The sequence below is a fragment of the Cupriavidus taiwanensis genome (genome assembly GCF_900249755.1).
Taxonomy (GTDB): domain Bacteria; phylum Pseudomonadota; class Gammaproteobacteria; order Burkholderiales; family Burkholderiaceae; genus Cupriavidus; species Cupriavidus taiwanensis_D.
On record NZ_LT976853.1, the window covers coordinates 428,207 to 482,839 of the forward strand.

At 69.2% G+C, this 54,633-nt stretch carries 56 protein-coding genes (1 of these 56 running past the window's edge); 37 read left to right on the forward strand and 19 right to left on the reverse strand.

Features of this window, described 5'->3' with window-relative positions:
* From CBM2594_RS01940 to CBM2594_RS02010, 15 genes are all read left to right on the forward strand, one after another.
* On the forward strand, positions 1 to 589 hold a 589-nt coding region (locus CBM2594_RS01940), incomplete at its 5' end, for a carboxyl transferase domain-containing protein (protein WP_290367784.1).
* A gap of 17 nt (positions 590 to 606) precedes the next feature.
* Positions 607 to 1,503, forward strand: a complete 897-nt coding sequence (locus tag CBM2594_RS01945; protein ID WP_116355368.1) for a dienelactone hydrolase family protein — start codon at positions 607 to 609, stop codon at positions 1,501 to 1,503.
* A gap of 53 nt (positions 1,504 to 1,556) precedes the next feature.
* Positions 1,557 to 2,345, forward strand: coding sequence for an enoyl-CoA hydratase/isomerase family protein (locus CBM2594_RS01950; protein WP_115679135.1), 789 nt, complete (start codon positions 1,557 to 1,559; stop codon positions 2,343 to 2,345).
* 619 nt (positions 2,346 to 2,964) lie between these two features.
* Positions 2,965 to 4,377 (forward strand): adenosylmethionine--8-amino-7-oxononanoate transaminase, encoded by a 1,413-nt coding sequence (bioA, locus tag CBM2594_RS01955; RefSeq protein WP_116355369.1) that lies wholly within the window; start codon positions 2,965 to 2,967, stop codon positions 4,375 to 4,377.
* Positions 4,367 to 5,581, forward strand: coding sequence for an 8-amino-7-oxononanoate synthase (bioF, locus tag CBM2594_RS01960; protein ID WP_116355370.1), 1,215 nt, complete (start codon positions 4,367 to 4,369; stop codon positions 5,579 to 5,581). The genes bioA and bioF overlap by 11 nt, the downstream gene beginning before the upstream one ends.
* Complete coding sequence (bioD, locus tag CBM2594_RS01965) at positions 5,578 to 6,327, forward strand: dethiobiotin synthase (protein WP_116355371.1); 750 nt, start codon at positions 5,578 to 5,580, stop codon at positions 6,325 to 6,327. The genes bioF and bioD overlap by 4 nt, the downstream gene beginning before the upstream one ends.
* Before the next feature lie 22 nt (positions 6,328 to 6,349).
* A complete protein-coding gene (bioB, locus tag CBM2594_RS01970) occupies positions 6,350 to 7,372 on the forward strand; it encodes a biotin synthase BioB (RefSeq protein ID WP_116355372.1) in 1,023 nt (340 codons plus the stop codon).
* A gap of 71 nt (positions 7,373 to 7,443) precedes the next feature.
* Positions 7,444 to 9,462, forward strand: coding sequence for an acetyl/propionyl/methylcrotonyl-CoA carboxylase subunit alpha (locus tag CBM2594_RS01975; protein ID WP_116355373.1), 2,019 nt, complete (start codon positions 7,444 to 7,446; stop codon positions 9,460 to 9,462).
* Between the two features lie 261 nt (positions 9,463 to 9,723).
* Positions 9,724 to 10,596, forward strand: a complete 873-nt coding sequence (locus tag CBM2594_RS01980; RefSeq protein ID WP_198048085.1) for a fimbrial protein — start codon at positions 9,724 to 9,726, stop codon at positions 10,594 to 10,596.
* A gap of 183 nt (positions 10,597 to 10,779) precedes the next feature.
* The gene (locus CBM2594_RS01985) at positions 10,780 to 11,721 is read left to right on the forward strand and encodes a 2-hydroxyacid dehydrogenase (protein WP_116355375.1); all 942 of its coding nucleotides are present in this window, start codon (positions 10,780 to 10,782) and stop codon (positions 11,719 to 11,721) included.
* 49 nt (positions 11,722 to 11,770) lie between these two features.
* A complete protein-coding gene (locus CBM2594_RS01990) occupies positions 11,771 to 12,706 on the forward strand; it encodes a hydroxymethylglutaryl-CoA lyase (RefSeq protein WP_116355376.1) in 936 nt (311 codons plus the stop codon).
* Between the two features lie 27 nt (positions 12,707 to 12,733).
* Positions 12,734 to 13,234, forward strand: a complete 501-nt coding sequence (locus CBM2594_RS01995) for a YbaK/EbsC family protein (RefSeq protein ID WP_116355377.1) — start codon at positions 12,734 to 12,736, stop codon at positions 13,232 to 13,234.
* Positions 13,231 to 13,659, forward strand: coding sequence for a thioesterase family protein (locus CBM2594_RS02000; RefSeq protein ID WP_116355378.1), 429 nt, complete (start codon positions 13,231 to 13,233; stop codon positions 13,657 to 13,659). The genes CBM2594_RS01995 and CBM2594_RS02000 overlap by 4 nt, the downstream gene beginning before the upstream one ends.
* A 21-nt stretch (positions 13,660 to 13,680) precedes the next feature.
* Positions 13,681 to 13,923, forward strand: coding sequence for a DUF1289 domain-containing protein (locus tag CBM2594_RS02005; protein WP_116357650.1), 243 nt, complete (start codon positions 13,681 to 13,683; stop codon positions 13,921 to 13,923).
* Positions 13,893 to 14,849 carry an MBL fold metallo-hydrolase gene (locus CBM2594_RS02010; RefSeq protein WP_116355379.1) on the forward strand — a complete coding sequence of 319 codons (957 nt, stop codon included), beginning with the start codon at positions 13,893 to 13,895 and terminating at the stop codon, positions 14,847 to 14,849. Before CBM2594_RS02005 ends, CBM2594_RS02010 begins: the two co-directional genes overlap by 31 nt.
* A gap of 117 nt (positions 14,850 to 14,966) precedes the next feature.
* On the opposite strand, the gene CBM2594_RS02015 is transcribed toward CBM2594_RS02010, so the two are convergent.
* The 6 genes from CBM2594_RS02015 to CBM2594_RS02040 all read right to left on the reverse strand — a co-directional run bounded on the left by CBM2594_RS02015 (position 14,967) and on the right by CBM2594_RS02040 (position 21,945).
* Positions 14,967 to 17,162 carry a TonB-dependent receptor gene (locus CBM2594_RS02015; protein WP_116357651.1) on the reverse strand — a complete coding sequence of 732 codons (2,196 nt, stop codon included), beginning with the start codon at positions 17,160 to 17,162 and terminating at the stop codon, positions 14,967 to 14,969.
* Positions 17,163 to 17,322: 160 nt separating this feature from the next.
* Positions 17,323 to 17,730, reverse strand: a complete 408-nt coding sequence (locus CBM2594_RS02020; RefSeq protein WP_232346543.1) for a hypothetical protein — start codon at positions 17,728 to 17,730, stop codon at positions 17,323 to 17,325.
* A complete protein-coding gene (locus tag CBM2594_RS02025) occupies positions 17,720 to 19,012 on the reverse strand; it encodes a GTP-binding protein (protein WP_116355380.1) in 1,293 nt (430 codons plus the stop codon). The genes CBM2594_RS02020 and CBM2594_RS02025 overlap by 11 nt, the downstream gene beginning before the upstream one ends.
* A 259-nt stretch (positions 19,013 to 19,271) precedes the next feature.
* Positions 19,272 to 19,691, reverse strand: a complete 420-nt coding sequence (gene dksA / locus CBM2594_RS02030; RefSeq protein WP_010813282.1) for an RNA polymerase-binding protein DksA — start codon at positions 19,689 to 19,691, stop codon at positions 19,272 to 19,274.
* 610 nt (positions 19,692 to 20,301) lie between these two features.
* Positions 20,302 to 21,393, reverse strand: a complete 1,092-nt coding sequence (locus tag CBM2594_RS02035) for a CobW family GTP-binding protein (RefSeq protein WP_116355381.1) — start codon at positions 21,391 to 21,393, stop codon at positions 20,302 to 20,304.
* 30 nt (positions 21,394 to 21,423) lie between these two features.
* Positions 21,424 to 21,945 carry a Fur family transcriptional regulator gene (locus CBM2594_RS02040; protein ID WP_116355382.1) on the reverse strand — a complete coding sequence of 174 codons (522 nt, stop codon included), beginning with the start codon at positions 21,943 to 21,945 and terminating at the stop codon, positions 21,424 to 21,426.
* 107 nt (positions 21,946 to 22,052) lie between these two features.
* Here CBM2594_RS02040 and CBM2594_RS02045 point away from each other — a divergent pair, with 107 nt between their 5' ends.
* The 5 genes from CBM2594_RS02045 to CBM2594_RS02065 all read left to right on the forward strand — a co-directional run bounded on the left by CBM2594_RS02045 (position 22,053) and on the right by CBM2594_RS02065 (position 26,904).
* Positions 22,053 to 22,952 (forward strand): alpha/beta fold hydrolase, encoded by a 900-nt coding sequence (locus tag CBM2594_RS02045; RefSeq protein ID WP_116355383.1) that lies wholly within the window; start codon positions 22,053 to 22,055, stop codon positions 22,950 to 22,952.
* A 289-nt stretch (positions 22,953 to 23,241) separates the two neighbouring features.
* On the forward strand, positions 23,242 to 24,228 hold the full coding sequence (locus CBM2594_RS02050) for a tripartite tricarboxylate transporter substrate-binding protein (protein ID WP_116355384.1): 987 nt from the start codon (positions 23,242 to 23,244) through the stop codon (positions 24,226 to 24,228).
* A gap of 252 nt (positions 24,229 to 24,480) precedes the next feature.
* Positions 24,481 to 25,017, forward strand: a complete 537-nt coding sequence (gene hslV, locus CBM2594_RS02055) for an ATP-dependent protease subunit HslV (RefSeq protein WP_116355385.1) — start codon at positions 24,481 to 24,483, stop codon at positions 25,015 to 25,017.
* Between the two features lie 51 nt (positions 25,018 to 25,068).
* Positions 25,069 to 26,400, forward strand: coding sequence for an ATP-dependent protease ATPase subunit HslU (gene hslU, locus CBM2594_RS02060; RefSeq protein WP_116355386.1), 1,332 nt, complete (start codon positions 25,069 to 25,071; stop codon positions 26,398 to 26,400).
* Positions 26,401 to 26,610: 210 nt separating this feature from the next.
* On the forward strand, positions 26,611 to 26,904 hold the full coding sequence (locus CBM2594_RS02065) for a hypothetical protein (protein WP_116355387.1): 294 nt from the start codon (positions 26,611 to 26,613) through the stop codon (positions 26,902 to 26,904).
* A gap of 61 nt (positions 26,905 to 26,965) precedes the next feature.
* On the opposite strand, the gene CBM2594_RS02070 is transcribed toward CBM2594_RS02065, so the two are convergent.
* Both CBM2594_RS02070 and CBM2594_RS02075 read right to left on the reverse strand, forming a co-directional pair.
* A complete protein-coding gene (locus CBM2594_RS02070) occupies positions 26,966 to 27,577 on the reverse strand; it encodes a response regulator transcription factor (protein WP_115679153.1) in 612 nt (203 codons plus the stop codon).
* Positions 27,574 to 28,962, reverse strand: coding sequence for an ATP-binding protein (locus tag CBM2594_RS02075; RefSeq protein ID WP_116355388.1), 1,389 nt, complete (start codon positions 28,960 to 28,962; stop codon positions 27,574 to 27,576). The genes CBM2594_RS02070 and CBM2594_RS02075 overlap by 4 nt, the downstream gene beginning before the upstream one ends.
* Before the next feature lie 185 nt (positions 28,963 to 29,147).
* Between CBM2594_RS02075 and CBM2594_RS02080 the strand changes: the two genes are divergently transcribed.
* Positions 29,148 to 29,639 (forward strand): copper chaperone PCu(A)C, encoded by a 492-nt coding sequence (locus CBM2594_RS02080; protein ID WP_116355389.1) that lies wholly within the window; start codon positions 29,148 to 29,150, stop codon positions 29,637 to 29,639.
* A gap of 35 nt (positions 29,640 to 29,674) precedes the next feature.
* Here the strand turns inward: CBM2594_RS02080 and CBM2594_RS02085 are convergent, their stop codons facing one another.
* The gene (locus CBM2594_RS02085; protein ID WP_116355390.1) at positions 29,675 to 30,610 is read right to left on the reverse strand and encodes a LysR family transcriptional regulator; all 936 of its coding nucleotides are present in this window, start codon (positions 30,608 to 30,610) and stop codon (positions 29,675 to 29,677) included.
* Between the two features lie 93 nt (positions 30,611 to 30,703).
* Here CBM2594_RS02085 and CBM2594_RS02090 point away from each other — a divergent pair, with 93 nt between their 5' ends.
* Positions 30,704 to 31,258: a DMT family transporter gene (locus tag CBM2594_RS02090; RefSeq protein WP_116357653.1), complete on the forward strand. Its 555-nt coding sequence runs from the start codon at positions 30,704 to 30,706 to the stop codon at positions 31,256 to 31,258.
* On the opposite strand, the gene CBM2594_RS02095 is transcribed toward CBM2594_RS02090, so the two are convergent.
* Positions 31,207 to 31,458 carry a cysteine-rich CWC family protein gene (locus CBM2594_RS02095; RefSeq protein ID WP_116355391.1) on the reverse strand — a complete coding sequence of 84 codons (252 nt, stop codon included), beginning with the start codon at positions 31,456 to 31,458 and terminating at the stop codon, positions 31,207 to 31,209. The genes CBM2594_RS02090 and CBM2594_RS02095 overlap by 52 nt on opposite strands.
* A gap of 386 nt (positions 31,459 to 31,844) precedes the next feature.
* Between CBM2594_RS02095 and argB the strand changes: the two genes are divergently transcribed.
* From argB to metW, 5 genes are all read left to right on the forward strand, one after another.
* Complete coding sequence (gene argB / locus CBM2594_RS02100) at positions 31,845 to 32,762, forward strand: acetylglutamate kinase (protein WP_010813296.1); 918 nt, start codon at positions 31,845 to 31,847, stop codon at positions 32,760 to 32,762.
* Between the two features lie 69 nt (positions 32,763 to 32,831).
* Positions 32,832 to 33,776: a pyrimidine 5'-nucleotidase gene (locus CBM2594_RS02105; protein ID WP_116355392.1), complete on the forward strand. Its 945-nt coding sequence runs from the start codon at positions 32,832 to 32,834 to the stop codon at positions 33,774 to 33,776.
* Positions 33,773 to 34,435, forward strand: a complete 663-nt coding sequence (gene slmA, locus CBM2594_RS02110; RefSeq protein WP_116355393.1) for a nucleoid occlusion factor SlmA — start codon at positions 33,773 to 33,775, stop codon at positions 34,433 to 34,435. The genes CBM2594_RS02105 and slmA overlap by 4 nt, the downstream gene beginning before the upstream one ends.
* A gap of 277 nt (positions 34,436 to 34,712) precedes the next feature.
* Positions 34,713 to 35,894, forward strand: coding sequence for a homoserine O-succinyltransferase MetX (gene metX, locus CBM2594_RS02115; protein WP_116355394.1), 1,182 nt, complete (start codon positions 34,713 to 34,715; stop codon positions 35,892 to 35,894).
* On the forward strand, positions 35,891 to 36,502 hold the full coding sequence (gene metW / locus CBM2594_RS02120) for a methionine biosynthesis protein MetW (RefSeq protein ID WP_116355395.1): 612 nt from the start codon (positions 35,891 to 35,893) through the stop codon (positions 36,500 to 36,502). The genes metX and metW overlap by 4 nt, the downstream gene beginning before the upstream one ends.
* A 19-nt stretch (positions 36,503 to 36,521) precedes the next feature.
* On the opposite strand, the gene CBM2594_RS02125 is transcribed toward metW, so the two are convergent.
* Positions 36,522 to 36,950 (reverse strand): VOC family protein, encoded by a 429-nt coding sequence (locus tag CBM2594_RS02125; RefSeq protein WP_116355396.1) that lies wholly within the window; start codon positions 36,948 to 36,950, stop codon positions 36,522 to 36,524.
* Positions 36,951 to 37,031: 81 nt separating this feature from the next.
* Between CBM2594_RS02125 and CBM2594_RS02130 the strand changes: the two genes are divergently transcribed.
* On the forward strand, positions 37,032 to 37,598 hold the full coding sequence (locus CBM2594_RS02130; RefSeq protein ID WP_116355397.1) for a TetR/AcrR family transcriptional regulator: 567 nt from the start codon (positions 37,032 to 37,034) through the stop codon (positions 37,596 to 37,598).
* A 10-nt stretch (positions 37,599 to 37,608) separates the two neighbouring features.
* On the opposite strand, the gene CBM2594_RS02135 is transcribed toward CBM2594_RS02130, so the two are convergent.
* On the reverse strand, positions 37,609 to 38,523 hold the full coding sequence (locus CBM2594_RS02135; protein WP_116355398.1) for a LysR family transcriptional regulator: 915 nt from the start codon (positions 38,521 to 38,523) through the stop codon (positions 37,609 to 37,611).
* A gap of 111 nt (positions 38,524 to 38,634) precedes the next feature.
* Here CBM2594_RS02135 and CBM2594_RS02140 point away from each other — a divergent pair, with 111 nt between their 5' ends.
* Both CBM2594_RS02140 and CBM2594_RS02145 read left to right on the forward strand, forming a co-directional pair.
* Complete coding sequence (locus tag CBM2594_RS02140; RefSeq protein WP_116355399.1) at positions 38,635 to 39,522, forward strand: DMT family transporter; 888 nt, start codon at positions 38,635 to 38,637, stop codon at positions 39,520 to 39,522.
* A 110-nt stretch (positions 39,523 to 39,632) separates the two neighbouring features.
* On the forward strand, positions 39,633 to 40,478 hold the full coding sequence (locus CBM2594_RS02145; protein ID WP_116355400.1) for an acyl-CoA thioesterase: 846 nt from the start codon (positions 39,633 to 39,635) through the stop codon (positions 40,476 to 40,478).
* Positions 40,479 to 40,492: 14 nt separating this feature from the next.
* On the opposite strand, the gene CBM2594_RS02150 is transcribed toward CBM2594_RS02145, so the two are convergent.
* Positions 40,493 to 41,752, reverse strand: coding sequence for a muropeptide transporter (locus CBM2594_RS02150; RefSeq protein ID WP_116355401.1), 1,260 nt, complete (start codon positions 41,750 to 41,752; stop codon positions 40,493 to 40,495).
* Positions 41,753 to 41,851: 99 nt separating this feature from the next.
* On the opposite strand from CBM2594_RS02150, the gene CBM2594_RS02155 reads away from it, so the two are divergent.
* Together CBM2594_RS02155 and CBM2594_RS02160 are read left to right on the forward strand one after the other, a co-directional pair.
* Positions 41,852 to 42,820 carry a M48 family metallopeptidase gene (locus CBM2594_RS02155; RefSeq protein WP_116355402.1) on the forward strand — a complete coding sequence of 323 codons (969 nt, stop codon included), beginning with the start codon at positions 41,852 to 41,854 and terminating at the stop codon, positions 42,818 to 42,820.
* A 52-nt stretch (positions 42,821 to 42,872) separates the two neighbouring features.
* Positions 42,873 to 44,951, forward strand: coding sequence for a S8 family peptidase (locus CBM2594_RS02160; protein ID WP_116355403.1), 2,079 nt, complete (start codon positions 42,873 to 42,875; stop codon positions 44,949 to 44,951).
* A 69-nt stretch (positions 44,952 to 45,020) separates the two neighbouring features.
* On the opposite strand, the gene argC is transcribed toward CBM2594_RS02160, so the two are convergent.
* A complete protein-coding gene (gene argC / locus CBM2594_RS02165) occupies positions 45,021 to 45,968 on the reverse strand; it encodes an N-acetyl-gamma-glutamyl-phosphate reductase (RefSeq protein WP_116355404.1) in 948 nt (315 codons plus the stop codon).
* 171 nt (positions 45,969 to 46,139) lie between these two features.
* On the opposite strand from argC, the gene CBM2594_RS02170 reads away from it, so the two are divergent.
* Positions 46,140 to 46,436, forward strand: coding sequence for a type II toxin-antitoxin system MqsR family toxin (locus CBM2594_RS02170; RefSeq protein ID WP_116355405.1), 297 nt, complete (start codon positions 46,140 to 46,142; stop codon positions 46,434 to 46,436).
* A gap of 31 nt (positions 46,437 to 46,467) precedes the next feature.
* On the forward strand, positions 46,468 to 46,866 hold the full coding sequence (locus CBM2594_RS02175; RefSeq protein WP_116355406.1) for a type II TA system antitoxin MqsA family protein: 399 nt from the start codon (positions 46,468 to 46,470) through the stop codon (positions 46,864 to 46,866).
* Positions 46,867 to 46,883: 17 nt separating this feature from the next.
* On the opposite strand, the gene CBM2594_RS02180 is transcribed toward CBM2594_RS02175, so the two are convergent.
* The gene (locus CBM2594_RS02180; RefSeq protein ID WP_116355407.1) at positions 46,884 to 47,660 is read right to left on the reverse strand and encodes an exodeoxyribonuclease III; all 777 of its coding nucleotides are present in this window, start codon (positions 47,658 to 47,660) and stop codon (positions 46,884 to 46,886) included.
* Between the two features lie 27 nt (positions 47,661 to 47,687).
* On the opposite strand from CBM2594_RS02180, the gene pyrE reads away from it, so the two are divergent.
* Entirely contained in the window at positions 47,688 to 48,392 is a 705-nt protein-coding gene (gene pyrE / locus CBM2594_RS02185) for an orotate phosphoribosyltransferase (protein ID WP_174078190.1), read from the forward strand.
* 90 nt (positions 48,393 to 48,482) lie between these two features.
* Positions 48,483 to 49,808 (forward strand): DUF3734 domain-containing protein, encoded by a 1,326-nt coding sequence (locus CBM2594_RS02190; protein ID WP_116355408.1) that lies wholly within the window; start codon positions 48,483 to 48,485, stop codon positions 49,806 to 49,808.
* 22 nt (positions 49,809 to 49,830) lie between these two features.
* On the opposite strand, the gene CBM2594_RS02195 is transcribed toward CBM2594_RS02190, so the two are convergent.
* From CBM2594_RS02195 to CBM2594_RS02210, 4 genes are all read right to left on the reverse strand, one after another.
* Positions 49,831 to 50,640: a polyphosphate kinase 2 family protein gene (locus CBM2594_RS02195; RefSeq protein ID WP_116355409.1), complete on the reverse strand. Its 810-nt coding sequence runs from the start codon at positions 50,638 to 50,640 to the stop codon at positions 49,831 to 49,833.
* A 98-nt stretch (positions 50,641 to 50,738) separates the two neighbouring features.
* Positions 50,739 to 51,605: a diaminopimelate epimerase gene (gene dapF, locus CBM2594_RS02200; RefSeq protein ID WP_116355410.1), complete on the reverse strand. Its 867-nt coding sequence runs from the start codon at positions 51,603 to 51,605 to the stop codon at positions 50,739 to 50,741.
* Between the two features lie 55 nt (positions 51,606 to 51,660).
* Positions 51,661 to 52,554, reverse strand: a complete 894-nt coding sequence (locus CBM2594_RS02205) for a lipid A biosynthesis lauroyl acyltransferase (RefSeq protein ID WP_116355411.1) — start codon at positions 52,552 to 52,554, stop codon at positions 51,661 to 51,663.
* Positions 52,551 to 53,456, reverse strand: a complete 906-nt coding sequence (locus CBM2594_RS02210) for a lysophospholipid acyltransferase family protein (protein WP_116355412.1) — start codon at positions 53,454 to 53,456, stop codon at positions 52,551 to 52,553. The genes CBM2594_RS02205 and CBM2594_RS02210 overlap by 4 nt, the downstream gene beginning before the upstream one ends.
* A 335-nt stretch (positions 53,457 to 53,791) precedes the next feature.
* On the opposite strand from CBM2594_RS02210, the gene metK reads away from it, so the two are divergent.
* Positions 53,792 to 54,633 carry the 5' portion of a methionine adenosyltransferase gene (metK, locus tag CBM2594_RS02215; RefSeq protein WP_116357655.1) on the forward strand. Its footprint extends 322 nt past the window's final position, so 842 of the gene's 1,164 nt are visible here — the first part of the coding sequence; the start codon lies at positions 53,792 to 53,794; the stop codon falls past the right edge of the window.

Below are 54,633 nucleotides of genomic sequence, written 5' to 3' on the forward strand. Positions count from 1 at the left end.
GATCGTCGCCAACAACGGCATCCTGTTCTCCGAGTCGGCGCTCAAGGGCGCGCACTTTATCGAGCTGTGCTGCCAGCGCAAGATTCCGCTGGTGTTCCTGCAGAACATCACCGGCTTCATGGTGGGCCGCAAGTACGAGAACGAAGGCATTGCACGCAACGGCGCCAAGATGGTGACCGCGGTGGCGACCGCGCAGGTGCCGAAGTTCACGGTGATCATCGGCGGCTCGTTCGGCGCGGGCAACTACGGCATGTGCGGGCGCGCGTATTCGCCGCGCTTTTTGTGGATGTGGCCGAACGCGCGCATCTCGGTGATGGGCGGCGAGCAGGCCGCGAGCGTGCTGGCGACGGTGCGCCGCGACGGCATCGAAGCGAAGGGCGGGCAGTGGAGCGCGGAAGAGGAGGATGCCTTCAAGCAGCCGATCCGCGACCAGTACGAGCACCAGGGCCACCCGTACTACGCCAGCGCGCGGCTGTGGGACGACGGCGTGATCGACCCCGCGCAGACGCGCACGGTGCTGGGGCTGGGGCTGTCGGCCAGCCTGAACGCGCCGATCGACGAGATGAAGTTCGGCGTGTTCCGCATGTAAGCCTGCGCCGATCCGAGATGCGCCGCGCCGCCCGCCTTGTTCGCCGCCTTGCCCTGGCCACGGTGCTTGCCGTGCTGGCGCCGCTGTGCGCGCAGGCGCAGATGGCGAACGGCAACGGCCAGTCGGGCGCGCGCGTGCGCTTCCAGGAGCAGGTGGTGATGCTGCCCAAGGCCGCGATCCCGTCGCGCATCGACCTGGAGGCCACGGTGTTCAAGCCGGCCGGCGCGGGGCCGTTCCCGCTGGTGGTGATCAACCACGGCAAGGCCCCGGGCCGGCCCGCGATGCAGGGCCGCGCGCGCTTCCCGGCGCAGAGCGTGGAGTTCCTGCGCCGCGGCTACGTCGTGGTGCTGCCGATGCGGCAGGGCTTTGCGCGCTCGGGCGGGGCCTATGTGGGCGGCAGCTGCGACATCGAGACCAACGGCATGATGCAGGCCGACGACGTCGTCGCCACGCTCGACTACATGGCCACGCAGCCCTATGTCGACATGGAGCGCATTGTCGTGATCGGCCAGTCGCACGGGGGGCTGACCACCATGGCGTTCAGCACCATCGCTTATCCGGGCGTGCGCGGCGTGGTCAATTTTGCCGGCGGGCTGCGAAACCTGAACTGCCCCGACTGGGAAGAGCGCCTGGTCGATGCCTTCGCCAGCTACGGCGCGCTGGCGCGCTATCCCTCGCTGTGGATCTATGGCGAGAATGACAGTTACTGGCCGGTGCCCTTGCCCGGCCGCATGTTCAACGCCTTCAAGGCGCGCGCCAGCGGCCCGGCTGCGCAGGCCCGGCTGGTCGACGTAGGCGAGTTCGGCGCCGACTCGCACCGCCTGTTCAGCGCGCGCGAAGGCATCCCGGTGTGGCTGCCGGAGGTGGAGGACTTCTTCCGCTCGCTGGGGCTGCCCTTCGATCCGGGCACCTGAGCCGCATCATCCCTCATCCGCTATATCCGCTATATCCGCCAACGGAGCGAACCATGGAATTCACTGCCCTGACCGTCAATATCGCCAATCACGTCGCCACCGTCACGCTGAACCGGCCCGACGTGCGCAACGCCTTCAACGAGACCGTGATCGCCGAGCTGACCGGCGCCTTCCGCGCGCTCGGCGACATGGACGAGGTGCGCGCCATCGTGCTGGCCGGCAACGGCCCGGCCTTCTGCGCCGGCGCCGACCTGAACTGGATGAAGAAGATGGCGGGCTACTCCGACGACCAGAACCGCGCCGATGCGCTGACGCTGGCGCAGATGCTGCACACCATCTGGTCGTGCCCGCGCCCGGTGATCGCGCGCATCCAGGGCGACACCTACGCCGGCGGCATGGGCCTGGTGGCCGCGTGCGATATCGCGGTGGCGGCCGAGCACGCGCATTTCTGCCTGTCCGAGGCCCGCCTGGGCCTGCTGCCCGCCACCATCAGCCCGTACGTGATCCGCGCCATGGGCGAGCAGGCCGCGCGCCGCTACTTCATCACCGCCGAGCGCTTCGACGCGGCCGAGGCGCTGCGCCTGGGCCTGCTGCATGCGGTGGTGCCGGCCGAGGCGCTGGATGCCAAGGTCGCCGAACTGACGGCCGCGCTGGTGGCCAACAGCCCCAACGCCGTGCGCGAGAGCAAGCGGCTGGTGCAGGACATCGCCGGGCGCGTGATCGACAACGACCTGCTGGCGGATACCGCCGACCGCATCGCGAAGATCCGGGCTTCCGAGGAAGGGCGCGAAGGGGTGAAGTCGTTCCTGGAGAAGCGCACGCCGTCGTGGCGGCCGGCTTGAGTTCCGCGCATCAGCTCGCCGCTGGTTTGCTCCCCTCTCCCGCGCGCGGGAGAGGGGCCGGGGGTGAGGGCCGGCGCTCGCAAGAACGACGGCGGTCACTTCGTGGTGGCTTATGCCCTCTCCCCCAACCCCTACCCAGGAACCTTCGCTAAGCCTTTGATTTGGTTAGTGCCACCAAAAAATCAAAGACCACCGTCATTCCCGCGAAAGCGGGAACCCAGCGACTTTGAGAGGCGCTTGCGCTTCAAAGACACTGGGTCCCCGCCTACGCGGGGACGACGTGTCGGTTACTGGGAGCAAGCCGGCATGGCCAGCGTGCGGGCTACGCTCTCCCGCAAGCGGGGGAGGGGAGTTTCCGCCGTGGCAGGCGAAGGCGCGACGCATCAAATAAAGTCCGCATGAGGTTGCGTGGAGATGGCAGCACGCTAACCACAAGCGCATGGCTTCTTGCTCACAACGTTCGCCAAATCCCGTCAACGCCACGCCAACCGCAAAAATCCGGCGGCATTGCCAAGCCCGGCAGGACCTTCCTAACATGACCCTCCCCAACCCGTCCGCACCGTCGCACTGCCCGCGCTAGCCGGCAGCCAGCGCGGACGGCCAACCAAGGAGGGCTCTCTTGGACCACCTGTCCCTTTCCCCAGGCAACGGCACGCCGTCGCTGGGCCAGCGCAGCCGCGCGGCGGTCTGGCACCCGTGCACGCGCCTGCGTCCCGACGACGACGCCGTGCCGCTGGCGATCGTGCGCGGCGAAGGCCCGTGGCTGCACGATGCCGACGGCCAGCGCTATTTCGACGCCACCAGTTCTTGGTGGGTCAACCTGTTCGGCCATGCCAACCCGCGCATCAACGCCGCGCTGGCGCGCCAGCTGGAGACGCTCGAGCACGTGATGCTGGCGGGCTGCACGCACGCGCCCGCGGTGGAGCTGGCCGAGCGCCTGTCGGCGCTGACCGGCGGTGCGCTGGGCAATGTGTTCTACGCCTCGGACGGCGCCTCGGCGGTCGAGATCGCGCTGAAGATGAGCTTCCACTACTGGCGCAACACCGGCCTGCCGGCCAAGCGCGAGTTCGCCTGCCTGCGCCACGGCTACCACGGCGAAACCGTGGGCGCGCTCGCGGTGACCGACGTGGAGATCTTCCGCGACGCCTACGACGCGCTGATCCGCCGCGCGCATGTGGTGATGTCGCCCGATGCCCGGCAGGCGCGCCGCGGCGAGTCCGCTGCCGATGTCGCGGCGCGCGCGCTGGCGGAGCTCGAGGCGCTGCTGCGCGAGCGTGCCGGCACCATTGCCGCGCTGATCGTCGAGCCGCTGGTGCAGGGCGCCGCCGGCATGGCGATGCACGACCCGTCCTACCTCGACGGCGCGCGCGCGCTGTGCGACCGCTACCGCGTCCACCTGATCGCCGACGAGATCGCGGTGGGCTGCGGCCGCACCGGCACCTTCTTCGCGTGGGAGCAGTCGCGCGCCGAGGAAGCCCCGTTGCCGCCGCACCTGTGGCCGGACTTCCTGTGCCTGTCCAAGGGCATCAGCGGCGGCTACCTGCCGCTGTCGCTGGTGCTGTCGCGCCCGGAAATCCAGCGCGCCTTCGTCGCCGACGAACTGGCGCGCAGCTTCCTGCATTCGCATTCGTACACCGGCAACCCGCTCGCCTGCCGCGCGGCGCTGGCCACGCTGGACCTGTTCGCGCAGGACGAGGTGCTGGCGCGCAACCGCGAGCGCGCGCAATGGCTGGCCGACGGCATGGCCGCGCTGGCGGCCGACGCGCGCGTGCGGCATGTGCGCCAGCGTGGCCTGATCTGGGCCGCCGATGTGCGCGACGAGGTGGCCGGCGCCGGCTTTGCCGCGCGCTTCCACCACGCCGCGCGCGCGCGCGAACTGCTGGTGCGCCCGATCGGCAATACCCTCTACGTGATGCCGCCCTACGTCTTCGACGCCGCGCAGGCGCGCTTGCTGGGCCAGCAGATGCTGGCCACGCTCGACGATGTGACCGTGACAACGGATGCGGGCAAGGAGGTGCGCCATGCTGCTTGAACAACTGAAGCAGGCTGCGGCGCAGCGCCACGCGCTGGCGCTGACGCGCCGCCGCCGCATCGCGCACACCGCCTGCGCGCCGCACCAGGCGGTGGGCGAGGACGGCACCGCGGCGGCATCGCTGCTGACCTTCTGCAGCAACGACTACCTCGGGCTGGCCAACCACCCGCAGGTGATCGCCGCGCTGGTGGAAGGGGCGCAGCGCTATGGCGCCGGCAGCGGCGCCTCGCACCTGGTCAGCGGCCATTCGATCGCGCACGCGCGGCTGGAGGCCGAGCTGGCGCGCTGGTTCGCGCCGCACATCGCACAGGCGCGCGCGCTGTACTTCTGCACCGGCTACATGGCCAACATGGCGGTGCTGACCGCGCTGGGCACGGCCGGGGCGACGCTGTTCTGCGAGTCGCTCAACCATGCCTCGCTGATCGACGGCGCCCGGCTGGCGCGCGCCGACGTGCAGCGCTACCCGCACTGCGACACCGGCGCGCTGGCAGCGCTGCTCGCGGCCAGCCCCAGCGCGCGCAAGCTGATCGTCACCGACAGCGTATTCAGCATGGACGGCAACGTCGCGCCGCTGCGCCAGCTGCTGGCGCTGGCCGAGCGTCATGACGCCTGGATCATCGTCGACGATGCGCACGGCTTCGGCGTGCTCGGCGAGCACGGGCATGGCGTGCTGGAAGCGCTGGGACTGTCGTCCGAACGCCTGATCTATATCGGCACGCTCGGCAAGGCCGCGGGCGTGGCGGGCGCCTTCGTCGCCGCGCACGAGACCATCGTCGAGCACCTGGTCAACACCGCGCGGCCGTATATCTACACCACTGCCGCGCCGCCCGCGGTCGCGCATGCGCTGCTGGCGAGCCTGGCCATCATCGAAGGCGAAGAGGGACGGCAACGCCGCGCACAACTGGCGCGCTGCATCGCGCTGCTGCGCGAGGGGCTGGCCCGGCTGGCCGCGATCGCGGGCTGGACCCTGGGCGACAGCCAGACCGCGGTGCAGCCGCTGATCGTCGGCGACAACGGTGCCGCGCTGGCGCTGTCGGCCACGCTGGAGGCCGACGGCATCCGCGTCGGCGCGATCCGCCCGCCGACCGTGCCCGAGGGCACCGCGCGGCTGCGCATCACGCTGTCGGCGGCGCACACCGAAGACGATGTGCGGCGCCTGCTCGATGCACTGGGCGCCGCCGTGGCGCAGCGGGAGGCCGCATGAGCACCCCCGTTACTCACATGGCGCCTTTCGCCTGCTTCGTCACCGGCACCGACACCGGCATCGGCAAGACCCACGCCAGTGCCACGCTGCTGCATGCGCTGCATCGCGCCGGCTACCGCACCGCGGGCATGAAGCCCGTGGCCAGCGGCAGCGAATGGCGCGACGGCCACTGGCACAACGACGACGTGGCGCAGCTGCGCGCCGCCAGCTCGTTGAACGTGCCGCTGGGCCAGACCTGCCCGTTCCTGCTGCGCACGCCGTGCTCGCCGCACCTGGCGGCCGCGCACGAAGGCGTGCGCATCACGCGCGCGCCGATCCGCGCTGCCTTCGACGCGCTGCGCCGCCAGGCCGACGCGGTGGTGGTCGAGGGCGTGGGCGGCTTCAACGTGCCGCTCGACAGCGGCGCGGTGCGCTGGAACACCGCCGACCTTGCCGTGATGCTGGCGGTACCGGTGGTGCTGGTGGTCGGCATCCGGCTCGGCTGCCTGAACCACGCCATGCTGACCGCCGAAGCCATCCGCGCGCGCGGCCTGCCGCTGGCCGGCTGGATCGCCAACCGGGTCGATCCCGGCATGCTGCTGGCCGACGAGAACATCGCCACGCTGCACGCGTCGCTGGACGCGCCGTGCCTGGGCGAACTGCCGTGGCAACTGGCGCCCGCGGCCGCGGCGGACCGGCTCGACCTTGCGCCGCTGTTGACGGCCGCCTCCCGCTACCAGACCGAGGCCACTGGCCTGGCTGCCTGAAAACAACAAGATTCCATTGACCATGACCCAAGCCCACACCGTTACCACCATCTCCGCCGAATCGCTGCGCCAGACTGCACGCCAGCATGCCTTGCCCGACGATGCCAAATGGCGCGTCGATGACGTCGCCGCGCTGTTCGCGCTGCCGTTCAACGACCTGCTGTTCCGCGCCCAGCAAGTGCATCGCGAGCATTTCGATGCCAACACCGTGCAGCTGTCGACGCTGCTGTCGATCAAGACCGGCGGCTGCGAAGAGGATTGCGGCTACTGCCCGCAGAGCGCGCACCACGATGCCGGCGTCAAAGCCGAGAAGCTGATGGCGCTGGAGGAAGTGCTCGACGCCGCGCGCGCGGCCAAGGCCAATGGGGCCACCCGCTTCTGCATGGGCGCCGCCTGGCGCAGCCCCAAGGACCGCCACCTGGAGCCGGTGATGGACATGGTGCGCGAGGTCAAGGCGATGGGCCTGGAGACCTGCGTCACGCTGGGCATGCTCAAGGCCGAGCAGGCGCAGCAGTTGAAGGATGCGGGGCTGGACTACTACAACCACAACCTGGACACCTCGCCCGAGTTCTACGGCAAGATCATCACCACCCGCACCTACCAGGACCGGCTCGACACCATCGGCCATGTGCGCGATGCCGGCATCAATGTCTGCTGCGGCGGCATCGTCGGCATGGGCGAATCGCGCGAGGCGCGCGCCGGGCTGATCGCGCAGCTGGCCAACATGGACCCGTATCCGGAGTCGGTGCCGATCAATAACCTGGTGCAGGTCGAGGGCACGCCGCTGGCCGGCACCGAGGCGCTGGACCTGTTCGAGTTCGTCCGCACCATCGCGGTGGCGCGCATCACCATGCCCGGCGCGATGGTGCGCCTGTCGGCGGGCCGCGAGGCCATGGACGAAGCGCTGCAGGCGCTGTGCTTCATGGCCGGCGCCAATTCGATCTTCTACGGCGACAAGCTGCTGACCACCGGCAACCCGCAGGCCGACCGCGATCGCGCGCTGCTGGCGCGCCTCGACATCCGCGCCGAAGGCCACGCGGGATGACGCGGTAGAAAAGTGCCCGCTGGACGGCGCGCCGCCGTAAGATCCCATCCATGGGATAACGAGGAGGGCGCATGTTCAACAAGATCCTGATCGCCAACCGCGGTGAAATCGCCTGCCGCGTGGCCGCCACCTGCCGCCGGCTGGGCATCCGCACCGTCGCGGTGTATTCCGATGCCGACGCCGAGGCGCGCCACGTCGCCTTCTGCGACGAGGCCGTGCATATCGGCGGCGCCGCCGCGCGCGACAGCTACCTGCGCGCCGACCACATCATCGAGATGGCCAAGGAGACCGGCGCCCAGGCGATCCACCCGGGCTACGGCTTCCTGTCCGAGAACGAAGCCTTCGCCGAGGCCTGCGCCGCGGCTGGGCTGGTGTTTATCGGTCCGCCGGCGTCGTCGATCCACGCGATGGGCAGCAAGAGCGCGGCCAAGCAGCTGATGGAACAGGCGTCGGTGCCGCTGGTGCCGGGCTACCACGGCGACGACCAGGACCCGGCGCTGCTGCGCCGCGAGGCCGACCGCATCGGCTACCCGGTGCTGCTCAAGGCCAGCGCGGGCGGCGGCGGCAAGGGCATGCGCGTGGTGGAGGCGGGCGACGGCTTCGAGGCCGCGCTGGCGTCGGTCAAGCGCGAGGCCAGCGCCAGCTTCGGCGACGACAAGGTGCTGGTGGAAAAGTACCTGACGCGCCCGCGCCATATCGAGATCCAGGTGTTTGCCGACACCCACGGCAACTGCGTCTACCTGTTCGAGCGCGACTGCTCGGTGCAGCGCCGCCACCAGAAGGTGCTGGAGGAAGCGCCGGCGCCGGGCATGACCGAGGAGCGCCGCCGTGCGATGGGCGAAGCGGCCGTCGCCGCGGCCAAGGCCGTGGGCTACGTGGGCGCCGGCACGGTCGAGTTCATCGCCAATCAAGATGGCTCGTTCTATTTCATGGAGATGAACACGCGCCTGCAGGTCGAGCATCCGGTTACCGAGATGATCACCGGGCAGGACCTGGTCGAATGGCAGCTACGCGTCGCCGCCGGCGAGCCGCTGCCGCTGGCGCAGGAGCAGTTGCGCATCGACGGCCACGCGCTGGAGGCGCGCATCTACGCCGAGAACCCCGACAAGCAGTTCCTGCCGTCGACCGGCACGCTGCGCTTCCTGCGCACGCCGCCGGCGGTGCAGTTCATGCGCGGTGAGGATGCGCATGGCCCGGCCGGCGTGCGCATCGACGCCGGCGTGCGCGAGGGCGACACCATCAGCCCGTTCTACGACCCGATGATCGCCAAGCTGATCGTCTGGGGCAAGGACCGCGACGAGGCGCTGGCGCGCATGCGCCAGGCGCTGGCGGCGTATCACGTGGTGGGGCTGTCGACCAACGTGGCATTCCTGCAGCGGCTGGTGAAGTCCGAGGCGTTCCGCACCGCCGATCTCGACACCGGCCTGATCGAGCGCAACGAGGCGGTCCTGTTCCCGCCGCCGGCGCCGGTCGGTATGGAACCGATCGCGCTGGCGGTGGCCGCGCTGCTGGAACGCGAGGCGCGCGAGTTGCGTATCGATGCCGCCGACCCGCACTCGCCGTGGACGCACGCGGGCGCGTGGCGGCTGAACGGCGGCGTGTCGCGCACGCTGCGCTTCGGCTATGGAGAGCAGGTGCTGGAGGTGAAGCTGAACAGCAACGAGCGCGGCGGCACGCTGATCTATGCGGACCAGGCCGCGCCCTTTGCCTACACCTGCCAGGCGGACGATATCCGCGTCAACCTGGGCACGCGGCGCGCGCACGGGCAGGTGCATGCCGACGGCGAGAGCTTCCACGTGTTCTACGCCGGCCGGCATGTCAGCCTGGCATGGCTCGATCCGCTGGCGCATGCCGGCGAGGCCGAAGGCGAGGGCGGCAAGCTGACCGCGCCGATGCCGGGCAAGGTCATTGCCGTGATGGTCGAGGCCGGCAGCACGGTCACGCGCGGCACGCCGCTGCTGGTGATGGAGGCGATGAAGATGGAGCACACCATCAGCGCGCCGGCCGACGGCGTGGTCAGCGAAATCCTCTACGGCGTGGGCGAGCAGGTGGCGGAAGGGGCGCAGTTGCTGGCGTTTGCAGGGAAATAGGCCTGCGGCTACGGGATCGGCGTCACGGCGCCGGGCCCGGAAACAGCAGAGCGGGTGCGGGGCCTCGGGTATGACTTTTCCCCCGGAAATTTGAGATAGCTCCTACGCAGGGGCTTGATGCGTCGTGGCTAGAATTGCTGAACCTCAGCCTGTCACCTCGCCTTAGCCATGCTGCGCACGCTTTGCCGGATCCTTCTCTTGGCCTTGCTGACTTCCGGCACCGCCGGTGCGGTGTGCACCGGCACCGGCGTCAGCTCGACCATGGCGCTGCCCGCCAGCCTCACGGTTGCGCGGGACCTGCCCAACGGCAGCATCCTCTTCGACACCGGCTGGGTCGGCAGCAGCTCGGCGTACATCGTATGCGATCCGCTCGAAACCTGGAGCTATGGCTATGCCGTGCCGATGACGCCTGCGGCTGGCGTCGGCGTCTATGAAACCGGCGTCCCCGGCATCGGCATCCGCACCGGATGGTCGAACACGCTCAGCGCGCAGCCGGCCGACATCACCCAGTCCATGGTGCAGAACTGGCCGCGTGCGCAGCAGACGCTGCCCAATATGCGGGGCGCCTATCTGCCGCCGGCCCTGTATCGCGTCCAGCTGATCAAGACCGGGCCGATCACGCCCGGCGTCATCGCATTCCAGAATCCCACCGCGACGTCCGTCTATGGCGGCATCGTCGCCACCGCGACCAACTTCACCAGCACGCAGGTCAATATCCGGACCGCAGGCTGCCGCGTCACCAACAGCAACATCATCGTCACGCTGCCGAAGGCAAGCGCGCAGGGCTTCGGCGGCGTCGGGTCGACACAAGGGGCGACGTCGTTCAGCATTCCGCTGGTTTGCGATGCCGGCATCAGCATTGCCTACGAACTGGACGGGCCGGCGGACCCATCGAATGCCCCCGGCGTGCTGGCCAACCAGGCGGGCAGCGACATGGCCACCGGCGTTGGCGTACAGGTGCTGCAAGCCAATGCCCCGGTGTCGCTGGGCGTGGTGTCGTCTCCGTATCTGCGCACCACTAGCGACAACGAGACCGTCAGCATTCCGATGACCGCACGGTATTTCAAGACCAGCCAGGTGGTCACAAGCGGGCGCGTGAACGCCATTGCGACGCTGAACATGAACTACCAGTAGTTGCCCCGCGCCGCGCGGCGCCGCCGCGCCGGGCGCGCTAGCCGCAACAATCCACCAAATGCCCCGACACGGCGGCCCGCCGGTACGGGGCATTTTCCATTGGCGGCGTTCCCGCCATTCGCCCCCGCGGCGCATTCCTCTGCCAAAATAGCCCTTTGCACTACCAGAATCGCTGGAGACACCATGAAGTTGCAGTTGTACGTTCCCGATGGCCGTTACGACCCATGGATCGAAGGTTTCGCCGAGGCGCTGCCCGAAGCCACATGCGTGACCTGGGACGACAGCCGCGGCGAATCGGCCGATTACGCCGTGGTCTGGCGCCCGCCCGTCGAGATGCTGCGCGGCCGCACCGACCTGAAGGCGGTGTTCAACCTCGGTGCCGGCGTCGACGGCATCCTGCGCCTGCGCGACGAGGACCCGCAGGCGCTGCCGGCCGGCGTGCCGATCGTGCGGCTGGACGATGCCGGCATGGCCACGCAGATGGCCGAATACGTCACCTCCGCCGTGCTGCGCTATTTCCGCCGGCTGGACGATTACGCCGCACAGGCGCAGGCCGGCAAGTGGAAATTCCTTAAACCGTACCGCCGCGAAGACTTCACCATCGGCGTGATGGGCGTCGGCACGCTGGGAACGCATATCGCGCGCACGCTGGCCGGCTTCGGCTTCCCGGTGCGCGGCTGGAGCCGCACCGCGCGCGCCATCGAGGGCGTGGTCGGATTCCACGGCGATGCCGGGCGCGCACCGTTCCTGCAGGGCTTGCGCGTGCTGGTCAATGTGCTGCCGCTGACCCCGCAGACCGAGAACATCCTGAACGGCGAACTGTTCGGCAAGCTGGCGCAGGGCGCCTACGTGATCAATGTCGCGCGCGGCCAGCACCTGGTCGAAGCCGACCTGCTCGCCGCGGTGCAGGCCGGCCAGGTCGCGGGGGCTACGCTGGACGTATTCCGCACCGAGCCGCTGCCTGCGGAACACCCGTTCTGGCAGGAGCCGCGCATCACCATTACCCCCCATATTTCGGCGCTGACGCTGCGCGAGGACAGCATCGCGCAGATCGCCGGCAAGATCCGCGCGCTGCGCGCCGGCCAGCCGATCGCGGGCGTGGTCGACCTGCAGCGCGGCTACTGAGCCGCCAGACCAGCCCCATACGCCACCGAACAAACGACAGGAGACAGCCATGACCATGCCTAACTACGTGAAGATCGTTGAAGTGGGCCCGCGCGACGGCCTGCAGAACGAGAAGGCGATGGTGCCGACGGACGTGAAGGTCGCGCTGATCAACCAGCTTACCGACGCCGGCTTCGTCAATATCGAGGCCGCCTCGTTCGTGTCGCCCAAATGGGTGCCGCAGATGGCCGACGGCGCCGACGTGATGGCGCGCATCCAGCGCCGCGCGGGCACGCTGTATTCGGCGCTGACGCCGAACCTGAAGGGCTTCGAGGGCGCGATCGCGGCCGGCGCCGACGAGGTGGTGATCTTCGGCGCGGCCAGCGAGGCGTTTTCGCAGAAGAACATCAACTGCTCGATCGCCGAGTCGATCGCGCGCTTCGCCCCGGTGGCGGCCGCGGCCAAGGAACAGGGCGTGCGCCTGCGCGGCAGCATCTCGTGCGCGCTCGGCTGCCCGTACCAGGGCGAGGTGCCGGTCAGTTCGGTGGTCGACGTGGTACGGCGCATGCGCGAGCTGGGCTGCGACGAGATCGACATCGCCGACACCATCGGCGTGGGCACGCCGGTGCGCGTGCAGGAAGTGATGCGCGCCGCCGCGGCGGAGTTCGCGCTGGACCGGCTCTCCGGCCATTTCCACGATACCTACGGCCAGGCCCTGTCCAACATCCTGGCCAGCCTGGAAGTGGGCGTGGCGATCTTCCATGCATCGGTGGCGGGCCTGGGCGGCTGCCCCTATGCCAAGGGCGCCACCGGCAACGTCGCCACCGAGGACGTGCTCTACATGCTGCACGGCATGGGCATCCACACCGGCATCGACCTGGAAGCGGTGGTCCGCGCCGGCGACTACATCTCGCAGGCGATCGGCCGCGCCAACAGTTCGCGCGTGGGCCGCGCCCTGCTGACCAAATGGGCCGCCGCCAGCGACGCGGCACCGGCCTGCGTGTAAGGCGCGCGGCCGCAGACAGGAGAACGCATGACGATGCATGACGAAGCGCTGCCCGAATCCGCGCGGCGCGTGGCCGAACTGCTGGCCGGGCTTGGCCATGACCGGCCCGTGGTGATGCTGCCCGCCACCGGCAAGACCTCGGCCGAGGCCGCGGCGGGGCTGGGCTGCAGCGTGGCCGAGATCGCCAAGTCCATCATCTTCCGCCGCGTGGCCGACGATGCGCCGGTGCTGGTGATCGCCAGCGGCAGCAACCGCGTCGACGAGGCCAAGGTGGCCGCGCGCGTGGGCGCGCTGGGCAAGGCCGACGCGCGCTTCGTGCGCGAGAAGACCGGCTATGCCATCGGCGGCGTCTGCCCCATCGGCCATGCGGTGGCGCCGGTGATGCTGCTGGACCGGGACCTGTTCCGCTATGACAGCCTGTGGGCCGCGGCCGGCCATCCGCATGCGGTGTTCAACCTGACGCCGCACCAGCTGCAGCAGATGACCGGGGCCGAAGTGGCCGACGTTGCGGCCGGAGCCGCGGCATGAGCCCGGACCTGCGCCCCGGCCTGGCGTTCAGCTGGGAGTACACCGTGCCGCCCAAGGCCACGGTGCCGCGCCTCTACGACGATATCCCGGGCTGCCCCGAAATGCCCGACGTGCTGGCCACCGGCTATCTGGTCGGCATCATGGAATGTGCCTGCCTGCAGATGCTGCGCGAGCACCTGGACTGGCCGCGCGAGCAATCGCTCGGCACGCTGGTCAGTTTCTCGCACCTGGCGCCGACGCCGCCGGGCATGACGGTGACGGTCAGGGGCGAACTGGTCGAGGTGGACGGGCGCCGCCTGCGTTTCCAGCTTAGCGCGTGGGACGGCGAGGACAAGATCTCGGAGGGCGTGCACGAGCGCCACCTGATCGACGCCGGCCGCTTCAACCAGAAGGTCGCGGCCAAGGCCGCGCGCGCGGCGGGCTGAGTGGCGAGCGAGCGCAACGCCATGGCCCTCACACCTGCCTTGCTGGCCGCTCAGGCCGACGCCGCGCAGCGGGCCTCGCCGGTGCCGTCGCCATGCCGCAACGTCTGCCGCATGGATCCGGCCACCGGCTATTGCGCGGGTTGCCTGCGCACCATCGAAGAGATTGCCGGCTGGTCGTCCGCCGGCGACGAAGACAAGCGCCGCATCTGGGCGCAGCTGCCGCAGCGCGCCGCATGGCTGGCAGGCGAGGAGACATCCCCTTGAGCGAATGCCCGGTCCCGCAGTTGCCGGCCACCATGCGCGTGTTCGAGCGCGGCTGGCTGTCGGCAAACAATATCCTGTTCGTCGAGGGCGACGATACCGCGCTGGTCGACACCGGCTACGTCACCCACGCGCCGCAGACGGTGGCACTGGTGGCGTCCGCGCTGCAGGGCCGGCCGCTGGCACGCGTGATCAACACCCACCTGCACTCGGACCACTGCGGCGGCAATGCCGCGCTGCAGGCGCGCTGGCAACCGCGCACCGCGATCCCCGCGGCCGAGGCCAAGGCCGTGGCCGCATGGGATACGGAAGCGCTCAGCTACGAGGCCACCGGCCAGCAGTGCGATCGCTTCACCTTCGACAGCGTGCTGAACGACGGCGACACGCTGCGCCTGGGCGGCATCGACTGGCAGGTGGTGGCGGCCCCTGGCCATGACCCGCACGCGGTGATGCTGTTCGCACCGGCCGAGCGCATCCTGATTTCCGGTGACGCGCTGTGGGAGAACGGCTTCGGCGTGATCTTTCCCGAGCTGGAGGGCGAGAGCGGCTTCGCCGAGCAGGCGGCGGTGCTGGCGCGCATCGCGCAGCTCGACGCGCGCGTGGTGATTCCCGGCCACGGACGCGTGTTCACCGGCGTCGCGGCGGCCGTGGAAAGGGCCCAGGGGCGCCTGGCCTACCTTAGCGCCGACCCGGCGCGCAATGCGGCCCATGCGGTCAAGGTGCTGGTGAAGTTCAAGCTGCTGGAGGCGCAGCGCATGACGCTGGCCGCATTGGCCGCGTGGATGGAGGCGGCACCGTTGATGACGCACATGCGCGAGCGCTTTATGCCAGCGCTGTCGATGGCGGAACTCTGCGCGCAGACGGTGGGGGCGCTGGCGCGGGTGGGAGCGGCGCAGGTCGAGGGGGAGTGGGTGGTGAATCCGGATTGATGCGCTGCCGACGCAGCGAATCATGGCAAGCAATCCGTCGCCCCCGCTGGTTTGCTCCCCTCTCCCGCTTGCGGGAGAGGGAGAACACAATCGGGATGCGGCCTCGCGGCAGGCCGATCAGAACGAAGTCCTGAACCCCACCTTCACACTCCGCCCCGCCATCGGCGCAATATCCCGCAGGATCGACGACGCGTTGCGCGCATCCTGGTTGGTCAGGTTGTCGCCGCGCAGATACACCAGGGTTTGCGTCCCCGCCGCCTTGAACTTGTAGGTCAGCGCCAGGCTCAGCAGCGTATAGGCATCGGTCGGCGTGTCGTTGGTCGGCACGCGCGTCTGTTTGGCCGCGTAGGTGACATCGACGCGCGCGCCCCATGGCCCGGCGCCGTAGACCAGCGCGCCGCCCAGGCGCAGCGGCGCCAGGCGCGGCAGCGGCTCGCCGGTGTCGCGGTTTTCGCCGCGCACATAGTCGGCGCGCGCCTCGAAGTCCAGCGTGTCGCTGCTGGTCAGCATCTTCTGCAGCAGGCGCGCCTTGCCTTCGGCCTCGAAGCCGTACAGCGTGGCCGGCACGCCCAGGTACTGGAACTCGGGCAGCGCATCCGGGCTGCCGGGGGCGACCACGTCGCCCGCCTCGTCGCGCGCGCGGCCGGTGGCGCTGAGCGCCAGGTAGTTGGCAAAGCGGCTGTAGTAGCCCGACACGCCGGCGCTGTGCGCGCCTGACTTGAAGCGCAGGCCCAGGTCGATCGAGGTGGCGCGCTCCTTGTTCGCGTTGGGGTCGCCCACTTCCCACGAGCCGGTGGCGACGTGGGGACCGTTGGCGTACAGCTCGTAGAAGGTCGGCGCGCGTTCGGTGTAAGACAGGTTGCTGGTCAGCGACCACGCCGGGTTCATCTTGTACAGCAGGCCGGCCGAGGCGCTGGTGGCGTTGAAGCTGCGGCTGGCGTCGGTGAAGCGGTCGTTGCCGTTGGCGCTGGCCTTGACGCTGCTGTGGTCGAGCCGGCCGCCGAAGTTCAGCTTCAGGTCGCCGCCCGCAGTCAGCGGCAATTCCTCGAACAGGAACAGCGCGGCGTTGTCGGTGTTGGTGCTGGGCACGAAGGCTTCCTCGCCCAGTGCCGAGAAGTTGGTGTGGCCGAACTGCGTGCCGACCACGCCGCTAAGGTTCCCGATTTTTGCGTGCCGGGCCTCGAAGCGCGCATCCCAGCCGCGGTTCTTGAAGATCGTGCCGGTCTCGCCGTCTTCGATTTCGCGGTGCTCGTAGTCGGTGAAGCTGACCTTGCCCTTGACCGACTCGAACCAGCCGCCGGTGTTGCCGGCGAGGTTGCGCGCCTCGCCTTCCAGCGCGAAGCGGTCCTGCTTCATCTTCAGCCGCACCGCGTCTTCTGCGGGCGTGCCGTAGTCGTTGCGGTAGGCGCTGTAGTTGGCGCCGACGAAGCCATCGGCCCAGGTGTAGGCGCCGCCCAGCGAGCCGCCCTGCTGGTCGGCGCTGGTATTGGGCAGGCGCCCGTAGGGCTCGGGCTCGCCTGCGGGCAGTGGCTCGGCGTTGCGCAGGCGGTCGCTGCGCGCGTAGCCGGGGATGCGCAGGTCGCTGGTCTTGCGCGCGAAGGCATCGGCGTGGACGGCGAACTTGCCGTTGCCGGCCTCGATCAGCGCGCTGGCGTTGCGCGCCTGGTCGCCGCCGGCGGTGGCGCTGGCATCGACCGCGCCGCCGACGCCTTCGATCGGCTCCTTCGGGATGCGGTTGTCGATCACGTTGACCACGCCGCCGATGGCATTGCCGCCGTACATCAGCGCCGCCGGGCCGCGCACGACTTCGATGCGCTCGGCCACCAGCGGATCGACCGGCACGGCATGGTCGTAAGACAGCGTGGAGGCGTCGACCGTGGTGCCGCCGTTCTGCAGCACCTTGATGCGGTCGCCGTCCAGGCCGCGGATCACCGGCCGGCTGGCATTGGGCCCGAAGTAGGTCGACGACACCCCGGGCAGCTTGTCCAGGGTCTCGCCCAGCGTGCTGGCCTGGCGCACAGCCAGTGCGTCGCCGCCCAGCGTCGAGACCGGCGCCACCATGTCGTTCAGGTCGCTGCCCAGCGGGTTGGCGGTGATTACGACTTCGCGCAGCGTGGCGCCGGGAGCCGTGGCCGGAGCGGCATCGGCGGCCGGCGCCGCGGCGGGTTGCGCCAGCGCGGCCGGCGCCACCAATGCGGTGGCCAGCGTGGCGGTGAGGGAGGCGGCAAGCGCCGCCAGCGGGGTCAGCCGGGGCGTCAGGCGTGGGGAAGCGGGCTTGGTGTAACGACGGGCGGTGTAACGGTTCTTCGACATGGCGCGCGGAGCAATGCAGTAGCGATCGGCCCGGCTGGCGCGGCGGCGTCCGGCCAGGCGCGGCACGCCTGCGACAGGCGTGGCGGCCGGGGCCGGAAGGGCGCGGGTTCAGCTCGGAATGCGTAAGACGGCGGGTGCGCGGCGCGGGCCGCGTCCCGGATCAGGCGAGGGCGATGGCCGGCGCCGGGGGGGCGCGCGATTGGAAGGGGTGGGCGCGGGGCAGGTCGGGCCAGCGCCAGGCGAGGCTGGCCGGCTTGACCGGCTTGCCGAAGGCAAGCCGCAGCGGCGGCAGCTTGCCGCAATGGGTGTCGGCGACGGTGGCGCCGTCGAACAGCACGCACGAGTGCCCGCTGAAGGCCTGCGACAGCGGGTGCGGGTCGCTGTCGCTTCCGTCCGCTGCCGTAGCGTTGGCGGCCGCCAGCGTGCCGGGCGGCGCGAGCAGGCCGCCGTGCACGATGCGGTGGGTCAGCCCGGCATGCTGCGCCAGCAGCAGGCACAGCGCCAGCCCCAGCGCGGACCAGAGGCCCGGGCGGAGCGCGCGCAGGCGGGCGAACCAGTCAGTGCGCATGGGGCTGGCCGCCGTGGTGGCCGTGGTGGTCGTGATCGCCGCAGCCGCAGTCATCGCCATGTTCGTGGCCATGGGCGTGATCGTGACCGTGGTCATGGTCGTCGTCGAAGTCCTCGACCCAGCCCGGGAACGGGTCCGGATAGGCCGCCCAGGCCTGCGCCCCGGCGGCCATCTCGGCATCGCTCAGCAGGCAGGCGTCGAGCCGGGCCTGCAGTGCGGCATGGTCAAGGTCCAGGCCAGTCAGCACCAGTTCCTGGCGGCGGTCGCCGAACGGCACCGGAACGCCGCCGTCCTGCATGTCGGCTTCCACCTCGGCGCGACCGGCGGCGTCGGCCGGCCATTCCGCCGGGTCCAGCGCGGCCCACCAGGCGCCCGCGCCGCCATGGCGGCAGACGCCGCCGGACTGGTTCCAGTCGCCGGCGGTGTCCATGCGGCTCGCCAGCCAGAACAGGCCCTTGGAGCGCAGCACGCTGCCATGCTCGCGCAGCCATTCGGTATGGATCAGGTCGGCAAAGCGTTGCGGGTGGAACGGGCGGCGGCGGCGGTAGACCAGCGTGGAGACGCCGCTGGCGGCGTCCGCCGCGGGCGCCTCGCCACGCAGCGCGGCGAGCCAGCCAGGGCCATCCGCGGCGGCTTCGAAGTCGAAACGGCCGGTGCCCTGCACGCGTTCGGGAGGCGCCTTGCCGAAGCTGGCTTCGACGATGTCGGCGCGCGGGTTCAGCGCCTGCAGTACCGCGCGCAGCCGCGCCAGCTCGGCCGCGGCGACGAGATCGGCCTTGTTCAGCACGATCACGTCGCAGCCTTCGATCTGCGCGACCAGCACCTCGGCCACGGTGCGGTCGTCGTCCTGGCCCGCCGCCAGGCCTCGATCGGCCAGGAATTCGGCTTCGTTGAGGTCGCGCAGCACGGTGGCGGCATCGACCACGGTTACCAGGGTGTCGGGCTGCAAGGCCGCATCCGGTCCCGCGCCATGCTCGGCCTCGAACAGGAAGCCTTCGGCGATGGCGAGCGGCTCGTCCAGGCCGTCGGCTTCCACCAGCAGCGCGTCGAAGCGTCCGGTGGCGGCCAGCCGGGCGGCTTCGGCGAGCAGGGATTCCCCGGACGGCAGCACCGTGGCTTCGCAGCCGGGCGGCAGCGGCGCCAGCGCTTGCCCGCCTTGCGCGCCGCAGACCAGCACGCCGACCCGCCCGCCGGCGCCATGCGCGAGCAGGTGGTTCAGCAGCGTGGTCTTGCCGACGCCGGGAAAACCGGACAGCACGGTGACGGGCAGGCGATCAGCCATGGCAGCAGCAGGGAAATTGGAGACAGGCAACGCAGCGCGCCAAGGCCGCGGGGCGCTGTTGCAACAAGGTTGCGAATTTACCAGAAAGGCCGGGGCGGCAACAGCCGGATGATTCTCAATCTTAGGCCGTGGCCGTGGCACGACAAAGCCGAAGCGGCCCGCCATGCGCATGCGGCCGGCAAGAAAGGAAAAAAGCAAACGGCCCGGGATTCCCGGGCCGTCATGTCGCAGGCTGCGCCGCTGGACGGCGCGCGGCGCTTCAGTCGCCGAACAGCTTCTGGCGCAGTTCGCGGCGTTGCTGTGCTTCCAGCGACAGCGTGGCGGTGGGGCGCGCCAGCAGGCGCGGCACGCCGATCGGCTCGCCGGTTTCCTCGCACCAGCCGTAGTCGCCGGATTCGATGCGCTGCAGCGACTGCTCGACCTTCTTCAGCAGCTTGCGCTCGCGGTCGCGCGTGCGCAGCTCCAGCGCATGCTCTTCCTCGATGGTGGCGCGGTCGGCCGGGTCCGGCACGATCACGGTTTCGCGCAGGTGTTCCGTGGTCTGGTCAGCGTTCTTCAGGATTTCGTCGCGCAGCTGCTCAAGGCGGTGCTTGAAGAAGGCGAGCTGCGCTTCGTTCATGTAATCCTTGTCGCTCATCTTCAGGATTTCAGCTTCAGTCAGAAGTTTGTTGCTGCTCATGGTTGCTGCTGATTCTCTTGTTGATGCGGCCGGCGGCGTCTCAGTCCGCGCGGGTGCGCTGTCCGCGCGCTTGCGCGCCACGGTTGTTTCACTCTGGCTGGCTGCAGTCTTGCTGCTTCGCGGGCCTCCCTTCCTTGCGCCCGCTTCGGCGTTCGCCGTACTGCCGCGGGGAGCGGGCGCGGCCTTCACAGGCTGCGCCTTGAGCGTCTCTGCCGCGGCACTACCAGTCTTGCTGCGGCTTTCTTTGGTCTTCGTTGCGGCTGTCATGGGGACACCTCTCTCTCGCGTCAGTCAGTGACGGCGCGCGTCGGGGTACCCCAGGCGGAACAGGCGGCCTCCGCACGAAGCACTGCGACCGCACCTGCTGGCGGCCTGCCTCATGCTGACGACAACCGCCGCCCTGCAAGTCCACCGGCAAGCGGTGGACCGGATACCGGGGGCGGGAAAAAGGTGCGCCACCGGTATCAAATCCGGCCTATTGTACTTGAACAAATTTTTCGGAGATATGGGGAAAACCGGCTGGCGCTTCGGTATTTCCCCGGTACCCCGAACGGGGGGCAGCCGCGAGGCGGTGTCGGGTGGGGGGCCGTCCATGGGACGGCGGGCGCACTCAGGCCAGGCAGTTCGCCAGGCCCTTGAGGATGGCGTCGCGGGGCAGGTCCACGCCGATGAACACCATGCGCGTGCCCGGGGTTTCGTCTTCCCACTTGGCACCGATGTCGCTGCCCATCAGCTGGTGAACGCCCTGGAACACCACCTTGCGGTCCACCCCCTCCATATATAGTACGCCCTTGTAGCGCAACAGTTTTTCCCCGTAGACCGCCAGGATTCCGGACAGGAATTCTTCCAGCTTGCCGTAGTGGAACGGCTTGTCGCTGCGGAACACGAACGACGCGATGCGGTCGGTGTGGTGGTGGTGATGATGGTGGTCGTGCGCATGGCCATGGCCGTGTTCATGATCATGATCGTGACCGCAGTCGTCGCCGCAATGCTCGCCGTGCTCATGGCCGTGTTCATGGTCATGATCGTGGTCATGGTCCTCGGCGCGCAGGAACTCGGGGTCGATCTCGAGCTTGGCGTTCAGGTTGAAGCCGCGCAGGTCGAAGATGGTGTCGATCGGCGCCTCGCCGAAATTGACCAGGCGGATCGGCGCGCGCGGGTTCATGTGCAGCAGGCGGTGGCGCAGCTCGGCCACGTCGGACTCGCTCACCAGGTCTGACTTGGTGATGAAGAGCGCGTCGGCAAAGCCGACCTGGCGCTGCGCCTCTTCCTGCTTGTCCAGTTGCAGGTGCGCGTGCTTGGCGTCGACCAGCGTGATCACCGCGTCGAGCAGGTAGCGCGAGGCGATTTCCTCGTCCATGAAGAAGGTCTGCGCCACCGGGCCAGGGTTGGCCACGCCGGTGGTCTCGATCACCACGCGGTCGAAGGCGATCTCGCCGGCGTCGCGGCGCGTCAGCAGCGTCGACAGCGCCTGCACCAGGTCGCCGCGGATGGTGCAGCAGATGCAGCCGTTGCTCATCTGCACGATCTGCTCGCGGCCGTCCTGCACCAGGATCTCGTTGTCGATGTTCTCTTCGCCGAACTCGTTTTCGATCACGGCGATCTTCATGCCGTGCTGCTCGTTCAGGATGCGCTTGAGCAGCGTGGTCTTGCCGCTGCCGAGGAAGCCAGTCAGGATCGTGACCGGGGTCAGTTTGGACATTGCTTGTTCTCCGGGAAATGGGCGCGCCGGTCAGTGGGCGGCGGGCGTACGCTTGCCGCATTCGGCGCAGACGCCGTTCACGGTCAGTTCGACATGTTCGATGGCAAAGCCGCTGGGCACGCGCGGCGCGGCAGGCTGCGCCGGCGCGCCGGCGTCGTCCAGGCAGAAGGTGCGGTCGCTGCGGGTGCAGTGGAAATGGCTGTGCTGGCGATGCTCCTGCGCGCGCGCGGCCTCGTGCTCGACCAGGCTGAAGCGGAACACGCGGTCGTTGCCGGCGCGCTTCTGCGCCACGCCCTGCTCCACCAGCCAGTCCAGCACGCGGTAGACGGTGACGCGGTCGATGGTTTCGCCGGCCTCGGGCAGCCGGTCGATCACGGCCTGGTGGGTCAGCGCTTCATCGCTGCCGATCAGGCAGGCCAGGATGCACAGCCGCGGCTGGGTCACGCGCGCACCGAGCCGGCGCAGGCGTTCATGGGCGGCCTCGAGGGCCGCGGCGGTCGGGATTGCCGGTTCCGGCGCCAGGGCCGGCCGGTCCGGACTGGGACGGGTCATGGCCGGATTTAACCATAGGCCTCCGGTTGATGCAATTCAGTTGCGTCAGCCGGGGCGTCAGATTGCGCCTATGATCGGCACAAGACCACCCACCGCGGAGACCCCCGATGCTGAATGACGCGAGCGCGCTGCTGTTCCCCAATTTCGAACCGTTCCGGCAGCAGGTGGGCGAGGTCGAGATCGCCGGGGTACGGGGCGGCTCGGGGCCGCCGCTGCTGCTGTTGCACGGCCACCCGCAAAGCCACCTGATCTGGCACCGGGTGGCGCCCGCGCTGGCCGACCACTTCACCGTGATCGCCACCGACCTGCGCGGCTACGGCAGCAGTGCGGCGCCGCCGGGCAATGCCGGCCACGAGCGCTACAGCAAGCGCACCATGGCGCAGGACCAGGTGGCGCTGATGGCGGCCCTCGGTTACAGGCGCTTTGCGCTGTGCGGCCATGACCGCGGCGCGCGCGTCGCGCACCGGCTCTGCCTGGACCATCCCGAAGCGGTCAGCCGCGCCATGCTGCTCGATATCGCGCCCACGCTGGCCATGTACGAGCGCACCAGCATGGCTTTCGCCGCCGCCTACTGGCACTGGTTCTTCCTGATCCAGCCGGCACCATTCCCCGAGACCCTGATCAACGCCGAGCCGGATTTCTACATCCAGAAGCTGATGGGCCTGCGCCACGCCGGCCTGGCGGCGTTCGCGCCCGACGCAATGGCGGCCTACACCGCGGCGATGCGCGACCCGGCCCGCGTGCACGCCATGTGCGAGGACTACCGCGCCGCCGCCACCATCGACCTCGAACACGACCGCGCCGACCGCGACGCCGGGCGCCGCCTGGCGCTGCCGCTGCGCGTGCTGTGGGGCGAGCACGGCGTGGTGGCGCGCTGCTTCGAGCCGCTGGCGCTGTGGCAGGAAGTGGCCGCCGACGTGAGCGGCCGCGCGCTGCCCTGCGGCCACTACATCCCCGAGGAAGCCCCGGACCCGCTGCTGGAGGAAATGCTCGGTTTCTTCCGCTAGCCGGCGCCGGGTGTCGCCAACGCAGCCTTTACGGGCGATCGCTGCCTTATCTTCCTTGTTCCCCGCGATATGCCGCGGATTGCAGGCGGGTTAGCCCCTATACCTGCCTATTGTCTGCCGTTGCTAACATCAAGCCCCGCCCTTGCCGTTTACGGCGGGGCAGCGGTGCCAGCCGGCATGGTCCAAGCGCGGCCAGCGAGACCGCGCCGGCCCGGCCCCCGTCTACGCGGGGGCCGGGCCGGCGGCAACGCATTGCAGACGGGTATCAAGGGAACCAGGAGAAGAGAGCATGAAACGCGTGGCAAAGATGGTCGCGGCCGCTATGGCAGTCAGCGCGATGGGTGTGGCGACGGGCGCGTACGCCCAGGAATTTCCGGGCAGCAAGCCGGTGACGGCGGTGGTGCCGTTTGCCGCGGGCGGCCCGACCGACAAGGTCTCGCGCGAGCTGACCATGATCATGTCCAAGCACCTGGGCGCGACCATCGTGATCGAGAACCTCGGCGGTGCCGGCGGCACCATCGGCGCCAAGAAGGTGGCCCAGGCCAAGAACGACGGCCACACCGTGCTGATCCACCATATCGGCATGTCGACGGCACCGGCGCTGTACCGCAACCTGGGCTTCGATCCGCTGAAGGATTTTGAGATGGTCGGCGAGATCGCCGACGTGCCGATGGTGCTGGTGGGCAACAAGTCGCTGCCGCCCAACACCTTCAAGGACCTGCTGCCGTACATCAAGGCCAACGCCAGCAAGCTGTCGCTGGCCAATGCCGGCATCGGCTCGGCCTCGCACCTGTGCGGCCTGCTGTTCCAGAGCGCGATCCAGACCGAGCTGACCACGGTGCCGTACAAGGGCACCGCGCCGGCGCTGACCGACATTCTGGGCGGCCAGGTCAACCTGATGTGCGACCAGACCACCAATATCGCCGGCCAGCTCAAGGCGGGCGCGCTCAAGCCGTACGCGGCCATGCAGTCGCGCCGCGTCGAAGCCTTCAAGGACATCCCGACCGCCGCCGAGCAGGGCCTGCCGGGCGTCGAAGTGAAGATCTGGCACGCCATGTACGCGCCCAAGGGCACGCCCAAGCCGGTGATCGACAAGCTGTCGGCGGCGCTGCAGAAGTCGGTGGCCGACCCGGCCTTCCGCGCCAAGATGGCTGAACTGGGCGCCGAGGCGGTGCCGGCGCAGCGCGCCACACCGGAATCGCTGCGCACCTTCCTGGGCGCCGAAATCAACAAGTGGACCCCGGTGATCAAGAAGGCCGGCGTGTATGCGGACTGATCGGGCGGACTGATCGAGCGGACTGAACCGGTGGAGTGATTGATGCGGCGCGCCGGCCTGCTGGCCGGAGCGCTGTACCGAAGGGCCATGCGTTGCGCATGGCCCTTTTTTGTTTCCGGATCGATGCGACCGGCGGCGGCGGGCGTCCTATATTGGTCAGACTGCTCGCCGCGCCGGCGAGGTGCGCCAGAGGCCTTGAAACCGCGCGGGGGCGTCGCCAACTACGGTCCTGACATATTCACGGAAGCCACCATGGAACAGTATCACGGCACTACCATCGTCAGCGTCCGCCGCGGCAATCAGGTCGCGCTGGGCGGTGATGGCCAGGTCACGCTCGGCAATATCGTGATGAAGGGCACCGCGCGCAAGGTGCGTCGCATCTACAACGGCAAGGTCCTGGTCGGGTTTGCCGGCAGCACCGCCGACGCCTTCTCGCTGCTGGACCGCTTCGAGGCCAAGCTGGAGAAATACCAGGGCAACCTGACGCGCGCCGCGGTCGACCTGGCCAAGGACTGGCGCTCGGACCGCGCGCTGCGCCGGCTCGAGGCCATGCTGATCACCGCCGACCGCGACACCACGCTGGTCATCACCGGCAACGGCGACGTGCTGGACCCGGAGAACGGCATCGCCGCGATCGGCTCGGGCGGCGCGTATGCGCAGTCTGCCGCCAAGGCGCTGGTCGAGAACACCGAGATGGCGCCGAAGGACGTGGTCGAGAAGGCGCTGACCATCGCCGGCGAGCTCTGCATCTACACCAACACCAATTTCGTCATCGAGACGCTGGAATAAGCCGCTGGCCGGCCTCCGCGCAGGCCGGCGCGCCCCCACTGAACGGATACCATGTCGCACACCATGACCCCGTCGGAAATCGTTTCCGAACTCGACAAGCACATCATCGGCCAGAACAAGGCCAAGAAGGCCGTGGCGGTGGCGCTGCGCAACCGCTGGCGCCGCCAGCAGGTGGCCGACCCCCTGCGCCAGGAAATCACCCCCAAGAACATCCTGATGATCGGGCCGACCGGCGTCGGCAAGACCGAGATCGCGCGGCGCCTGGCCAAGCTGGCCGACGCGCCCTTCATCAAGATCGAGGCCACCAAGTTCACCGAGGTGGGCTACGTCGGCCGCGACGTCGACACCATCGTGCGCGACCTCGCCGAAATGGCGATCAAGCAGACGCGCGAATCCGAGATGAAGAAGGTGCGCACCAAGGCCGAGGACGCTGCCGAGGACCGGCTGCTCGACGTGCTGCTGCCGCCGCCGCGCGACATCGGCTTCTCGCAGCCGGAAGAAAAGGATTCCAACACGCGCCAGGTGTTCCGCAAGAAGCTGCGCGAAGGCTCGCTCGACGACAAGGACATCGAGCTCGAGGTCTCCGCCGGCATGCCGAGCATGGACATCATGGGGCCGCCGGGCATGGAAGACATGACCGAGCAGATCCGCACCATGTTCGCCGGACTGGGCCAGGGCAAGAAGGCGCGCCGCAAGATGAAGGTGAAGGAAGCCTTCAAGCTGCTGATCGACGAAGAGGCAGCCAAGCTGGTCAACGACGAGGAACTGAAGCACAAGGCCATCGCCAACGTCGAGCAGAACGGCATCGTGTTCCTGGACGAGATCGACAAGATCGCCAGCCGCAGCGATATCGGCGGCGGCGAGGTGTCGCGCCAGGGCGTGCAGCGCGACCTGCTGCCGCTGGTCGAAGGCACCACGGTGAACACCAAGTACGGCATGATCAAGACCGACCACATCCTGTTCATCGCCTCGGGCGCGTTCCACCTGTCCAAGCCGAGCGACCTGATCCCCGAGCTGCAGGGCCGCTTCCCGATCCGCGTGGAGCTGGAGTCGCTGTCGGTGCAGGACTTCGAGGCCATCCTGACGCAGACCGATGCCAGCCTGACCAAGCAGTACCAGGCGCTGCTGAATACGGAAGAGGTCAACCTGGTGTTCGCGCCGGACGGCATCCGCCGGCTCGCCGAGATTGCGTTCTCGGTCAACGAGAAGGTCGAGAACATCGGCGCGCGCCGGCTCTACACGGTGATGGAGCGGCTGCTGGAAGACCTGTCGTTCCACGCCAGCAAGTCGTCCGGCGAGACCGTGACGATCGATGCCGCCTACGTGGAAGAGCGCCTGGGCGACCTGGCCGGCAACGAGGACCTGTCGCGCTACGTGCTGTAAGGCCCGCGAGCGGCAATCGGAAGGCGCACCACGGTGCGCCTTTTTTCATGTCCGTGCGTTTCCAGCTGCCACTTCCCGGTAAGGCTCGTAAGCATTGGTAAGCCCGCTGGCCGGCGTTGCCCGGCGATGCGACCCTTGCGCACCTTGACGGTCGATTGACCGGTGCGGGAGCCACCGCATCCCCCTCAACCCACTGGCAGGAGAAATCACATGGTCCATTACAAGACCCGCCGGGTGGTGCTCGCCACCGGCGGCCTGCTGGCCGCGCTGGCAGCGGCCACGGCCTTTCTTTGCATCCGTCCGGCCATCCCCGCTGCCGAAGCCGCGCAATCGGGCACCATCGGCGCGGCCGCCGCCGCGGCGGCGACGCTGGCGCTGGATTCGGGCGCGCTGTTCACGCTGGCGGACCGCCATGCCGGCGACGCCATGCGCATTGCCGACAGCGGCGCGCCGGCGGAGGGCGCCGAGGGCCTGGACTGGGACTACGTCCAGTTGCGCCTGTAAGGCGGCGCCATGCCATGCAAAAGGCCGCGCACTTGCGCGGCCTTTTGCATGGTGGGCTCCTTCAGCGTGATACCGGCCGCTTGCCCAGCTTGCGCTGCAGGGTGCGCCGGTGCATGTTCAGCGCGCGCGCGGTGGCGGAGATATTGCCGCCATGCTCGGCCAGCACGCGCTGGATATGCTCCCATTCCAGCCGCGCCACCGACAGCGGCACCGGCTCTTCCAGCGCGGCCTGCGCCGCGTCTTCCGATACCCCCGCCATCAGCGCGGTCAGGATCGAATCGACATTGGCCGGCTTGGCCAGGTATTCATCGGCGCCTTGCTTGACCGCCGCCACCGCGGTGGCAATGCTGGCGTAGCCGGTCAGGATCAGGATGCGCGCGTCGGGCAGCGCCTGGCGCAGCGGCGCCACCAGCTGCAGCCCGGACTCGGCGGGCGCGGTGCTGCCGGCTTCGGGCGGCGGCTCCAGGTGCAGGTCCAGCGTGACGTAGGCAAAGTCGGTGCGCGCGGCCAGCGCCAGCGCGGTGCGGCCGTCGTGCGCCACCGCCACGGCATAGCCGCGGCGCGTCAGCGCGCGTGCCAGCGTGCCGGCAAAGACTTCGTCGTCGTCGATCACCAGGAAGGGCGTGCCGGCCGGTGCGGTGGCTTCGGGTACCGGGGTGAGGGGTTCGGTCATGGTTGGGAAGGTACGGCGGCGGCCGCCGGTGCGAACAGCGTGGAGAGCGCCGGCAGCCGCAGTTCGGCGACGGTGCCGCCGCCCGGACGGTCATGCCAGGCCAGTTCGCCGCCCATTTGCCGGGCGGCGCTTTGCGCCAGGTACAGGCCGATGCCCTGGCCGCCGTGCTGGCTGGCCACCGGGGTCTCGCCCAGCTGGCCGCGCAGCGCTTCGGGAATGCCGTCGCCATGGTCGGCGACGCGGAACGACAGCCACGGCGCGGTATTGCCCGGGGCCATGGCGATCTGCAACTGCAGCGGCTGCGCGCCGCGTCCGGCGGCCTGCTGGCTGCGCGCGGCGTTGTCCAGCAGGATGGTCAGGATCTGGCCGACGCGCGCGGTTTCCACTGCCTGCGCGCCGGCGCCGGGCGTGGCCACGGCCTGCAGGCTGGCGTTGGGATGGCGCAGCTGCCAGCGCTCGGCAAAGGCCGGCAGCCAGCCGTCGATGCGCTGCGGCGCCAGCGTGGCCGGGTCTTCGCGCAGCCGCGCCAGGGTCGAGCGGCACAGCGCCAGCTGCTGCTCCATGGTCTGCAGGTCGGGCAGGTAGCCGCTGATGGCGGCGGCGCCGCGGTTCGGGTCGCAGGCATCGGCGCGCAGCTCGCCGGCAATCACCGCCAGCGTGGCCAGCGGCGTGCCGATTTCATGCGCGACCGCGGCGGCCTGGCCGTTCAGGTCTTCGACGCGCGCTTCGCGCAGCAGCTGCTCGCGCGCCAGGTTCAGCTGCGCCTCGCGCTGGCGCAGCACGCCCGACAGGCGCGCGACGAACAGCGCGATCATCACCGCGCTGGCGACAAAGTTCAGCCACATGCCGGCCAGGTGGTAGTTCACCGCGTTGTCCGGGTCGTGCAGGTCCAGCGGCACGTATTCGATCAGCAGCACCGTGTAGCAGGCCAGCGCATACAGCGCCAGGACAATCACCTGGCGCCACGGCAGGATGGCCGCGGCGATGGCCAGCCCCGGCAGGTAGAACGAGACGAACGGGTTGGTCGCGCCGCCGGTGTAGAACAGGATGGCCGACAGCGCGGTCAGGTCCACCAGCAGCTGGCCCATCAGCTCGGCCTCGCCGGGCGCGCTGTTGCGCCGCGTGTGCTGGCGCAGCCGCAGGCCGGTGAGCAGGTTGAACAGCGCCTGCAGCCCCAGTACCACCAGCAGCGGCCCGTACGGCAGGCGGATGCCGGCAATCGGCTCGCACACCAGCACGGTCAGCGCCTGTCCGCCCAGCAGCGCCCAGCGCAGCCAGAACAGCCGCCGCAGCGTCACCTGGCCGTGGCGCGCCGAGCTGCCGGCCGGCAGGGGCGACAGGAACGGGAAGTCGGGCAGGCGGGACACGGCTGGGGCGGGGCGCATGGCGCGAGTGTATCAATGCCGCCGCGCGGCGCCGGCGCGTGCGACACCTTGCCGCATTGGCGTGCCGCCACGCTGGCTGCCAGACTGGCTGGTTGCGTGGCCGGGCGCCCGCGCCTGGCGGCCCCGCCGGGCGCAGCAGGGCGGTCCTCGCCATGGTCTAATGTCTGCTTTCAGGAGAGCCTTTGATGCAAGCCAAATTCCGCCCGGCCACGCTGGCCGCACCCTTCGCCCTCGCCGCCGCGCTGGCATCGGGCGCCGCGCTGGCCCAGGTCGATGTCAGCAACGCCTGGGTGCGCGGCACGGTGCCGACCCAGACCGCTTCCGGCGCCTTCATGGTGCTGCACGCGCACGAGAACGCGAAGCTGGTCGGGGTCTCGTCGCCGCTGGCGGTGGCCGAGCTGCACGAGATGAAGATGGAAGGCAACGTGATGCGCATGCGCCAGCTCAAGTCGCTGGACCTGCCGAAAATGCAGAACGTCGAACTGAAGCCGGGCGGCTACCACGTGATGCTGATGGACCTGAAGGGACAGCTCAAGCCCGGCGACACCGTGCCCATCACGCTGAAGATCGAGCAGGGCGGCAAGGTGGTCGAGCAAAAGGTCACCGCCGAAGTGCGCAGCATGGTGCCGGCTGCCGCCAGCGGCGGGCACGCCGGCCACGGCGACCATAAGCACTGACGCACTGGGCGGCCGGGGCAGCCGGCCCCGGGGTCTCAGCCGCGCAGGCTGATCGGCTCGTCCGCCTCCTGGCTTGCCGCCGCCGCCAGCACGCGCTCGCGCAGCCAGGCGTGGGCGGGATCGGCGTCGGTGCGCTGGTGCCAGATCATGCTGAAGGTGAAGTCGTCCAGCGCGAATGGCGGCGCGAACACGGCGTAGCGCGGGTCGTCTTCGAGCGCGGCCAGGCTGCGCCGCGCGGTGGTCAGCACCAGGTTGGTCCCGGCGATCAGCGCCGGCGCCACGCTCCAGTGCGGCACCACGCAGGCGATCTTGCGCCGCCCGCCCAGCCTGGCCACGGCCGCGTCGATGGCATCCATGCGTTCGCTGTGGGTGGCGACCAGCACGTGCGAGCGGGCCAGATACGCCACCTGGTCGAGCCGGCCGGTATCGCGCACGGTGGCGGCATCGACCGCGCAGGCATAGGTCTCGCGGAACAGCTCGGCGGACTGCACGCCTTCGGGCTGGTGGCTGAATACGCCCAGCGCCATGTCGATCTCGCCGTCGGCCACTTGCGCGGTCATGCCTTCGCGGCTGGCCTGCGACACCACCAGGTCGATATTGGGCGCGGCCTTGCGCACCGCGCGCAGCAGCCGCGGCAGCACCACCAGCGCGCCGTAGTCGGACATCGCCAGGCGGAAGCTGCGCCGCGCGGTGGCGGGCTGGAAGCCGCTGGGGCCCAGCAGGATGCGCACCTGCGCCAGCGCCTCGGCCAGCGGGCCGGACAGCTCGTGCGCGCGCGCGCTCAGCACCAGCCCGCCCTTGCCGCGCACCAGGATGGGATCATCGAGCAGCTGCCGCAGCCGCCCGAGCGCATGGCTGACCGCCGGCTGGCTCAGGTGCAGCCGCAGCGCGGCGCGGGAGATATGGCGCTCCGCCAGCAGCGCTTCCAGCACCACCAGCAGGTTGAGGTCGATTCCGCGTAGGCTATTCATTCGGCGAATATTAAACGTACGAAAGCAGAATTGGAAATTCGCAAAGCGATATTTCAAACTGCTGGCATCGCATCTTGCCCTATGGAGCGCGCCATGTCAGGCACCCCGTTGTCGTTTTCGATCCCGGCATCGCTGTGGCTGCCGCTGGGCACCGCGGTGCTGGCCGGCGCCGCGATCCCGTTCCAGGCCGGCGCCAACGCCACGCTCGGGCGCATGCTCGGGCATCCGCTGTCGGCCACGCTGGTGTCGCTGCTGGTCAGCCTGGTGGCGCTGCTGCCGGTGCTGTGGCTGATGCGGGTGCCGCTGCCGTCGCCGGCGGCGCTGGCCCAGGCGCCGGCCTGGCTCTGGAGCGGCGGCGTGCTGGGGGTGTTCTATATCTCCGCCGCGCTGATCATGGCGCCGCGGCTGGGCGCCGCCGGCTTTATTGCCGCGGTGGTGGCCGGGCAGGTGCTGGCCGCGCTGCTGGTGGACCAGTTCGGCCTGGCCGGGTTTGCGGTGCGCGCGCTCACGCCGGCGCGGCTGGCCGGCGCCGCGCTGATCGTGGCCGGGATGCTGGCGATGCAGTGGGACGGCGGCGCGGCCTCGGCGCCGGCGCGTCAGCCGGCCGCCGGATCGGGTACGGAGCCCGGGGTGGAATCCGGCGCCTGACCATCCTGCCGGGCCGCCAGGCAGGCCGGGCACAGGCAGTGCTGGCCCGGCACGATCCGTCGCGCCGGCAGCAGCGGCTGGCTGGCGCACCAGCATTCGGGCAGCCCGGCCGCGTAGCCGCAGACAAAGCCGGCGCCGCAGCGGCTGCAATGTTCGACCGGGCGCAGCTGGCCGGTCAGCACCGTGGCGGCGTTGCTCATGGCCGCCTCCGCGGGACGGTGCGGTTTCGGTCAGGCGAGCGGCAGAGGGCTGCGGACATGATCGATGCGATGGGTAACACTGCAGGGAACACGGACTGCGGGGAACACTGCGCCGCCACGCCGGCCAAACGGCTGAGAGCGCAGGCGCGAAGGCGGTGCGCCTGTTGCATGGACGGAACGCGTTGGTGCCCCGCAGGCCGCTTGCGGCCGGTTCACCGCGCCGGCTTGGGCCGGCGCGCTCGCGCCCCGCGCGGTTTCTTGTAAAATCGGCGCCTGCCGTGGCCGGATGGCGCACTTTCGGGCGATCCCCGTGGGGCGCTCCGTCGGGCTTCCCCCCGGGGACGCGGCTTAGCCATCATACCTGTTGATTCTCACGGATGTCCCCCATGAACGCCGACAACCCCGGGCCTGCCGCAACCACGGTGGCCGCCATTGCTCCCGCGCTGAAAGCCGAGATTCTCGCCGAGGCCCTGCCGTATATCCGCAAGTTCCACGGCAAGACCATCGTGGTCAAGTACGGCGGCAATGCCATGACCGAAGAAAAGCTCAAGCACGGCTTCGCGCGCGACGTGATCCTGCTCAAGCTGGTTGGCATGAACCCGGTGGTGGTGCACGGCGGCGGCCCGCAGATCGACGAGGCGCTGAAAAAGGTCGGCAAGGTCGGCACCTTCGTGCAGGGCATGCGCGTCACCGACGAAGAGACCATGGAAGTGGTCGAGTGGGTGCTGGGCGGTGAAGTCCAGCAGGACATCGTGATGCTGATCAACCAGTACGGCGGCCAGGCCGTCGGCCTGACCGGCAAGGACGGCGGCCTGATCCGCGCCAAGCGCCTGCAGATGCCCGACCGCGAGAACCCGGGCGCGTTCATCGATATCGGCTACGTCGGCGACATCGAGGCGATCAACCCGGCGGTGGTCAAGGCGCTGCAGGACGACGCCTTCATCCCGGTGATCTCGCCGATCGGCTTCTCCGACGACGGCCAGGCCTACAACATCAACGCCGACGTGGTCGCCGGCAAGATGGCCGAGATCCTGAAGGCCGAGAAGCTGGTGATGATGACCAACATCCCGGGCGTGATGGACAAGAAGGGCAACCTGCTGACCGACCTGTCCGCGCGCGAGATCGAAGAACTGTTCGCCGACGGCACCATCTCGGGCGGCATGCTGCCGAAGATCTCGTCGGCGCTGGACGCGGCCAAGAGCGGCGTGCACTCAGTGCACATCATCGACGGCCGCATCGAGCATTCGCTGCTGCTGGAAATCCTGACCGAGCAGGCCTTCGGCACCATGATCCGCTCGCACTGAGCGGAGCCCCGGGGCGGCGCCGGCCACGGCCGCTCGCCCCGGCATATCCCACCATCCTCCGAGTCCGGCGTGCCTTCCAGTCTTCCTTCACCGCGCCGTGTCCGCGCACGCCTGCGCCGCCGTCCCGCGGGCAATACCTCGGGCGACACGGTCTGGCTGTTCGACCTCGACAACACGCTGCATGACGCCTCGCACGCGATCTTCCCGGCGATCAACCGGCTGATGACCGCCTACGTCGCGCGCGTGCTCGGCTGCGACGAGGCCACCGCCAGCCGCGTGCGCGTGGACTACTGGCAGCGCTACGGCGCCACGCTGCTCGGCATGATCCGCCACCACGGCGTGGACGCGGCGGACTTCCTGCGCGCCGCGCACGAATTCCCGGCGCTGGCCGACATGGTGCGGGTGCGGCGCGGGCTGGCCGCGCACCTGAAGCACCTGCCCGGGCGCAAGATCCTGGTCACCAACGCACCGCAGGACTATGCGCGCGCGGTGCTGGAGATCGCCGGAATCCGGCATTGCTTCGAGCGCGTGGTGACGATCGAGCAGATGTGGGTGCATGGCCACCTGCGGCCCAAGCCGGACCGCCGCATGCTGCGCCGGCTGCTGGCGCAGGCGCGCATCGCGCCGCATCGCGCGGTGCTGGTGGAAGATACGGTGTCGCACCTGAAGCGCTACGCCGGCACCGGCATCCGCACCGCGTGGGTGACCGGCTACCTGCGCACGGTCGCACCTTCGCGCCCGCACCTGGTGCCGGCCGCGGCCGCGCATGACGACGGCAGCCGGCGCGACGCCGCGGTGCGCTCGACGCTGGAGGCCGAGGACCGCCGCCAGGCCGGCCACAAGGTGCAGGAGCGCTCGGTGACGCTGGTGGCCGCCGAGGCCCAGGCGCCGCAGGCGCAGCCCGGCGAGGTGCCCCGCGTGCGTGCGCGCGTGCCGAACCGGCCGGCCTATGTGGACATAAAAGTACAATCGATGCATCAACTCCAACGACGAATGCGGAGAACCGGGTCATGACGCAAAGCAACGGGCGCGAACCAGAGGCGGTCATTACAGGCGGCGAGCCGGACCCCGACCAGCCGCCGGCCACGCCGGCGCGCAAGCGTCCGCGCCCCGGCGAGCGCCGCGTGCAGATCCTGCAGACGCTGGCCACCATGCTGGAACACCCGCGCGGGGAGAAGATCACCACCGCGGCGCTGGCCGCGCGGCTGAGCGTGTCCGAGGCGGCGCTGTACCGGCATTTCGCCAGCAAGGCGCAGATGTACGAAGGGCTGATCGGCTTTATCGAGCAGACCGTGTTCGGCCTGATCAACCAGATCACCGACAAGGAAGAGCACGGCCTGCGCCAGGCGCACGCGATCGTGCGCATGCTGCTGTCGTTCGCGGAAAAGAACCCGGGCATGACGCGCGTGCTGACCGGCGAGGCGCTGGTGGGCGAGCACGAAAGGCTGCAGGAGCGCATCAACCAGCTGGTGGACCGCATCGAGGCGTCGCTGCGCCAGTGCCTGAAGGTGGCGGTGACCCAGGCCGCGTTCCCGGCGGATGCCGATATCCCCGCGCGCGCCGCGCTGGTCATGGCGGCGGTGCAGGGCCAGTGGCAGCGCTATGCCAAGAGCGGCTTCCGCAAGTCGCCATCTGACCATGCCGAAGCGCATCTGCGCGTGCTGCTGGGCTGAATGCAACCTGCCGGGCCGATTGCTCTATAATTGCCCGGTCGCGCCGATTTGATGACTGGCTTGCGGGCGCGCGGCAGCCACGGAACAAGGGTCCGGCGGCCTGCCACTATAAATGCGGCTAAAGAGGTTGGGTCGGCGCCCCATGCCACCACGGCAGTGGATGGCGCCGGCACGCGGAATCCCGCAAGGAATCCAGCGAATCCCGACTTGGCTGCGACGCTTGATACGCAAATGCCGGTCGGGTTTTTTTATGCCCGTTCGCCACGGGCCGGATTCCATGACTGATGTCGCCCTGCCGACCGCCGCGCCCGCCGCGCTAGACCTGCCGCCCGATTCGGTCGGCGTGGTCGCGCCGCAGCGCATGCACTTTGCCGAGCCGCTGAAGCTGCGCAACGGTTCGTCCATCGCCGGCTACGACCTGATGGTCGAGACCTACGGCACGCTCAATGCGGCCCGCTCCAACGCCGTGCTGGTGTGCCACGCACTGAACGCCTCGCACCACGTTGCCGGCGTCTATGCCGAAGACCCGCGCGACGTGGGCTGGTGGGACAACATGGTCGGCCCCGGCAAGCCGCTCGATACCAACCGCTTCTTCGTTATCGGCGTCAACAACCTGGGCTCGTGCTTCGGCTCGACCGGACCGATGAGCCTGAACCCGGCCACCGGCGCACCGTATGGCGCGGCGTTCCCGGTGGTCACGGTGGAAGACTGGGTCAATGCGCAGGCGCGCGTGGCCGACGCATTCGGCATCGCGCAGTTCGCCGCGGTGATGGGCGGCAGCCTGGGCGGCATGCAGGCGGTGGCGTGGAGCCTGATGTATCCGGAGCGGCTGCGCCATTGCATCGTGATTGCCTCCACGCCCAAGCTGTCGGCGCAGAACATCGCCTTCAACGAAGTGGCGCGCAGCGCCATCCTGTCGGACCCCGACTTCCACGGCGGCAACTACTACGCGCACGGCGTCAAGCCCAAGCGCGGCCTGCGCGTGGCGCGCATGATCGGCCATATCACCTACCTGTCGGACGAGGACATGGCCGAGAAATTCGGCCGCGAACTCAAGAGCGACGACATCCGCTTCTCGTTCGACGTCGAGTTCCAGGTGGAAAGCTACCTGCGCTACCAGGGCGACAAATTCGCCGAGTACTTCGACGCCAACACCTACCTGCTGATCACGCGCGCGCTCGACTACTTCGATCCCGCGCTGGCCCACGGCGGCGACCTGACGCGTGCGATGGCGCAAACCAAGGCCAGCTTCCTGGTGGCCAGCTTCGGCACCGACTGGCGCTTCGCGCCCAGCCGCAGCCGCGAGCTGGTCAAGGCGCTGCTGGACAACAAGCGCCCGGTCTCGTACGCCGAGATCGACGCGCCGCACGGCCACGACGCCTTCCTGCTCGACGACCCGCGCTATCACAACCTGATGCGCGCCTACTACGACCGCATCGCCCAGGAGATCGGCGCATGAACGCCCTGGCCAATCCCAACATCCTGGCGCTGCGCCCCGACTTCCGCGCGATCGCGCGCTGGATCGAACCCAGTTCCACCGTGCTCGACCTGGGCTGCGGCGACGGCAGCCTGCTGCGCGTGCTGCAGGACGAGCTTGACGTGCAGGCCTACGGCATCGAGATCCGCGACGAAGGCGTGCTGGCCTGCGCGCAGAAGGGCGTGCATGTCATCCAGCAGAACCTGGAGGGCGGGCTGGCGCTGTTCGAGGACAAGAGCTTCGACACGGTGATCCTGTCGCAGACGCTGCAGACCATCCACAACACCGCGCAGGTGCTGCGCGACACGCTGCGGGTGGGGCGCGAATGCATCGTCTCGTTCCCCAACTTCGGCTACTGGCCGCACCGGCTGTCGGTGTTCCGCGGCCGCATGCCGGTGTCGGAATCGCTGCCTTACCAGTGGTACAACACGCCCAACGTGCGCGTGCTGACCATCAGCGACTTCGAGGCGCTGGCGCCCAAGGTCGGCCTGCGCGTGATCGATCGCGTGGTGATGCACGAGGGCGTGACCGTCAACTGGGGTGGCAACTGGCGCGGCAGCCTGGCGGTGTACCGGGTCTGCGCGGCCTGAGCCGATACCGATACGCCGCCTACTCCGGCCGCGCGCCGTCCTGGTACTGCGCGGCAAACTCCGCCGACGGCGGGATCGGCTTGATGATGTCGATCAGCACGCCGTTGGGATCGGCGGTAATGAAATGCCGCTGGCCGAAGGCTTCGTCGCGCAGCGGCTGCAGGATCGGCAGCCCAGCCGCGCGCAGGCGGTCGTGCAGGGCGTCCGGGTCTTCCACCTCGAAATTCAGCAGCAGTCCCTGTGCGCGCTGGCCGCGGGCCGGCGCGGGAATGGTCTCGTGGCTGCCGTCCAGCACGGCGAGGTTGACCGAGGGATCGTCGGCCAGCTGCAGGTGCACGTACCAGTCGCTGGCGAACAAGGGCGTGAAGCCGAAATGACGCTGGTAGAACGCTGCCGTTGCGGCTACGTCGGCGGTCATGATGACCGGGTAGTAGCTGGTGACTTTCACGATATCTCCTCCTTAATACATGCAGCCTGTATGTGAATCCATATTAAGATACAGGCTGCATGTTTGCAAGGAAACCAAAGCGTGGCCCGAACCAACCGTGAACGCACCGTTGCCACCCGCCAGGCGCTGACCGATGCCGCGCGCGCCCTGTTCGTCAGCCGCGGCTACGCCGACACGTCGACGCCCGACGTCTGCGCCGCCGCCGGCATCACGCGCGGCGCGCTGTACCACCACTTCGCCGACAAGCGCGACCTGTTCCGCCACGTGCTGGCCGGGGAAGCCGCGGCCGTCGCCGCCGAGATCGAAGCCGCCACGCCCGCCGGCCAGGCGCCTGCCGAGGCCTTGCTCAGCGGGGCGCAAGCTTACCTGCACGCGATGACGGTGCCTGGCCGCACCCGCCTGCTGCTGGTGGAAGGGCCGGCGGTGCTGGGATTGCGCGAGATGCTGGCGCTCGACGAGGCCAATGCCGCCCGCACGCTGCGCGAGGGGCTGGCGGCGGCGGGCGTGGACGCGGCCGGCGTGGCGCCGCTGCTGTCGGCGGCGTTCGACCGTGCCGCCCTGGAGATCGAGGCCGGCGCCGATGCCGGCCGCGTGCGCGACGCGATGCTGTGGCTGCTGCGCCGGGTACTGGATCAGCCCGGACGCTAGGCTGCGGTCTTTAACGCGGCGCGTCGCCGGCGGTGCTGGCCAGATGGTCGACAAAGGCCCGCACCTTGGGCGGCACATGCCGCGTCGGCGTGTACACCGCGTAGGCCGTGCCGATGTAGGGCTCGAGGATGTCCCAGTCGCCCAGTACGGTGACGACGCGGCCGCGCTCGAGGGCATCGCCCAGCGAGAAATCCGGCACCAGCCCGATGCCGGCATCGCGTTCGACCATGGTCATGATCGCCAGGCTGTTGTTCAGCGTCAGGCGCGGCGGGATGCGCACCTCGACCTTGTCGCCGCCGGCGTGGTGGCGCAAGGTCCAGCGCTCGCCGAAATTGCCGTAGCCCAGGTACAGGCAGCGCGCCGCCGGCAGGTCGGCGGGCGCGGCCGGCGCGCCATGGCGGGCCAGATAGCCGGGCGAGGCCACCAGCCGGTAGCGCACCTCGCGCAGCGGCCGCGCCGCCAGGCCCGGGGCCAGTTCGCGCGCGATGCGCACGGCCACGTCCAGGCCCTCTTCGACGAGGTCGACCATGCGGTCGGCCAGCGTCAGCTGCAGGTCCAGTCCCGGGTATTTCGCCAGCAGCGGCGGCAGCCGTGGCGCCAGCCACGCCTGCCCGAACGACACCGGCGCGCTCACGCGCAGCACCCCGTGCGGCGCACCGCCGTGCTCGCCGGCGAGCGCGGTGACCTCGCGCGCGGCGGCGCTCATGCGCGCGCAGGCGGCGTAGACCGACTGGCCCAGCTCGGTCAGCGCGAACGCGCGCGTGGTCCGCTGCAGCAGGCTCGCGCCGAGCCGGGCTTCCAGCCGCGAGACATGGCGGCTGACCGCCGACGGCGTCATGCCCAGGTCTTGCGCCGCCGCCGAGAAGCTGCCGCATTCGACCACGCGCGCAAACACCGCCATCGCATTGAGTGGCGCATCCAGCATGCGAAATCTCCTGTCTTTGACCTGTAGTCAAATACTAATTGAGTCGTGGCGACATTGTTGACTTGCGCGACGAGTGAAACAATGCGGGCATTGGCCAGACCGGAGTTCCTCATGCCTTCGCAACAACCCCAGCCCGGCGGCGCCTGGCGCATGGTCGCAGCCATGGTGCTGTCGGGCACCATCGGCTGGTTCGTGGTGACCAGCGGCCAGCCGCCGCTCGATGTGGTGTTCTTCCGCTGCCTGTTCGGCGGCGCCGCGCTGCTGGGCGCGCTGACCCTGCAGCGTGGCTGGGTGCGCATGACCCGCGCGCAGGCCGGCTGGCTGGCGCTGGGCGGGGTCACGCTGGTACTCAACTGGCTGGCGCTGTTCTCGGCGTACGCGTACAGCGGCATCGCCATTGCCACGGTGGTCTACCACACCCAGCCGTTCTTCCTGCTGCTGCTGACCTCGGTGCTGCAGCGCGAGCCGTTCCCGTTCGCGCGGCTGCCGTGGCTGGTGCTGGCCTTTGCCGGCGTCATGCTGATCACCGGGCTGGAGCACGGCGCCGGCGGCGCGTCGATGCTGGCCGGCATCGGCCTGGGGCTGCTGGCGGCGCTGCTGTACGCCGTGACCACGCTGGCCACGCGGCGGCTGCAGGCCATCCCGCCGGGCCAGATCGCGGGGCTGCAGATGGTGCTGGGGGTGCTGATGCTGGCGCCGCTGGCGCATCCGGCGGCGGGCAGCTATGGCGGCGGCACCTGGGCCGCGCTGCTGGCGCTGGGGCTGGTGCATACCGGCGTGATGTACACGCTGCTGTATGGCGCGTTCCAGCGGCTGTCGGTGGTGTCGATCGCCACGCTGTCGTTTATCTACCCGCTGGTGGCGATCGTCATCGACGTGCTGGTGTTCGGCGTGGTGCTGGGCCCGCTGCAGGTTGCCGGCATGGCGCTGGTGCTGCTGGGCGTGGTGGCCAACCAGCTCGGCTGGACGCTGCCGCGGCGGCGGCGGGCGCAAGGGTGATGCGGAGGTGGCTGGCGGACGACCAGGCTTGACCGGAACGCTGACTACGGCTAGTGTAGGCAGCTAAAGCGAACGATCGTTCGATTCCAACGAGACAACCTGCCTCCGCCATGTCCACTGCGCCCCAACTGCACGCCACCGGCTCCAGCCCGCTCCATCCCTTCGACGACGCGCTGGCGCTGGTGCCGGCCGGCGAACACCGCTTCCAGGGCCGCACCACGCCGGCGTACTGGAACATGATCGGCCCGTTCGGCGGCATCACGGCCGCCACGCTGCTGCAGGCGGCGATCAACCATCCGCAGCGCCTCGGCGAACCGGTTTCGCTGACCGTCAACTTTGCCGGCCCGATCGCCGAAGGCCCGTTCGAGATCGAGGCGCGCCCGGTTCGCACCAACCGCTCGACCCAGCACTGGACCCTGGAACTGCGCCAGGGCGATGCCGTCGCCACCACCGCCACCGCGATGTTTGCGGTGCGGCGCGACACCTGGGCCTGCGGCGAAGCCGTGATGCCGGACGTGCCGGCCGCCGACACGCTGCCGGCCATGGGCGGATTCGCGCCAGTGCGCTGGCTCAAGTCCTACGACATGCGGCCGGTGCGCGGCGCCAAGCCCACCGCCGAAGCCGGCACCGAGCACCCGGACAGCCTGACCCAGTTCTGGCTGCGCGATGCGCCGGCGCGCACGCCGGACTTTGCCGCGGTGGCGGCGTGGGCCGACAGCTTCTACCCGCGCATCTTCCTCAAGCGCGCGGGCTTCGTGCCGGCCGGCACGGTGTCGATGACCACGTATTTCCATGCCGACGCGGCCACGCTGGCCGCAATGGGCGACCGCCATGTGCTGGCCAGCGCGCAGGCGCAGGTGTTCAGGCAGGGCTTCTTCGACCAGCGCGCGCAGCTGTGGAGCGCCGCGGGCGAGCTGATCGCCAGCTCGCACCAGATCGTCTACTACAAGGAGTAAGCCGGCCGGCTGGCTCAGGCGACCGCTTCGCGCGCCTGGGCCTCGTAGCGGTGCACGGTGTGGCGCATCGCCCAGAGCAGCATCACGCCGGGCAGCGCCACCACCACGGTCCCGAGATAGAAGGGGGCCCAGCCCCAGGCCTCGACCATATAGCCCGAGGTGGGCCCGACGTAGACCCGGCCCACCGACGCCAGTGCCGACAGCAGCGCGTACTGCGTGGCGGAGAACGAGCGGTTGCACAGCGTCATCAGCAGCGCGACGAAGGCCGCCGTGCCCATGCCGCCGCACAGGTTCTCGACCGCGATGGTGGCGCCCATGGTCCACAGGTGCGGCGGCGTCACCGCCAGGATCCAGTAGCCCAGGTTCGACACGGCCTGCAGCACGCCAAACAGCATCAGCGAGCGGTACAGGCCCAGCCGCACCATCAGCGTGCCGCCGAACAGCGCGCCGAGAATGGTCGCGGCCAGCCCCAGGGTCTTGTTGACGATGCCGACCTCGCCCGCCGAGAAGCCCGCGCCGCGGATCAGGAAGGTGGTCGACAGGCTGCCGGCAAAGGCGTCGCCCAGCTTGTACAGCACGATCAGCAGCAGCAGCCACCACGCCCCCCGGCGCGCGAAGAAGTCGCGCAGCGGGCCCACCACCGCCTCTTCCAGCGAGCGCGGCGCGCGCGCGGGCACGTCGGGCTCGGGTGCCCACAGCAGCGTCAGGATGCCCACGCCCATCAGCGCCGCCATCAGCAGGTAGGTCTGCTGCCAGCCCAGCACACGGTCGGCCAGCCACAGCGCCAGGCCGCCCGAGACCAGCATCGCCAGCCGGTAGCCCAGCACCTTGACCGCCGCGCCGGCGCCGCGCTCGGCCGGGCGCAGCACGTCGGTGCTGTAGGCATCGAAGACGATGTCCTGCGAGGCCGACAGGAACGCCACCAGCGTGGCCAGCGCCGCCAGCATCCACAGCGCCTGCTGCGGCGGGCAGAACGCCATGCCGGCGATGCCCAGCACCAGCCCGACCTGCGTCACCAGCAGCCAGCCACGCCGGCGCCCCATCAGCGGCGGCGTGTAGCGGTCCATCAGCGGCGCCCACAGGAACTTGAAGATATAGGCCTGGCCCACCAGCGAGAAAAAGCCGATGGTCTTGATATCCAGCCCTTCGACCGTCATCCACGCCTGCAAGGTGCCCGAAGTCAGCGCCAGCGGCAGGCCGGAGGCAAAGCCCAGCATCAGCATGGCGCCGATGCGGCGGTTGCGGAAGATATCGAGATAGGTCTGGAAATTCATGGACGGGGCAGCGGTGTGCCGCCCGCGCGGCTGCGCGGGCGCCGTGTATTATTGCACCACCTGTTTGCCCACTCTGCGCTTGCGTCCAAGGAATCGCACATGCTTCGCCGCCTGCAAGGTGTTCAGCGTCCCTCCCGACTGCGGCCGGTCCGCGCGCTGGCGCTGGCCGCGGCCCTGCTGCCGCTCGGCTGGAGCCAGCCGGCGCCGGCGCAGCCGCAGGACCCCGGCGCCGGCGGCATCCGGCTCAACCCGGGCGGTTCGGCGGTGCGCAATATCGTGCCGGCCGAGGTGATCGAGCAGCAGGCCGTGCAGGAGTACGAGCAGCTCAAGCAGGAAGCCATCGCCAAGCGCGCCCTCGCCGCCGACAACAACCCGCAACTGATCCGCCTGCGCGCCATCGGCAAGCGCCTGCTGCCGCAGACCGCGCGCTGGAACGAGCGCGCGCGGCAATGGCAGTGGGAAATCAACCTGATCGGCTCGAAGCAGGTCAATGCGTTCTGCATGCCGGGCGGCAAGATCGCGGTCTATACCGGGCTGCTCGACCAGCTCAAGCTGACCGACGACGAAGTCGCCATGGTGATGGGGCACGAGATCGCGCATGCGCTGCAGGAGCACGCGCGCGAGCGCGCCGCCAAGTCCGAGATCACCAACCTGGGCGCCAACGTGATCTCGCAGCTGTTCGGCTTCGGCAACCTCGGCAATATGGCGCTGGGCACCGGCGCGCACCTGCTGACGCTGCGCTTTTCCCGCTCGGACGAGTCCGAGGCGGACCTGATCGGCATGGATGTGGCCGCGCGCGCCGGCTACGATCCGCGCGCCGCGGTGTCGCTGTGGCAGAAGATGGGCAAGGTGTCGCAGTCGGGTGCCGAGTTCCTGTCGACCCATCCGTCCGGGCGCAGCCGCATCGCCGACCTGGAAAAGCACCTGCCCGAGGTGCTGCCGCTGTACGCGCGCGCAATCCACACCACGGTGGACAAGCTGCCGCCCTACCGCGCCAATATGGCGGGGCTGGGCGATGCGCCGGTGGATGCCGGCGACGAGGACCGGCAAAAGCCGCTGAAACGCTGAAACGCTGAACCGTGCGTTGCGGCGGCATTGCGACAACCGCAGGGGGACCCGCATGAGCCTGAACCGCATGAGCCCGTCGGAACGGCAGGCCGCGTATATGCTGATCTTCGCCGGCTGCGAGGCCGAGCCCGAGCGCTTTACCAGCGATCTGCCGGTCAGCTCCGAAGTCTGGCTGCTGTATGCGTCCGGCGAATCGTTCGAGGTGCCGCGCGGCCTGCTGCTGACCCCGCACCACGGCGCCGGCATTGCCGCGCTGCGCGCCGCGGTGCTGCAGCGGCTGCCGGCGCTGGCCGGGCCGGCCACGGACCCCGCCGGCGCGCGCTTCCTTGCCGCCAATGAATCGCACCTGCTGGCGCAGATCGACTTCTTCGACATGCTGCGCCTGCTGCCGCTCACTGCCTGGTGGCATCGCGAGGTGCGCGCGCCGATGGCGAGCATGAAGTGGACGCCCGCCGCGCGCCGGGCGCTGGCGCATAGCCTGACCGGCGATGCGCTGGTGCGCTGGCTGGGCGAGTCGGTGCTGGCCCATGTCGGCAGCGAGGCGGCATTGGCGCGCTTCAAGGACATCGGCTACACCGCGGCGCGTACCCGCTTCGGCGGCCTCGCTGCCCCCGCCGGGCAGGCGCTGGGGCGGCTGGTCAATGTCGCCGCGCAGTACGTCGCGCTGACGCTGCTGGGACTGCGCGACGACAGCTTCCCGCCGGGCGCGCTGACGCAGCGCGTGACGCAGGCCAGCCGCCAGGTGCTCGAAACCCTGTGGGCCTGCCTGCAGGAGGATCATGCGGAGGCCGCCGCGCCGGCCGCCGCAACGGTGGCGGGCGTGGCCGCCGGGGACGTCCCCAACGCCGCGGTCATCGCGCCGCTGTGGCGCATCTCGGTCAACCGGCCGGCGGAGCACGCGGTGTTCGCCTCGCGCAAGACCGTCAAGGCCGACGCCGCCATCCGCGTGTTCGATACCGGCGGGCAGGGCGTGTGCTGGGCGGTGATCGATTCCGGCATCGACGCGCGCCATCCCGCCTTCTTCGATCCGCTCAAGCTGGACGGCCCGCTGCCGGTGCGCGACGGGCTGATCGCGCCGCGCCTGTCGCGCGTGGTCAGGACGCTGGATTTCACGCGCCTGTCGGCGATCACCAGCGGCCGCCTGCCGCCGCTGCCCAAGGGCAAGCGCGCGCCAGACGAGGCCGAGCTGCGCCAGCGCATCGCCGCGATCGCCGATGACCTGGCGCATGGCCGCATCATCGACTGGTCCGTGATCGAGCCGCTGCTCGAGATCAGCCACGACGACCCGGCCCAGTACGTGGCCCCCGGCGGCAGCCATGGCACGCATGTGGCGGGCATCATCGGCGCCGGCTGGCCGGCGTCGGCCTACCTGGCGCGCCCGGACCCCATGCCGCTGCCGCCCGAGCTGGTGGAAGCCGGCGATGTCAGCGGCATCTGCCCGCGCATCGAACTGCTCGACCTGCGCATATTCGACGCGCAGGGCAGGGGCGACGAATTTGGCATCCTGGGCGCGCTGCAGTACGTGCGCTGGCTCAACCAGAGCCGCGACCGGCAGTCGGTGCATGGCATCAACCTGAGCGTGGCGCTGCGCCACGACGTGCGCAGCTATGCCTGCGGCAGCACGCCGGTGTGCGTCGAATGCGACCGCCTGGTGGCCAGCGGCGTGATCGTGGTGGCGGCGGCCGGCAACTACGGCTACGACGAGGCCTACGCCGCCGAACACATGGGCGCCGGCTTCCGCGGCCAGACCATCACCGACCCCGGCAACGCGCGGGCCGTGATCACGGTGGGCGCGACCCATCGCACCGATCCCTATCGCTTCGGCATCTCCTACTTTTCCAGCCACGGCCCCACCGGCGATGGCCGCATCAAGCCCGACCTGGTCGCACCGGGGGAAAAGATCACCTCGACCGTGCCCGGCGGCACGCTGGCTTCGATGGACGGCACCAGCATGGCGGCACCGCATGTGTCCGGGGTCGCGGCGCTGCTGCTGTCGCGCAACAATGAACTGATGGGCCAGCCCGAGACCGTCAAGTCCATCCTGTGCGGCGCGGCCACCGACCTGGGGCGCGAGCGCGCGTTCCAGGGAGCGGGGCTGGTCGACGCGCTGCGCGCGCTGCAGCGCGTGTAGGCCGCGGCCGCAACGTGCAACAAAAAAGCCGGCATTGCCGGCTTTCTTGACGTACGGGAACGGCAGGACTCAGGCGCGCAGTCCGCTGGCCTCGTCGGCGCCCACATGCACGTTCATGCATTGCACCGCCGCGCCGGCGGCGCCCTTGCCCAGGTTGTCCAGGCGCGCCACCAGGTTCAGGCGCTCGGCATTGCCGAACACGAACAGGTCGACGCGGTTGGTGTCGTTGTTGGCCTGCACATCGAAGAAACCGCCGTCGAGGTTGTCGGCGCTGTTGTAAGGCATCACGCGCACGAACTGCTCGCCTTCATAGTGCTGGCGATAGATCTCGACGATCTGCTCCGGGCTGACCTTGCGCGCCAGCCGCTCGCCGAACACCGGCACCGTCACCGCCAGGCCCTTCAGGAAATTGCCGACGATGGGGTTGAAGATCGGTGCCTGCGCCAGCCCGGCCTGCACGCGCATTTCCGGCAGGTGCTTGTGCTCCAGGCCCAGCGCGTAAGGGCGCGGGCTGTTCAGCTTCGGGTTACCGCCGGCCTCGAACTCGGCAATCATCGACTTGCCGCCGCCGCTGTAGCCGGTCAGCGAGAACGCCGACAGCGGGTAGTCGGCCGGCAGCACGCCGGCATCCACCAGCGGGCGCACCGCCAGCACGAAGGCGCTGGCGTGGCAGCCTGGCACCGCGATGCGCTTGCTGGCGCGGATCTTGTCGCGCTGGCCGCGCGCCAGTTCGGGCAGGCCGTAGGCCCAGTTGTCGGCGGTGCGAAACGCCGTGCTGGCATCGATCACGCAGGTATCGGGATTGGTCACCAGCGACACCGCCTCGCGCGAGGCCACGTCGGGCAGGCACAGGAAGGCGACGTCGGCAGCGTTCAGGAAGCGTGCGCGTTCGGCCGGGTCCTTGCGCTTGTCTTCGGCAATGCGCAGCAGTTCCACGTCGGAACGGCCGGAGAGATAGTCAAGCAGCCGGAGACCGGTGGTGCCTTCCTGACCATCGACGAACACTTTGAAAACCATGGCTGACTCGCTCTTTGAAATGCGGGAATGCGAAACATCTCCTGCCGGGCGCAGGAACGAACCCGCATTGTAACGGGGATGGGGGCCTGTCGCAGGCGGGTGTACCGGTTGGAGTCCTGCGCGCTGGCACAGTTCTGGGCTTGCGGGATTTAACCTAGTAGGTTAGTTTGGATGGAGAAGGGGACGGCGCATTACAAGCTGCGGCATGTGAAGGCCCTGCTGCTGGCGGGCAAGATGCGAATGACGTATGCCGCGTACTCCCATGCGGCGATGATGGGCCTGCGCTGGAGCGGAGTCCGCGAAATCCTGGCCCGGCTTGAGCCGGCGGACTTCTACAAGAGCATGACGACGTATGAGGACCACCGGGTCTGGCAAGATGTTTACCGGCCCGTTACGCCGCATGGCGCCCTGTATGTGAAGCTCACCGTGACCAGCGAGGTGCTGGTCGTTTCCTTCAAGCCAAGGTAAATACCCCCAGCGGACAGCCAGAGGAGGCAAGATGAAGTGTCCCGAGTGCGGTGGCGCGGAACTGGTGGCGGACATGCGCGACATGCCCTATACGTACCGCGGTGAAACCACGGTGATTCCCAATGTACCCGGGCAATGGTGCCCCAAGTGCGGCGAGGGCGTGCTGCCCCGTGACAGCGACTGGGTCAGCGATGCCATGCTCGCCTTCAACAAGCAAGTCAATGCCGCGCTGGTCGATCCCGCATATATCACCGAAGTCCGCAAGAAGCTCCGCCTCGACCAGCGCGAGGCCGCTGAAATCTTCGGCGGCGGCGTCAATGCGTTCTCTCGGTACGAAACCGGGCGGACCAAGCCGCCGCTGGCACTAGTGAAGCTGCTGCGGCTGCTGGACCGCCACCCGGAGTTACTGGACGAGATCCGCGCGGCCTGAGAGCGTTGACCCCGCCGTCAGAGCGGAAAGTTATAGTCGATCGACAGCGGCGCGTGGTCGCTGAACTTCTCGTCCTTGTAGATCGAGCAAAGCTGCGCGGTATCGGCGATCTTCGGCGTGGCGAGGTGGTAGTCGATGCGCCAGCCCACGTTCTTGGCGTAGGCCTGGCCGCGGTTGCTCCACCAGGTGTACTGGTCCGGCCGCGGGTCCAGCTTGCGGAATACGTCGACATAGCCGTGCACGTCGAACAGCTGCCCGATCCAGGCGCGCTCTTCCGGCAGGAAACCTGAGTTCTTCAGGTTGCCCTTCCAGTTCTTGATGTCGATTTCCTTGTGCGCGATGTTGACGTCGCCGCACAGCACGATCTCGCGCCCGCTCGCCTTCAGTTGCAGCAGGTGCGGCAGGAACGCTTCCATGAAGCGGAACTTGGCCAGCTGGCGTTCCTCGCCGCTGGAGCCGGAGGGGACATACACCGAAATCACCGCCAGGTGCGGGTACTGCACTTCGACATAGCGGCCCTCGCTGTCGAACTCGGCATTGCCGAAGCCGGTGACGACCCGCTCGGGCTTGTGGCGCGTATAGAGCCCCACGCCGCTATAGCCCTTTTTCTCGGCGTAATGGAAAAAGCCGTGGTAGCCGTGTGGCGCCAGAAACGCTTCCGTCATGTCGGCGGCCTGCGCCTTCAGTTCCTGCACGCAGACCATGTCTGCGTCCTGCTTGCCCATCCAGTCGAAAAAGCCCTTCTTCGACGCGGAGCGGATGCCGTTGAGGTTGGCGCTGATAATCCGTAACATTCGGGGAAATTTTGAATTCAGAGAGAAATGATGACGCAGCAGAACTCGCCCGCCGCCAGCGCGGGTAATGCGGGTACCGACCTCAGCCAGACCTTTATCCGCTTTGCGCTCGACGCGGGCGTGCTGTCGTTCGGCGAGTTCGTCACCAAGGCCGGCCGCAAGTCGCCTTACTTTTTCAATGCCGGCCTGTTCAACCAGGGCGGGATGCTAGGCCAGGTGGCGCAATTCTATGCGAAAACCCTGCTGGCCTCGGGCGTGCAGTTCGACGTGCTGTTCGGGCCGGCGTACAAGGGCATCACGCTGGCGTCGGCGACGGCAGTGGCGCTGGCCGGCATGGGACGTGATGTCGGCTTCGCGTACAACCGCAAGGAAGCCAAGGACCATGGCGAAGGCGGCACGCTGGTCGGCGCGAAACTGCAGGGCAAGGTGGTGATCGTCGACGACGTGATCTCGGCCGGCACCTCGGTGCGCGAATCGGTGAACCTGATCCGCGCGGCCGGCGCCGAGCCGGCGGCGGTGCTGATCGCGCTGGACCGCATGGAAAAGAGCGGCACCGCCGAGCAGGTCGGCACGCATTCGGCGGTGCAGGACGTGCAGCGCGAATTCGGCATCCCGGTGATCGCCATCGCCAGCCTGAAGGACTTGCTGGCCTATCTCGATGCCTCGCAGGATCCGGCGCTGGGCGCGTCGCGCGAGGCGGTGGCGGCCTACCGTCAGCGCTACGGCGTCTGAAACCGTTGATGACGGTGGGCGCTGCCAGCCAGCGCCCGGAGTGCGGGCGGCCTACTGAGGGCTGACTTTCAGACACGGAGGGAGCGCGGCGTGGCGGCAAAAGAGCGGCAGGAGCGGCAGGAGCGGCAGGAACGGGCAGGGCTGCAGGCGGCAACGCCTGCCACCACGGCGGAGTCCGCCGGCAACGGCGAGTCGCTGGCCGAGCGCGGCGCGCAGGTGCGGCCGCGCAAGCCGGTGCGCCAGGCCGCCAAGGCGCCCGACCGGCCCGCGCACGAGGCCTACGCGGTGCGAGCGCTGGTGCTGCAGGGCGGCGGCGCGCTCGGCGCCTACCAGGCCGGCGTGTACCAGGGCCTGGCCGACGGCGGCATCTCGCCCAACTGGGTCGCCGGCATTTCGATCGGGGCGCTGAACGCGGCCATCATCGCCGGCAATCCGCCGCAGCGCCGGGTGGAGCAGCTGCGCGCGTTCTGGGAATACATCTGCGCGCAGCCGTGGCTGCCCAGCCTGTCCTACACCTGGTTCGCCGATGAAGCGGCAAGCTGGCCCGAGCCGATGCGGATCTGGTTCGACGGCCTGCACGCGGCGCGCGCCATGCTGGAGGGGCAGCGCGGCTTCTTCCAGCCGCGCAGCTGGGCGGCGCTGATGTCGCGCTACTCGGACCCGACCCATGCCAGCTTCTACGACACCTCGCCGCTGAAGACCACGCTGGAGCGCTTTGCCGACTTCGACCTGATCAACCATCGCCCCGACCTGATGCGGGTCTCGGTGGGCGCGGTCAATGTGCGCACCGGCAATTTCGCCTACTTCGACAATACCCGCGACAAGCTCTGCCCCGAGCATTTCATGGCCTCGGGCGCGCTGCCGCCGGGCTTTCCGGCGGTGGAGATCGATGGCGAATACTACTGGGACGGCGGGCTGGTCTCGAACACGCCGCTGGCCGAAGTGCTGACCGCGCAGCCGCGGCGCGACGCGCTGATCTTCCAGGTGGACCTGTGGAGCGCGCGCGGCAAGCTGCCGCACGACCTGATCGACGTGGCCGAGCGCCAGAAGGACATCCAGTATTCCAGCCGCACCCGGGCCATCACCGACTACATGCGCGAGCAGCAGAACCTGCGCCGCATGCTCAACGAGGTGATGGCGCTGGTGCCGCAGTCAAAGCGCAACCACGAGTGGTACCGCCGCGCCGCGGAGCAGTCGTGCGATGCGCGCCGCAACGTGATCCAGCTGATCTACCGCGACAAGTCGTTCGAGAACCTGGCCAAGGACTACCAGTTCGGCCCGCTGACCATGCACGAGCACTGGACCAGCGGGCTCGAGGATATCCGCCAGACGCTGCGCCATCCGCAATGGCTGGCGATGCCCAGCCGCGAGCAGCCGTTCGTCACGCACGACGTGCATCGCGGCAACGGCGGCTGAGCGCGTCAGGCGCACGCCGGGCTCAGTCGATCTTGATCTTGGCCAGTTCCGGACGCGCCGGCGGATACGCCGGCTTCAGGTCGGCGAAGACCCGGGTCATGATCTCGGCCACCATCAGGTTGCGGTGCGTCTTGGAATCGGCCGGCACCACGTACCAGGGGCAGTCGGGCGTGCTGGTGGCCATGATGGCGGCCTCGTAGGCGTCCATGTAGGCCTTCCAGTGCTTGCGTTCGGCCAGGTCCTGGGTGTCGAATTTCCAGTGCTTTTCAGGGTCCGCCAGGCGCGCCTCGAGCCGCGACTTCTGCTCGTCGCGCGAAATATGCAGGAAGCACTTGACGATGGTGGTGCCGGTCTCGGTCAGCATCGACTCGAATTCGCGGATCTGGCGCAGGCGCCGCTCGCATTCGGCGGCGTCGATGCGGTGGTGCACGCGCGTGACCAGCACGTCTTCGTAGTGGCTGCGGTTGAACACCACGATCTCGCCCGACTTGGGCACCTGCAGGTGGATGCGCCACAGGAAATCGCGCGCCAGCTCCTCGGGCGTCGGCGCCTTGAAGCCGACCACGCGGATGCCGAGCGGGTCGAAGCTGCGGAATACGCCGCGCACGGTGCCGTCCTTGCCGCTGGTATCCATGCCCTGCAGCACCACCAGCAGCTTGCGGCGGTGCTCGGCATAGAAGATGTCCTGCTGCGCATCGAGCGCGTTGCTCAGCTCGATGATGCGGGCCAGGTCTTCTTCCTTGTTGCCGCACGACAGCGGCTTGCTGCCCGGGTCGAAGTCGGCAAGGCGGAACCGCTTGCCCGAGGAGATGCGGAAATCGTCCAGCGGCATGGGCGCTCCATTCGCGATGATCTGCGGGGTCAGGGAATCGGGCGCCCCGGCACTGCGCTGCACGGCGGGATGAGGACAGGGGCGCGCAGCCCCTATGGTCAGGCCGGCAGGGCCGCCAGGTCAATGCTGCCTTCGAACACGGTGGTGGCCGGGCCGGTCATGCGCACCGGTCCGGCGCCGCCGTCCCAGGCAATGGTCAGCTCGCCGCCATGGGTCTGGACCCGCACCGGCGAATCCAGCAGGCCGCGCCGGATGCCGGCCACCACCGCGGCGCAGGCGCCGGTGCCGCAGGCCAGGGTCTCGCCGGCGCCGCGCTCGTAGACGCGCAGGCGGATGGCATGGCGGTCCTTGACCTGCATGAAGCCGGCGTTGACGCGGTTCGGGAAGGCCGGGTGGTGCTCGATCACCGGGCCGTCCTGCAGCACCGGGAAGTTCTCCACGTCGTCCACCACCTGCACCGCATGCGGGTTGCCCATCGATACCGCCGAGATCCATTCGGTGCGGCCGTTGACCTCGAGGCCGTACAGCGTGTCGGCGCCTTCGGCCTGCGTCGGCAGGCCCTGCGCGCGGAACGGCACGCGCACCGGCTCCAGCTCGGGCGCGCCCATGTCCACCGTGACCTGGCCATCGTCCTGCAGCGTCAGCGTGATCACGCCGTTCATCACCTCCACGCGCACCGAACGCTTGTCGGTCATGCCCTGCTCGGTGACGAAGCGCACGAAGCAGCGCGCGCCATTGCCGCAGTGCTCGACCTCGCTGCCATCGGCATTGACGATGCGGTAGCGGAAGTCGACGTCCGGGCGCGTCGGTTTCTCGACGATCAGGATCTGGTCCGCGCCCACGCCGAAATGCCGGCTGGCCAGCGCGCGCCACTGCGCCGGGGTCAGGTCGATCTGCTGGTGGATGCCGTCGAGCACGACGAAGTCGTTGCCCGCGCCATGCATCTTGGTGAACTTGAGTTTCATGGTGAAGATTGTAGCGGCGCGGCGCCGGACCTGCCGGCGCGCTCCTCGGTAGCGCTCAGTAGATCTCGGGCTCGCCCGGCAGGCGGTGCTTGAAGCGCTTGTGCACCCAGTAGTACTCGGGCACGCGCGGGCGGATGCAGTCCTCGAAAAAGGCGTTCATGCGGCGCGTGTCGTCGGTCACGCTGGCGCCCGGGTAGTGCTCCCAGGGCGGCAGCACGCGCAGCACGTAGCCCTGGTAGTCGGGCAGCATCTCGGTGTAGATCGGCACCACTTTGGCACCGGTCAGGCGCGCCAGCCGCGATACCGAGGTCAGCGTCAGCGCCTGCACGCCGAAGAACGGCACGAACTCCGAATCGCGCTCGCCGAAGTCCATGTCGGCAATCAGCTGCATCGCCTCGCCCTTCTTCAGGCAGCGCAGGATGTCGCGCGCGCTGTCGTTGCGCGAAATCATGTTGGCGCCGAAGCGCCCGCGCGCCTGCTTCAGGAAGGCGTCGAACAGCGCGTTCTTCTGCTTGGTGTAGAGCGACGCGCCGGAGCGGCCGACATGCTCGCGCAGGTGGATGGTGAGCCGGATCGCGCCGGCTTCCACGCCCGACAGGTGCAGCGTCACCAGGATATGCGGGGTGCCGTCCAGCGCGACCAGCCCGGCCTGATCGTCGATCTGCACCCAGCGGCGCATCTGCGCCTCGTTGCCGGTCCAGAAGATGCCGCGCTCGGCAAAGCTGCGGAACAGGATGCGGAAGCTCTGCCGCGACAGCGCGTCGATCTCGGCCTCGGTCCGGTCCGGGAAGCACAGGCGCAGGTTGGCCTGCACCACCCGGCGCCGCTCGCTGGGGATGTGGTACAGCAGGCTGCCCAGCGCCTCGCCGAAGCGCGCCACGAACGGATAAGGCAGTTTGCCCAGCACGGTCAGCAGGCCGATGCCGAGCCAGGTGAACACGCGGCTCATGAAATCGATTGATCGGTGGCCGGCCCGGTATCGCTGCTTGCGGTGCCCGGCACATCCGGGGCGCCCGCTCCGGCGGGTTGCTTGTAGCGGTTGTAGGCCCACAGGTACTGGGTCGGGCACAGCCTGACCAGCGCCTCGATGGCCTGGTTGATGACGGCGGCGGCGGCGGCCGGTTCGTCCGGCAGCATGCCGCCCTGGTTGATCACGCGCAGGTGGCCGCGGTAGCCGGCGCCGCGCGGCAGCCGCTCGGCGAACACCGCCACCACCGGCGCGCCGGTCAGTTGCTGCAGCCGTTGCACCAGCGCCATGGTGTAGGCGGGCTTGCCGAAGAACGGCGCCCAGTTGCCTTCGCCGCCGCTGGGCACCTGGTCGGGCAGGATCCCCACCGCCTGGCCGCGCTTGAGCGCCTTCACCAGCATGCGCACGCCGCGCGGCGTGGCTGGCGCCATGTGCATGTTGGGCCGGGTGCGCATCTTTTCGATCCAGTCGCGCAGCCACGGCTGGTGCGGCGGCTTGAACAGCGCGGTCACCGGGCGGTGCAGCGCGTGGGATTGCGGCAGGACTTCAAAGCACCCCAGGTGCGGGGTCAGGATGATGATGCCCTTGCCGCGCGCCTGCAGGGTGGCCAGCTCGGGCCACAGGTGGTCGTCGAAGCCGTACAGCTTCGCGCCGATCCGGCGGCGGCTCCAGAAATAGGGCATCTCGATGATCATGCGCCCGGCCGAACGGGCGGCTTCGTCGATCATCGCCTCGGTGGCGTCGGGGAAGGCGAGCCGGAAGTTCTCGCGCAGGCGCTGGCCATAGCGGCCCGGCAGCCGCGCGATCAGCAGGCCCAGCGCGCCACCCGCGGCCTGCAGCAGCCGCAGCGGAAAACGGGAGATCAGCCAGAATAAAAAAGTCATCAGGCGTGGAAAGCAGGTCCAGGCAGGTCCGCCGCGGGTCTGGGCCGGGATCAGACGGGCTAGCAGGCGTGGGTCCCGATGGCGGTAATTCAATTCCGCGAGCGGCTTGCCGTTATCCGGCAATCGTCTGACGAACACAGCGGGGAAGGTGTCGTACCGCACCCCTGTGGCGCTGCAACGACGCCTGCAGGCGCGTATAATAGCGTGTATCGCCGAGTTAACTGACAACTTGCGGGGCGATGCGGCTCTCACCGGGCTGCCTGAAATACCGCTAAAGCGTCGCCGCCATGAACCGAACAGGCTGGCACGCAATAGCCAACCTGGAGAACAAGTTCGTGGCAAACGACTTCCTTTTTACTTCGGAATCCGTCTCCGAAGGCCATCCCGACAAGGTCGCCGACCAGATTTCCGACGCCGTCCTCGACGCCATCCTGGCGCAGGACAAGTACGCGCGTGTGGCAGCTGAGACGCTTTGCAACACCGGTCTGGTGGTGCTGGCCGGGGAAATCACCACGACCGCCAACGTCGACTATATCCAGATCGCGCGCGACACCATCAAGCGCATCGGCTACGACAACACCGAATACGGCATCGACTACAAGGGCTGCGCCGTGCTGGTGGCCTATGACAAGCAGTCGCCCGACATCGCCCAGGGCGTCGACCGCGCCTCCGACGATTACCTGAACCAGGGTGCCGGCGACCAGGGCCTGATGTTCGGCTACGCCTGCGACGAGACCCCGGAACTGATGCCGTTCCCGATCTACTACGCGCACCGCCTGGTCGAGCGCCAGTCGCAGCTGCGCCGCGACGGCCGCCTGCCCTGGCTGCGTCCCGACGCCAAGTCGCAGGTCACGGTGCGCTATGTCGACGGCAAGCCGCACAGCGTGGACACCGTGGTGCTGTCGACCCAGCATGCCCCGGACATCACCCAGGCGCAGATCCGCGAAGCCGTCATCGAAGAGATCATCAAGCCGGTGCTGCCGGCCGAGATGCTCAAGGAAACCAAGTACCTGGTGAACCCGACCGGGCGCTTCGTGATCGGCGGGCCGCAGGGCGACTGCGGCCTGACCGGGCGCAAGATCATCGTCGATACCTACGGCGGCGCCTCGCCGCACGGCGGCGGCGCGTTCTCGGGCAAGGACCCGTCCAAGGTCGACCGCTCGGCCGCCTACGCCGC

Bases quoted from the DNA above. Each gene is read 5' to 3' on its own strand.
- CBM2594_RS01945 (WP_116355368.1), top strand. From the start codon at position 607: ATGCGCCGCGCCGCCCGCCTTGTTCGCCGCCTTGCCCTGGCCACGGTG.
- CBM2594_RS01950 (WP_115679135.1), top strand. From the start codon at position 1,557: ATGGAATTCACTGCCCTGACCGTCAATATCGCCAATCACGTCGCCACC.
- bioF (WP_116355370.1), top strand. From the start codon at position 4,367: ATGCTGCTTGAACAACTGAAGCAGGCTGCGGCGCAGCGCCACGCGCTG.
- bioD (WP_116355371.1), top strand. From the start codon at position 5,578: ATGAGCACCCCCGTTACTCACATGGCGCCTTTCGCCTGCTTCGTCACC.
- bioB (WP_116355372.1), top strand. From the start codon at position 6,350: ATGACCCAAGCCCACACCGTTACCACCATCTCCGCCGAATCGCTGCGC.
- CBM2594_RS01975 (WP_116355373.1), top strand. From the start codon at position 7,444: ATGTTCAACAAGATCCTGATCGCCAACCGCGGTGAAATCGCCTGCCGC.
- CBM2594_RS01980 (WP_198048085.1), top strand. From the start codon at position 9,724: ATGGCGCTGCCCGCCAGCCTCACGGTTGCGCGGGACCTGCCCAACGGC.
- CBM2594_RS01985 (WP_116355375.1), top strand. From the start codon at position 10,780: ATGAAGTTGCAGTTGTACGTTCCCGATGGCCGTTACGACCCATGGATC.
- CBM2594_RS01990 (WP_116355376.1), top strand. From the start codon at position 11,771: ATGACCATGCCTAACTACGTGAAGATCGTTGAAGTGGGCCCGCGCGAC.
- CBM2594_RS01995 (WP_116355377.1), top strand. From the start codon at position 12,734: ATGACGATGCATGACGAAGCGCTGCCCGAATCCGCGCGGCGCGTGGCC.
- CBM2594_RS02000 (WP_116355378.1), top strand. From the start codon at position 13,231: ATGAGCCCGGACCTGCGCCCCGGCCTGGCGTTCAGCTGGGAGTACACC.
- CBM2594_RS02005 (WP_116357650.1), top strand. From the start codon at position 13,681: ATGGCCCTCACACCTGCCTTGCTGGCCGCTCAGGCCGACGCCGCGCAG.
- CBM2594_RS02010 (WP_116355379.1), top strand. From the start codon at position 13,893: ATGGCTGGCAGGCGAGGAGACATCCCCTTGAGCGAATGCCCGGTCCCG.
- CBM2594_RS02015 (WP_116357651.1), bottom strand. From the start codon at position 17,162: ATGTCGAAGAACCGTTACACCGCCCGTCGTTACACCAAGCCCGCTTCC.
- CBM2594_RS02020 (WP_232346543.1), bottom strand. From the start codon at position 17,730: ATGCGCACTGACTGGTTCGCCCGCCTGCGCGCGCTCCGCCCGGGCCTC.
- CBM2594_RS02025 (WP_116355380.1), bottom strand. From the start codon at position 19,012: ATGGCTGATCGCCTGCCCGTCACCGTGCTGTCCGGTTTTCCCGGCGTC.
- dksA (WP_010813282.1), bottom strand. From the start codon at position 19,691: ATGAGCAGCAACAAACTTCTGACTGAAGCTGAAATCCTGAAGATGAGC.
- CBM2594_RS02035 (WP_116355381.1), bottom strand. From the start codon at position 21,393: ATGTCCAAACTGACCCCGGTCACGATCCTGACTGGCTTCCTCGGCAGC.
- CBM2594_RS02040 (WP_116355382.1), bottom strand. From the start codon at position 21,945: ATGACCCGTCCCAGTCCGGACCGGCCGGCCCTGGCGCCGGAACCGGCA.
- CBM2594_RS02045 (WP_116355383.1), top strand. From the start codon at position 22,053: ATGCTGAATGACGCGAGCGCGCTGCTGTTCCCCAATTTCGAACCGTTC.
- CBM2594_RS02050 (WP_116355384.1), top strand. From the start codon at position 23,242: ATGAAACGCGTGGCAAAGATGGTCGCGGCCGCTATGGCAGTCAGCGCG.
- hslV (WP_116355385.1), top strand. From the start codon at position 24,481: ATGGAACAGTATCACGGCACTACCATCGTCAGCGTCCGCCGCGGCAAT.
- hslU (WP_116355386.1), top strand. From the start codon at position 25,069: ATGTCGCACACCATGACCCCGTCGGAAATCGTTTCCGAACTCGACAAG.
- CBM2594_RS02065 (WP_116355387.1), top strand. From the start codon at position 26,611: ATGGTCCATTACAAGACCCGCCGGGTGGTGCTCGCCACCGGCGGCCTG.
- CBM2594_RS02070 (WP_115679153.1), bottom strand. From the start codon at position 27,577: ATGACCGAACCCCTCACCCCGGTACCCGAAGCCACCGCACCGGCCGGC.
- CBM2594_RS02075 (WP_116355388.1), bottom strand. From the start codon at position 28,962: ATGCGCCCCGCCCCAGCCGTGTCCCGCCTGCCCGACTTCCCGTTCCTG.
- CBM2594_RS02080 (WP_116355389.1), top strand. From the start codon at position 29,148: ATGCAAGCCAAATTCCGCCCGGCCACGCTGGCCGCACCCTTCGCCCTC.
- CBM2594_RS02085 (WP_116355390.1), bottom strand. From the start codon at position 30,610: ATGAATAGCCTACGCGGAATCGACCTCAACCTGCTGGTGGTGCTGGAA.
- CBM2594_RS02090 (WP_116357653.1), top strand. From the start codon at position 30,704: ATGTCAGGCACCCCGTTGTCGTTTTCGATCCCGGCATCGCTGTGGCTG.
- CBM2594_RS02095 (WP_116355391.1), bottom strand. From the start codon at position 31,458: ATGAGCAACGCCGCCACGGTGCTGACCGGCCAGCTGCGCCCGGTCGAA.
- argB (WP_010813296.1), top strand. From the start codon at position 31,845: ATGAACGCCGACAACCCCGGGCCTGCCGCAACCACGGTGGCCGCCATT.
- slmA (WP_116355393.1), top strand. From the start codon at position 33,773: ATGACGCAAAGCAACGGGCGCGAACCAGAGGCGGTCATTACAGGCGGC.
- metX (WP_116355394.1), top strand. From the start codon at position 34,713: ATGACTGATGTCGCCCTGCCGACCGCCGCGCCCGCCGCGCTAGACCTG.
- metW (WP_116355395.1), top strand. From the start codon at position 35,891: ATGAACGCCCTGGCCAATCCCAACATCCTGGCGCTGCGCCCCGACTTC.
- CBM2594_RS02135 (WP_116355398.1), bottom strand. From the start codon at position 38,523: ATGCTGGATGCGCCACTCAATGCGATGGCGGTGTTTGCGCGCGTGGTC.
- CBM2594_RS02140 (WP_116355399.1), top strand. From the start codon at position 38,635: ATGCCTTCGCAACAACCCCAGCCCGGCGGCGCCTGGCGCATGGTCGCA.
- CBM2594_RS02145 (WP_116355400.1), top strand. From the start codon at position 39,633: ATGTCCACTGCGCCCCAACTGCACGCCACCGGCTCCAGCCCGCTCCAT.
- CBM2594_RS02150 (WP_116355401.1), bottom strand. From the start codon at position 41,752: ATGAATTTCCAGACCTATCTCGATATCTTCCGCAACCGCCGCATCGGC.
- CBM2594_RS02155 (WP_116355402.1), top strand. From the start codon at position 41,852: ATGCTTCGCCGCCTGCAAGGTGTTCAGCGTCCCTCCCGACTGCGGCCG.
- CBM2594_RS02160 (WP_116355403.1), top strand. From the start codon at position 42,873: ATGAGCCTGAACCGCATGAGCCCGTCGGAACGGCAGGCCGCGTATATG.
- argC (WP_116355404.1), bottom strand. From the start codon at position 45,968: ATGGTTTTCAAAGTGTTCGTCGATGGTCAGGAAGGCACCACCGGTCTC.
- CBM2594_RS02170 (WP_116355405.1), top strand. From the start codon at position 46,140: ATGGAGAAGGGGACGGCGCATTACAAGCTGCGGCATGTGAAGGCCCTG.
- CBM2594_RS02175 (WP_116355406.1), top strand. From the start codon at position 46,468: ATGAAGTGTCCCGAGTGCGGTGGCGCGGAACTGGTGGCGGACATGCGC.
- CBM2594_RS02180 (WP_116355407.1), bottom strand. From the start codon at position 47,660: ATGTTACGGATTATCAGCGCCAACCTCAACGGCATCCGCTCCGCGTCG.
- pyrE (WP_174078190.1), top strand. From the start codon at position 47,688: ATGATGACGCAGCAGAACTCGCCCGCCGCCAGCGCGGGTAATGCGGGT.
- CBM2594_RS02195 (WP_116355409.1), bottom strand. From the start codon at position 50,640: ATGCCGCTGGACGATTTCCGCATCTCCTCGGGCAAGCGGTTCCGCCTT.
- dapF (WP_116355410.1), bottom strand. From the start codon at position 51,605: ATGAAACTCAAGTTCACCAAGATGCATGGCGCGGGCAACGACTTCGTC.
- CBM2594_RS02205 (WP_116355411.1), bottom strand. From the start codon at position 52,554: ATGAGCCGCGTGTTCACCTGGCTCGGCATCGGCCTGCTGACCGTGCTG.
- CBM2594_RS02210 (WP_116355412.1), bottom strand. From the start codon at position 53,456: ATGACTTTTTTATTCTGGCTGATCTCCCGTTTTCCGCTGCGGCTGCTG.